The sequence below is a fragment of the Streptomyces sp. NPDC048514 genome (genome assembly GCF_043199955.1).
Classification (GTDB): domain Bacteria; phylum Actinomycetota; class Actinomycetes; order Streptomycetales; family Streptomycetaceae; genus Streptomyces.
On record NZ_JBICWT010000007.1, the window covers coordinates 396,884 to 454,554 of the forward strand.

The window sequence follows — 57,671 nt, forward strand, 5'->3', positions numbered from 1 at the left end:
GTCATGGTGCTGCTCATCGGCGCGGCCATGGCGGAAGTGGCCTCGGCCTATCCGACGAGCGGTGCCCTGTATTTCTCCGCGGGTAAACTGGCCAAACGGCACAAGGGCGCCTGGTCCTGGTTCACGGGCTGGCTCAACTTCGTGGGGCAGATCGGTGGCACCGCCGCCACCGGCTACGCGGCCGCCACCTTCATCCAGGCGTTCGCCCAGCTGCAGTGGCCCTCCTACCAGCCGACCGCACACCAGACGGTGCTGATCACGGCCCTGATCATCGTGCTCCAGGGACTCGCCAACACCTACTCCGTCCAACTCGTCGCCCTGCTCAACCGTATTTCCGTGTGGTGGCTGCTGATCGGACTGGTCGTGATCGTGGGCGCACTCATAGTGATGCCCGATCATCATCAGTCTGCGTCCTTCGTGACGCATTTCGAGAACAACACCGGCTTCACTAGCGGACTTTACGGCGGCATGCTCGGCCTGCTGGTCACCAGCTGGACCTTCACCGGGTTCGACGGCAGCTTCCACATGTCCGAGGAAACGGTCGGCGCGACGGTCAACGCCCCGAAGGGGATCATCCGGGCGATCGGCTATTCCGCGATCACCGGCCTGATCCTGATGCTGGCATTGGTCTACAGCATTAGCGACTACGCCAAGGTGGCCGGAGCCGGTACGCCGCCCGTCCAGATTCTCATCGACGGGCTCGGTCTCCCCACCGCCAAGGTCATGCTCCTCATCGTCATCGGCGCGATGCTCTTCTGCGGTCTGGCCAACCTCACCAGCAACACCCGGCAGATCTTCGCCTTCTCCCGGGACGGGGCCATGCCCGGCTCCCGCTGGTGGCACTCCGTCTCGCTGCGCACCCGTACCCCCGTGAAGGCGGTGTGGCTCGCGGTGGCCTGTTCGCTGGCCCTCGTGGTGCCCGGCTGGTGGTCGCACACGGCGTTCACGGCCATCGTGAGCGTCAACGTGGTCGGGCTGTTCCTCGCCTACGCCGTGCCGATCTTCCTGCGGCTCCGGCTCGGTGACGCCTTCCAGCCCGGGCCCTGGCACCTGGGCCGCTGGGGCCGGCCGGTGGGCTGGCTCGCGGTGATCTGGATCCTGCTGAGCAGTGCCCTGTTCATGCTCCCGCAGGCCTCGCCGATCACCGCCGACTCCTTCAACTACGCGCCGATCGCGCTCGCCGCCGTCCTGCTCGTGGCCACGGTGTGGTGGTTCGCCACCGCCCGCCGCCGATTCCAGGGCCCGGTCAGCTACGGCCGCCCGGACGAGGTCGCCGCGATGGACCTCGTCTGACCGCCCCGGTCGCCCGGCACGGCCGCACCGGGCGACCCGGCGGGACCCGCCCGGTCCCCTCGTGGGACCCGCCCGGTCCCCTCGTGGGACCCGCCCGGTCCCCTCGTGGGACCCGCCCGGTCCCCTCGTGGGACGCGGCTGGCCACCTCGTACGACCCGCCCGGTTCACGGCCCCGGCGTGCGGCCTCTCGTCCGCGCCGGGGCCTTCGTGCACCCCCGGGAAACCCCTTTCAGTGGCCGAGACCAATATTCGTGGCGCGGCATGCGCGGAAGTGCTGGCAGGGGCATGCCGCCTGATCCATAGTTGGCGCACGACCGTGCACCGGATCAGCCCCGACTCGGACACCTGGGGGTATTCGCGCCCATGAGCAGAGCCGAACAGCCGTCCCGCAGAACCGTCCTGGCCGTCGCCGTCGCCGCGGCGGTGACCGGAGCGGCGCCCCCCGCGGCCGCCGCCGCACCGCCACCCGCCACCGGCACCGCGCGCGCATCCGCCGCCGGTACCGCGCAGGCATCCGCCACCGGCACCGCCGGCCCCGGCCGGGCGCCCGCCCGACCGATCGACTACCACGCCTGGACCACCCAGCGCGAGTGGCGCTCCGGCGCCGCCCGGGGCACCCGGGCCGTCGCCGGTCATCGCCCGGGCCTGGTGATCGCCGCCCCGGCCGGCCGCAGCGACTACACCGACCCGCACACCGGCACCACCGCCACCTGGGAGTACGCCACCTGGACCTCGCCGCTCCACCGGCCGGCCGTCCCCGCCACCGAGGTCATCGCCTCCTGGAACGCGCACACCCCCGAGGGGACCTGGCTCCAGGTCGAGCTGCGGGGCACGTACTCCGACGGCACGGACACGCCCTGGTACGTGATGGGCCGCTGGGCGGCCGGCGACCAGGACATCAAGCGGACCTCGGTGGACGGCCAGACCGACGGCAGGAGCACCGTCTGGACCGACACGTTCGCCATCGACGACGCGAGCAGCGGCCTGCGCCTGGCCGCGTACCGGCTGCGCCTCACCCTTCACCGCACGCCGGGCACGCACCTGACGCCCACCGTCTGGCGGCTCGGTGCGATGGCCTCGGACATCCCCGACCGCTTCACCGTCCCGGCCTCCGCCCCCGGTCTCGCCCAGGAGCTGGCCGTCCCGCGCTACTCGCAGGAGATCCACAAGGGCCAGTACCCGCAGTTCGACAACGGCGGCGAGGCCTGGTGCAGCCCCACCTCCTCGCAGATGATCATCGAGTACTGGGGCGGCCGGCTCACCCCCGAGCAGCTCTCCTGGGTGGACCCGGCCTACGCCGACCCGCAGGTCTGCCACGCCGCCCGCTTCACCTACGACTACCAGTACGAGGGCTGCGGCAACTGGCCCTTCAACGCCGCCTACGCGGCCACCTACAGGGACCTCCAGGCCGTCGTCACGCGGCTCGCCTCCCTCTCCGACCTGGAGACCCTGGTCGCGGCCGGCATCCCCGCCATAACGTCGCAGTCCTTCCTCAGCGCCGAGCTGACCGGCGCCGGATACGGCACCTCCGGCCATCTGATGACCGTGATCGGCTTCACAGCGGACGGCGACGTGATCGCCAACGACCCGGCGTCGCCGGACGACGCGGCGGTACGGCGGGTGTACCTGCGGCGGGAGTTCGAGAACATCTGGCTGCGCACCAAGCGCCACAACGCCTCCGGAGGTGTCTCCTCGGGCACCGGGGGGGTCTGCTACCTGTACTTCCCGGCTCAGCCGAGCCACCGGCAGCGCAAGGCACTGGCCGCGGTGGGTGTGCACTGATCCGGCCCCTGTGAGCAAGGTCTCCGCCGCAAACGCCGTCGCGGGTGGCAAGGTGGACAAATGGGTGGGGGGATTCCGCTCTGTACGTCCGACCTCTGAGAGAAACCATGACCGCACACCCGGCCACCGCCACCCGCGTCCGCACCGGCGGCCCCCAGGAAGACGGCCCGAAGATCCTCGAGCACGCCATGGGCTGGCTGCTCGTCGTGGTGATCGCGATGCTCGTGACCCAGCTGGGTCTGCTCTGACCCACCCCTCCCGGGCGGCCGCCTTCCGGCATGCCCACTCTTCCCGGGCGGCCATGTTCTGACATGCCCACTCTCCCCGGGACGGCATGTTCTGACATACTGCGGATGTCTCGCCGACTTTCAGACCAGGGTCGAAATTGAACATGCCTCAGCAGCGTGCCGCCGTCTCCCCGACTCCCGGCTCCGCTCGGGCGGGGGAGGGTCCCGCACGGGCGCGCGGCTCCGAGCGCTCGGCGGCGCGCCGCGCCGAACTCATCGCCATCGGGCGCAAGTTGTTCGCCGACACGTCCTACGACGCGCTGTCCATGGACGACATCGCCCGCCAGGCCGATGTCGCCAAGGGGCTGATCTACTACTACTTCCGCTCCAAGCGCGGCTATTACCTGGCGATCGTCCAGGACTCCGTGGCCGACCTGGTCTCCTCCGCGGCCGGCGGCCTCGAACTGCCCGCCGCGGACCGCGTCCACCGCACCATCGACGGCTACCTTCGCTACGCCGAGCACCACCAGGCCGCCTACCGCACGATCGTCAGCGGCGGCGTCGGCTTCGACGCCGAGGTGCATGCCGTCCGGGACGGAGTGCGGGCCGCGATCATCGCGACGATCGCCGAAGGCGCCTACGGCCCCGGTGACATCGCCCCGGTCGCCCGCATGGGACTGCTCGCCTGGGTGTGCAGCGTGGAGGGCGCGACCCTGGACTGGATCGCCCGCCCCGAGCTGTCCCGGGACACCATGTGCGCGTTGCTGGTGAAGACGCTCGGCGGTGCGCTGCGGGCCGTCGAGGAGCTGGACCCGGCCCACCCGGCCCCGCCCCCGGCCCGCCGCGACGCCTGAACTCCGCACCCGCCGCGACGCCTGAACTCCGCGCCTGCCGTGACGCCTGAACTCCGCGCCTGCCGTGACGCCTGAACTCCAGGAGGGAGCGGAGGCTCGTGGTCCTCCGCTCCCAAGCCCCCGTGGCCCGGAGTCAGTTGATGGCCTTGATCAGCTCACCGTTCGTGGTGTCGCCGCTCAGCTCCCAGAAGAACGTGCCGCCCAGGCCCTGCTGGTTCTTGTAGGTCATCTTCGTGGCGATGGTCGCCGGGGTGTCGTAACTCCACCAGTTGTTGCCGCACTTGGCGTAGGCCGTACCACCCACGGTGCCGGTCGCCGGGCACTTGGTCTTGAGCACCTTGTAGTCGTCGATGCCCTGCTCGTAGGTCCCCGCCGCCGGCCCGGTCGCCGTGCCGCCGGGCGCCGCCTGGGTGACACCGGTCCAGCCGCGCCCGTAGAAGCCGATGCCCAGCAGCAGTTTGGCGGACGGGACGCCGAGGCCCTTGAGCTTGGCGATGGTCGCCGAGGTGTGGAAGTCCGCCTTGGGAATGCCGGAGTAGGAGTTCAGCGGGGAGTGCGGCGCGGTGGGGCCGGTGGCGTCCCAGGCGCCGAAGTAGTCGTACGTCATCGGGTTGTACCAGTCGACGTACTGGGCGGCTCCGGCGTAGTTCGCCGCGTCGATCTTGCCGCCGCCGGTGGCGTCCGCGGTGATCGCGGCGGTGACGAGGCCGCTGGAGCCGAACTTCGACCGCAGGGCCGCGAGGACGTTCTTGAACGCCTCCCGCCCGCTGGTGTCGCAGGTGTTGCCGCAGGCGTTCGGGTACTCCCAGTCGATGTCGATGCCGTCGAAGACGCCCGCCCACTTGGAGTTCTTCACCAGGTCGTAGCAGGACTGGGCGAAGGCCGCCGGGTTCTTCGCCGCCTCGCCGAAGCCGCTGGACCAGGTCCAGCCGCCGAAGGACCACAGGACCTTCAGGCCGGGGTGCTTCTTCTTCAGCTTCAGCAGCTGGTTGAAGTTGCCGCGCAGCGGCTGGTCCCAGGTGTCGGCGACGCCGTCCACGGACTCGGCGGCCGTGTAGGCGCGGTCGGTGGCCGCGTAGGAGTCGCCCAGCGCGCACTTGCCGCCGGTGACGTTGCCGAACGCGTAGTTGATGTGGGTGAGCCTGGCCGCGGAGCCGGAGGTCTCGATGTTCTTGACGTAGTACTTGCGGTCGTAGGTGCCCCATTCCGTGAAGTAGCCGACGACCTTGGAGCCGGCCTTCAGCTGCGGGGCGGTGGGGGCGGCCGCGGTCGCGGTGCCCGCCCCGGCCAGCAGTCCGGCGCCGAGGACGGTGGTACACGCGGCGGCCATGAGCGCCCGGAAGCGGGAGCGGTGGGGAGTGTGCATCGGTGTCTCCTCGTGGGGGGAGAGGGGAATGCGCGCCGATTGGCATGAACGCGGTAAAGCGTTGGTCATGCACAGTAGGAGGACTAGACCACTGCGTCAATGGTTCGGACCAATCCGGGGGTGGCGGGATGTTCCGCTGGAATCTTCGAGTAAGCGGTCGTTAACTGGTGACGAGAGGTCGCCGATCGGGCATACTCACAGCGCAGAGCCGCTGGTCAGCCGCTTCCGAGACCCGGGAGTGGGCCCCTTCGGCGACCGGCAAGACGAGGCGGAGCCGCCCCCACCCGACGGGCCCGACCGCCCGTGCCCGAAACAGGGAGGAGACAGACGCCATGTCCGACCGCGACCCGCAGCCGGTGGAGCGTCAACTGCCGACGGAAGAGGCGAGGGACCTGCTCGCGCTCGTCCGCGACATCGCCCAGCGCGAGATCGCGCCGAAGGCCGCCGCCGAGGAGGACGCGGGACGCTTCCCGCGCGAGGTCTTCACCCTGCTCTCCGAGTCCGGCCTGCTCGGCCTGCCCTACGACTCCGAATACGGCGGCGGCGACCAGCCCTACGAGGTCTATCTCCAGGTCCTGGAGGAGCTGGCCGCGGCCCGGCTCACCGTGGGCCTCGGGGTCAGCGTCCACACGCTCGCCTCCTACGCGCTCGCCGCCCACGGCACCAAGCAGCAGCAGGTCGAGCACCTGCCCGCGATGCTCGGCGGCGGACTGCTCGGGGCGTACGGCCTCTCGGAGCCGTCCTCCGGTTCCGACGCGGCCTCCCTGCGCACCAGGGCCGTCCGCGACGGCGACCAGTGGGTGCTCACCGGCACCAAGGCCTGGATCACGCACGGCGGCATCGCCGACTTCTATACCGTGATGGCCCGCACCGGCGAGGACGGCCCGCGGGGGATCACCGCCTTCCTCGTGCCCGGCGACGCCCCGGGCCTCAGCGGCGCGGCGCCCGAGAAGAAGATGGGCATGAAGGGCTCACCCACCGCCCAGATCCACCTCGACGGCGTCCGGATCCCCGACGACCGGCGCATCGGCGAGGAGGGCCAGGGTTTCTCCATCGCCCTGGCGGCCCTCGACTCGGGCCGGCTCGGCATCGCGGCCTGCGCCATCGGCGTCGCCCAGGCCGCGCTGGACGAGGCGGTCGGCTACGCGACCGAGCGCCGGCAGTTCGGCCGACCCATCGCCGACTTCCAGGGCCTGCGCTTCATGATCGCCGACATGGCGACCCAGATCGAGGCCGGCCGGGCGCTCTACCTCGCGGCCGCCCGGCTGCGCGACGCGGGCCTGCCGTTCGCCAAGCAGGCCGCCATGGCCAAGCTGCACTGCACCGACGCGGCCATGAAGGTCACGACGGACGCCGTGCAGATACTCGGTGGCTACGGCTACACCGCCGACTTCCCGGCCGAGCGCTACATGCGCGAGGCCAAGGTCCTGCAGATCGTCGAGGGCACCAACCAGATCCAGCGGATGGTCATCGCCCGTCATGTGGCGGGACCCGAGGGTCGCTGAACTGACCCGCGAGGACCGTCGGGGCCGCCAGCCTGACCCACTCCGGGTCGTGGCGGCCCGGCAGGGTGCGGCCCCGGTCGGCCCAGGTGCGCAGGAGATCGCGGTAGATGGGCGGGTCCTGCGGCACGGGCGGCGGCGGAACCGATTCTGCCGGGCGGGGGACGAAGATGCGGCGCTGACGCCCGGTCGCCGAGTACGTGGGGGTCATGCCGGGCCAACGCGCCCGCGGCCGGACAGGTCACCGCCCGGCCGATTCGCGCGTCAGTTCACGTCCGTCCGGTTCCCTCTCTGGCCTCCTCCGATGATCTGACGTACCGTCAGCGGACCGTCCAGCAGGGGGTGTCCGTGGCCGACGACCGTCCCGTACCGCTCGACGAGTACCCGGTGCACCAGGTGCCGCTGTCCATGAAGCACGTGGCCACCGGGGACCGGAACGCCTACGACCGCTGCATCTTCCACGTCCTCGACCACACGGGCCGCGCACTGCTCATCCTCGGCCTCGGCGTCTACCCCAACCTGGGTGTGATCGACGCCTACGCCACCCTCCGGCTGGGTGACACCCTGCACGCCGTCCGTGCCTCGGACGCGCTCGGCGAGGACCGGACGCGCCTCGCCGTGGGGCCGCTGCGCATCGAGGTCCGGGAGCCGCTGCGCCGGCTGCGTCTGCGCTGCGAGGACGAGTCGCTCGCGTACGACCTCACCTGGACGGCGGTCTTCCCCGCCCTGTGGGAGCCGCACCACCTCCAGCGCCGGGGCGACCGGCTCACCCTGGAGGGCCGCCGCTTCGTCCAGGCCGGGACCGTGGAGGGGACGATCCGGGCCGGGGACGAACGGTTCACCGTCACCCCGCGGGACTGGACCGGCACCCGAGACCGCAGCTGGGGCGTGCGGCCGGTGCCGGGCGAGGACGGCGGACGGCTCGCCCAGGACCACCCCACCGAGGGCTTCCACTGGATCTGGTGCCCGGTCGCCTTCGAGGACCGCTTCCTGATGGTCATCACCCAGGAGGACGCCGACGGCTACCGCTCCCTGAGCGACGCCACCCTGGTCCGCCCCGGCCACCGCGACCGCCAACTGGGCTGGCCCCACACCGAGATCACCTACCGTCCGGGCACCCGCCATCCGCGACGGGCGGTCGTGCACCTCGGCGATCCCCGCAGGCCGCGGGAGCTGGAGGCGGAGATCCTCGCCTCCTCACCGCTGGCCGTCGGCGCGGGCTACCCGCCGGCCGACGACTGGCAGCACGGCGCCTGGTGCGGCCCCGGCTGGACCGACCGCCGCAGCTACGACCTCTCCGACCCCGCCGCGCACCCCCTCGCCGCCTACGGCGTCACCGACCACTCCGCCCGCTTCCGGCTCGACGGGCGGACCGGGTACGGCATCTTCGAGCACGGTTCGTTCGGGCGGCACGATCCGAGCGGGTTCACCGGCTTCGACTCGGTCGCCCCCTGAGCAAGGAGCCCGGCATGGCAACCGCTCCGCGTCCGCGCACCACCACCCGTGACCCCGGGGAACTGGGCCGGCGGCTGACGGCCTGGCTCGGCTCCCGGCTGCCCGGGGCCAAGGCCACCGGCGTCACCGTCCCGGGGTCCAACGGGATGTCCAGCGACACCCTGCTGTTCGACCTCGAACACCCTCGGCCCCCGGTGCGCTCCTGTGCGCTGCGGCTGGCCGCGGACCCGGCCGCGTACACCGTCTTCCCGGAGTACGACATGGGCCGCCAGTACCGCACCCTGCGGCTGGTGACCGAGTACACGGACGTGCCCGTGCCCCGGGTGCTGTGGCTGGAGGAGGACCCGGCCCCGCTCGGAGCGCCGTTCTTCGTCATGGAACGGGTCACCGGGCGCGTGCCTCCGGACGTCATGCCGTACACCTACGAGGGCAGTTGGCTGCAGGCGGCCGGCGACGGCGAACGCGAGCACCTGGAAGCGGCGACGGTCGGTCTGCTGGCCCGGCTGCACGACCAGGTGCCCGTCGCCGAGGCCGGATTCCTCGCCCTGTCCGGCGAAGGCGACCCGCTGCGCCGGCACGTCACGGCCCAACGCGCCTACTACGCCTGGGTGATCGGCGGTCTGGCCCGATCGCCCCTCATCGAGGCCGCCTTCGACCGGCTGGAGCAGCTGTGGCCGCGCGAGCCCGGCGAACCCGTCCTGAACTGGGGGGACGCGCGCATCGGAAACATCGTCTACGACGGCTTCGAGCCCGTCGCCGTCCTGGACTGGGAGATGGCGTCACTCGCCCCGCGCGAGGTGGACCTCGGCTGGACGATCTATCTGCACCGCTTCTTCCAGGACCTCACGGCCGGCTCGGGACAGCGGGGCCTGCCCGGCCTCCTGCGCCGCGACCGGGTCGAGGCCCGTTACGCCCGCCTGACCGGCCACACCCCGCGGGACATGGACTTCTACACCCTCTACGCCGCCCTGCGGCACGCGATCGTCATGCTGCGCATCGCGTACCGGCAGGCGTACTTCGGTGAGGTCGCCGTCCCGGCGGAACCGGACACGCTGATCCTGCACCACGACAGTCTGCGCGCCATGGTGCGGGGCGACTACTGGGACCGAGCCGGCCACCGGGACTGAGCCGGTCCGGCCGCCGAGCGGCTCAGGCGGCCTGGCGGCGCATCTCCGCCACGCGCATCGGGCGTGAACCCGGGCCCCCGGCGTGTGAGAAGGGCTGCGTCCGCCAGTCCAGGCCCTGGGGGAGCGTCAGCAGCAGTGCGGTGTCCTGCTCCTGCGGAGTGACGGACTCGTCCGCGGGGCGGGCGTCGGCCGCCGCACGGCCCGTGCCCGCACAGACCGTGAGACCGAACGGGTTCCACGGCGAGGCGCACAGCGCGTGCTCCGGCAGGATCTCCTCGTCCGCCAGCAGCGCGATCGGCTGCGCGCAGTCCGGGCAGATCACCCGGTACATCTCGAACGTGTCGTAGGCGTCCGGCTCCTCGTCGAAGGCGTCGGATTCGACGCCCTCCGGCTCGGGCTCGACGACCGGCTGCTGCCGCTTGGACGCGGACCGACCAGGGCGCTCAACACTCTGCATGGGTTTCTCCCCCTAAGGCTGGGCCGTGAAGGCACTGCGGCCTCGACCACACCAAGCACTTCCCGCCACGTCTCGGAGGTAATCACGAGACCGTCACGGAGCCTGCGCGAAGTGTGTGGCGTTCGTCACAGGCTGTCCGAATCGCTCGGCCGACGCGCCGGGTTCGGGGCTTTTTGTATCGAACCGGCCATGACCTGCGCTCTCGGCTATCCGAAGAGATCAAGCGCACGGTAGGTTTTGGCGCCATGGAGGAGCTGGACCGACAGATCGTGCAGCTGCTCGTCAAGGACGGGCGGATGAGCTACACAGACCTGGGCAAGGCCACGGGCCTGTCCACGTCGGCCGTGCACCAGCGCGTGCGCCGGCTCGAACAGCGTGGCGTCATCCGCGGCTACGCCGCGGTGGTCGACCCGGAGGCCGTTGGGCTGCCGCTCACCGCGTTCATCTCGGTCAAACCGTTCGACCCCAGCGCTCCCGACGACATCGCGGACCGGCTCGCCGACGTCCCCGAGATCGAGGCCTGCCACAGCGTCGCCGGCGACGAGAACTACATCCTGAAGGTCCGTGTGGCCACCCCGCACGAGCTGGAGGAGCTGCTGGCCCGCCTGCGCTCCCTGGCCGGGGTCTCCACCCGGACGACAGTGGCCCTGTCGACGCCGTACGAGGCACGACCGCCGAGGATCTGAACCGGGGGCGGAGCCGCGCCGCCGGCCGCGCCGCCCCGGTGCCCGGCGGAGCCCGTGCACGCGAGAGACTGTCCGTCATGAGTGAGCAGTCCGCCGAGCCCGAGACCGTCCTCCTGCGCCGCGGGGAGGTGCACAGCCCCGCCGACCCCTTCGCCACCGCGATGGTGGTGGAGCGCGGCCAGGTCGCCTGGGTCGGCTCCGAGGGCGCCGCCGACGCCTTCGCGGACGGGGTGGACGAGGTGATCGACCTCGACGGTGCCCTGGTCACCCCGGCCTTCACCGACGCCCATGTGCACACCACCGCCACGGGCCTCGCCCTGACCGGCCTCGACCTGTCCGGCGCCCCGTCCCTGGCGGCCGCCCTGACCCTGGTCCGCGAGTTCGCCGCCGACCGCCCCGGCGACCGGGTCCTGCTGGGCCACGGCTGGGACGCCGCCCGCTGGCCGGGCGGCCGGCCGCCCACGCGCGCCGAGCTGGACGAGGCCACCGGCGGCCGCCCGCTGTACCTCTCCCGTATCGACGTGCATTCGGCGGTCGTCACCACCGCCCTGCTGGACCTGGTCCCCGGGGACGTTCCGCGCGAGGACGCCCCGCTCACCCGGGACGCCCACCACATCGTGCGCGAGACCGCCCTCGCCGCCATCACCCCCCTCCAGCGCGCCGAGGCCCAGCGCACCGCCCTCGCGCACGCGGCCTCGCTCGGCATCGGCTCGGTGCACGAGTGCGGCGGTCCGCAGATCTCCTCCGAGGACGACTTCACCGCTCTGCTGAAGCTCGCCGACAACGGCCCTGGCCCGCGCGTCGTCGGGTACTGGGCGGAGCAGAACGTCGACAAGGCGCGCGAACTCGGCGCCGTGGGCGCTGCGGGCGACCTCTTCGCCGACGGCGCCCTCGGCTCGCACACCGCCTGCCTGCACGAGCCGTACGCCGACGCCGGCCACAGCGGCACCGCCTACCTGGACGCGGACGCCGTCGCCGCCCACGTCGTCGCCTGCACCGAGGCGGGCCTGCAGGCCGGCTTCCACGCCATCGGCGACGCCGCCGTGACCTCCGTCGTCGACGGAGTGCGCGCCGCGGCCGAGAAGATCGGCCTCGCCCGCGTCCGCGCCGCCCGGCACCGCGTCGAGCACGCGGAGATGCTCACCCCCCAGACCGTGGCCGGCTTCGCCGAGCTGGGCCTGATCGCGTCCGTGCAGCCCGCCTTCGACGCCCTGTGGGGCGGCGAGGACGGCATGTACGCCCAGCGCCTGGGCGCGGCGCGGGCCCGCACCCTGAACCCCTTCGCGGCCCTGCTGCGGGCCGGTGTGCCCCTCGCCTTCGGCTCCGACAGCCCCGTCACCCCGCTCGACCCGTGGGGCACGGTCCGCGCCGCCGCCTTCCACCACACTCCCGGGCACCGGATCTCCGTCCGCGCCGCCTTCACCGCGCACACGCGCGGCGGCTGGCGGGCCGTCGGCCGCGACGACGCGGGGGTGCTGGTCCCCGGGGCGCCCGCCGACTACGCGGTCTGGCGCACCGACGAGCTGATCGTCCAGGCCCCGGACGACCGGGTCGCGCGCTGGTCGACCGATCCGCGCTCCGGCACCCCGGGCCTGCCCGATCTCAGCCCCGGCCGTGCCCTGCCGGTCTGCCTGCGCACCGTGGTGGGCGGACGGACGGTGTTCGTACGGCCGGGCGAGTGATCTCCCGGGGTGGCGCGGCGGCGATCGTCCCCGGCGGTCGCGTAGCCCGACCTGCGCATCCTCTCGGGCCGTCGCCCGTGATGCGGTGTCCGCACCGGTCAGGAGGCTGTTGACAGTCGGCGGCGGAAGGCCGGTAGGTTCGGCCGAGTCCACCACCGGACGCCCGACCGAAGAGTGTTCGGCAACTCGTCGCAGCGCCGCTGGGTCAGGGACGGTGTGCCGCACCGGGCACCGTCGCTGGGAGCCAGGCTCAGCGCCCGCGCCGACGAGGGATCGCTCCGGCCGGTCGGCAAGGTGTGACCCGGGTGGGGCCCGGGCGCTCAGTAGACAACGGCTTTCGGTCGATCCGCAGCCAGCGGGTCCCAGGTCGGCCCGAAGGGCGCCGGGCCCCCATCCGTCGCGAAACGCAGGTGCCGAAACAGGTGTTCTTACCCCACTCGCGGGGAATCGACACCACCACAGGCTCGAGTCGGCGCGTCATCCCAGGCCGCGGCCACTATGGTGGATTCCTGCGTACGACATGAAGGGGCAGCAGTGAACGACGGCGACGGGACCCTCGCGGCCAAGGCCCAGGGGAGGCAGTTCGGCCCGCTGGGCACGGCCTTGGTGATCATTCCGACCTACAACGAGGCGGAGAACATCAAGACCATCGTCGGCCGGGTGCGCGAAGCCGTCCCCGAGGCGCACGTGCTCATCGCCGACGACAACAGCCCCGACGGCACCGGCAAGCTGGCCGACGAACTGGCCGCCGAGGACGATCACGTCCAGGTGCTGCACCGCAAGGGCAAGGAAGGCCTCGGCGCGGCCTACCTCGCGGGCTTCCGCTGGGGCCTGGAGCACGGCTACGGCGTGCTGATCGAGATGGACGCCGACGGCTCCCACCAGCCCGAGGAACTGCCCCGTCTGCTCACCGCCCTCAAGGGCGCCGACCTGGTGCTCGGCTCCCGCTGGGTGCCGGGCGGCCGGGTGGTGAACTGGCCCAGGTCCCGCGAGTTCATCTCCCGCGGCGGCAGCCTCTACTCCCGTCTCGCCCTGGACCTTCCGCTGCGCGACATCACCGGCGGCTACCGGGCCTTCCGCCGCGAGACCCTGGAGGGTCTGGGCCTGGGCGAGGTCTCCTCGCAGGGCTACTGCTTCCAGGTCGACCTGGCCCGCCGCGCGGTCAAGGCCGGCTACCACGTGGTAGAGGTGCCGATCACCTTCGTCGAGCGTGAACTCGGCGACTCCAAGATGAGCAAGAACATCGTCGTCGAGGCGCTGTGGCGGGTCACCGCCTGGGGCGTGGGCGACCGAGTCGGCAGGATCACCGGCAAGGGCTAGCGGGGCCCGACCGCGGCGGGCCGGTGGGCGTGGTGGCGGCGGGCCGCTGCGTCCGGCACGCGGTGACCGCCCCCTGGTACCCCTGCCCGGTACCGACACCCCGCACCCCCGCCCGGTGCCGCCGCCCCGTACCCCCGCGCCTCGGGACCCTGTACCCCCGCGCCTCGGGACCCTGTACCCGCGCCTCGGCAGCCCGGCAGCCCGGCAGCCCGGCAGCCCGGCAGCCCGGCAGCCCGGCAGCCCGGCAGTTCGGTAGTCCGGCAGCCCGCTGCTCGGCGCCCCGCCCCTCGGGCGCCCGGTTGCCCCGGTGTTCCGGCGCTCGCGGGTGTCGCCCGGGCTGATCGCTCCCCTTATCCCGCGCTGAGCCGCGTCCAGGCACACTGGGAGCATGACGACTGGCGCTCCCATCTCCGCGAACACCGCCCGGCCCCGGCGCTCTGCGCTGCGCAGGTATCTGCCACTGGGTGTCGCCGTGTGGCTGGTGCTGGAGATCTGGCTGCTGACCCTGGTCGCGGGCGCGGCGAGCGGCCTGACCGTGTTCCTGCTCCTGGCCGCGGGTTTCGTGGCCGGATCCGTGGTGATCAAGCGGGCGGGCCGGCGCGCCTTCCAGAGCCTGAACGAGGCACTGCAGCGGGGCGGCTCGCCCGAGCGCGGAGGCGGCAACGGCTTGATGATGCTCGGCGGTCTGCTGATGATGATCCCCGGCCTGATCTCCGACGTGGCCGGCCTGCTCCTGCTGCTCCCGCCGGTCCAGAAGGCCGTGAGCCGTTACACCGAGAACGCCCTGGAGAAGAGGCTGCGCACCGCCACCCCGGGCAGCCTGGGCGACGCCTTCCAGCAGGCCCGCATGCACCGCCACGACGGCAAGGTGGTGCAGGGGGAGGTCATCCGGGAGGAGCGCCCCGAGCCGGGCGGGCAGCGTCCGCCGCTGACCCGCTGACCCGCTGACGCGCCCCTGGCCTGCCGCCGGCCCGCGGGCGCTCCGGGGCCAGGCCGTCCGGCCGCCGCGGCGGCTGTGCACGCGAAAGACCGCGGGCGCCGTACGCACTTCACGTACGGCGCCCGCGGTCTGAATCGTGCGCTGTGTCTCCGTCCAGTCCCCGGAGGGGCTAGGCGGACTTGCGGCTGTCGCGGGGGTGAACCGCGATGTTCATCGCTCCCGAGCGCAGAACCGCCAGGCGCTCCTCGAGGACCTCTTCGAGTTCCTCACGGGTGCGCCGCTCCATCAGCATGTCCCAGTGGGTACGCGCGGGCTTGGCCTTCTTCTCCTCAGGGCCGTCGCCGTCGACGAGGAGTGCCTGGGCCCCGCAGACCTTGCACTCCCACTCCGGCGGAATCTCCGCCTCGACCGAGAAGGGCATCTCGAAACGGTGCCCCTTCTCGCATGCGTACTCCACGGCCTGGCGCGGGGCCAGGTCGATACCGCGGTCCGTCTCGTAGCTGGTCACTACGAGGCGCGTACCGCGAAGAGCTCGCTCACTCATGAATCGTGCCTCCCGGGCTTGTCGCCCACAGGACAGGTGTCGCTGTCGTCGTCATCCGGTCAACGTCCGGTCGGCGGTAAAGATTCCCGTTCCGGGTCCGGTTCCGGGTCATGCGTCGCCGTCGTAGCCGCCCCTTGTTCTACCCACAGGCGCCCGGTTTGTCACATCTGCTAGCAGATGTCACCCAGCGTTTCGGCATCTTTGACGCGCAGTAACGGTACGCCTGGCAGGCCAAACGCGTACACTACCGCCCTTTCGTGTTGAACGCTAAATCGGCGCTAGATCTTTTTCGGCAGCGGGTTACCGGCCTCGCCGATCGCCCGCCGCACCGGGACCCGGGCGAGCAGGACGAAGCCGATCACGAAGAAGGCCACCAGCGAGACGATCGCGGAGCGATAGCTGCCGGTCAGCTGGTAGGTCACGCCGAACAGCAACGGCCCCAGCCAGCTCATCCCGCGGTCGCTCAGCTCGTACGCCGAGAAGTACTCGGCCTCCTTGCCCGGCGGGACCAGGTGGGAGAACAGCGATCTGGACAGCGCCTGGCTGCCGCCGAGGACCAGCCCGATACCCCCGGCCAGCACGAAGAACCACACCTGGGCACCGGCGGGCAGGAAGTAACCCACCGCGAGCGTGAGGGTCCAGGCCACCAGCGAACCGAGGATCGTCCGCTGAGCGCCGTACGTCCGGGCCAGCCGGCCCATCACCAGCGCCCCGGCCACGGCGAGCACCTGCACCAGCAGGACGGCGCCGATGAGCGTCGACTGCCCGAGTCCCAGTTCCTCGGAGCCGTAGACCGAGGCCTGGGAGATCACCGTCTGGATGCCGTCGTTGTAGACCAGGTACGCCAGCAGGAACGCCAGCGTCAGCGGATGCCGGCGCATGTCCCGGACCGTCGCCGCGAGCTGCCGCAGCCCCGGCGCCGTGGCGCGCTCCTCGCGCGCCTGACGGTCGCGCAGCCGGCGCAGCGGCACGAGGGTGAACGCGCCCCACCACAGCCCCGCCGACGCCAGGCACACCCGGACCGCGGCCGTCTCGGACAGGCCGAAGGAGTCGTGTGCCGAGTACAGGACCAGGTCGGCCACGAGCACCAGGGCGCCCGCCGCGTATCCGAAGGCCCAGCCGCGGGAGGAGACGGCGTCGCGCTGCTCCGGCGGGGCGATCTGCGGCAGGTAGGAGTTGTAGAGCATCGTGCCGACGGACTGCGCCGCGTTGGCCACCACGAGCAGGGCCCCGCCCAGCAGATACCGGTCGCCGTCGAGGAAGAACATGCCGGTGGTCGCGGCCGCCCCGGTGTACGCCGCGGCCGCGAGCAGGGGTTTCTTCCGGCCCGACCGGTCCGCCGCGCTGCCCACCATGGGCATCACCACGACGGCCAGGATCACCGACAGGGACACCGAGTAGGCGAAGAAGGAGCCCGCGCGTACGGGCACGCCCAGCGGATGGACGTAGCCGTCCGCGTCCGCGGCGTTCTCCGCGACCGACGTGAGGTACGGCCCGAGGAACACCGTCAGGACGCTCGTGGAGTAGACCGAGCACGCCCAGTCGTAGAAGTACCAGCCGCGCTGCTCGCGTCTGAGGCCGGCGGTGTCGTCCGCCGCCGGTGCCCGCACGGTGCCGGTGCCCATCCGTGCCCTCGCTTCCCGCTCAACCGCGAAGGCTCGGGCCCCGGGCGGCCGGGCGGTCAGACCCAGACGCCGCGGTCTTCCATGACCTTGCGCAACGTGTCGATGTGATCGGTCATGATGCCATCGACCCCCAGGTCCAGGAGCCGGTGCATCCGCTCCGGTTCGTTGATCGTCCACACGTGGACCTGCAGCCCGCGCGCGTGGGCGGCGCGGACGAAGCGGTGGTCCACCACGGGGACGCCGGAGTGGGCCTCGGGCACCTGCGCGGCGACGGCGGACCGGCGCACCGCGGCCGGCAGGCCCCAGGACGACAGCCGCAGGCCGAGCACCCCGCGGGTGCCGAAGGAGGTGGCCAGCCGCGGCCCCGCGAGCCGCTGGGCGCGCAGCACGCGCGCCTCGGAGAAGGAGCCCACACCGACCCGGTCCCAGGCGTTCGCGCGCTCGATCAGATCGAGCAGCGGGCGCAGCGCGGGCTCCGCCTTGACGTCGACGTTCCAGCGGACCTCGGGGAAGGTCTCCAGCAGTTCCTCGAACAGCGCGATCGGCTCGCGGCCGGCCACGCGCGCCTGCCGTACCTCGTCCCAGGGCAGGTCGGCGATCCGGCCCGCGCCGTCGGTGACCCGGTCCAGGGTCGCGTCGTGGAAGGCGACGAGCCGGCCGTCCCGCGTGGCGTGCACGTCGGTCTCGATGTACCGGTAACCCAGTTCGACCGCACGCCGGAACTGCGCCACGGTGTTCTCCAGGCCGTCGGCGGCCCCGCCCCGGTGGGCGAAGGCGATGGGGCCCGGGTGGTCGAGGTAGGGGTGGCGTACGGGCGGCGTCGTGAGGGTCACGAACGCAGTATCACCTGTTCCCGTGCCGCCGCGGCAACCACCGTGCTGCCGTCCGGTGCCGCGGGGACGGCGAACACCCGCAGGAACAGCTGGGCCATGGGGCCGATGGCCACGGCGTACAGCACGGTGCCCACCCCGACGGTGCCGCCGAGCGCGAACCCGGTCACCACCACCACCGCCTCGATCAGGGTCCGCACCAGCCGGATCGACCGGCCGGTGCGCCGGTGCAGGCCCGTCATCAGCCCGTCGCGCGGACCGGGCCCGAAGCTCGCGGCGATGTACAGGCCGGTCGCCACGCCGTTCGACGCGATCCCGGCGAGCAGGAGCGGTATCCGTACGGCGAGGGCGCGGGAGTCCGGAACGAGCGCGAGCGTGCCGTCCATGGCGAGGCCGACGACGAAGACGTTGGAGACCGTGCCGAGCCCCGGGCGCTGGCGCAGCGGGAGCCACAGCAGCAGCACCGCCGCGCCCACGACGATCGAGACGACGCCGATGGTCAGCCCGGTGCGTTCCGCGAGCCCCTGATGGAGCACGCCCCAGGGTTCCATGCCGAGCCCCGCTCTCACGAGCAGCGCCGAACTGGCGCCGTACAGCGCGAGTCCGGCGTACAGCTGGATCAGCCGTCGGCCGAGACGGACCGGGAGGCGCGGTCCCGGGTGGCCCGGACGCCGCCGTGCGGAGCGGACCGGTAGGCGCCGTCCCGGGCGGACCGGATCTGGTTGTCCGGAGCGGACCGCACTGGACATGAATACCCCCCTGGGTGGTGGCGGTGGCCTGACGCATGACACTCTGTGGCTCGGGATGGATCGGCATCCATGGCCAATCCGGGAAAGGTGGACTGATCGTCATGGCGCAGTGGACCTCGGCGGTGGGGGCCGCGCAGCTCGGCCGGCTCCTCACCTCGCAGCAGGACCGGCCCGCCGGGCCCGGTACCCGCCGCCCGCCCGCCTACCGCGCCCTCGCCGACGGAATCCGGCTGCTGGTCCTGGAGGGCCGCGTGCCGGTGGCGGCCCGCCTCCCCGCCGAGCGCGAACTCGCCCTGTCGCTGTCCGTCAGCCGCACCACGGTCGCGGCCGCCTACGAGGCGCTGCGCAGCGAGGGTTTCCTGGAGTCCCGGCGCGGGGCGGGCAGCTGGACCGCCGTACCGGCCGGCAATCCGCTGCCCGCCCGCGGCCTGGAACCCCTGCCGCCCGAGGCCCTCGGCTCGGTGATCGACCTCGGCTGCGCCTCGCTCCCGGCCCCCGAGCCGTGGCTCACCAGGGCCGTGCAGGGCGCCCTGGAGGAACTGCCTCCGTACGCCCATACGCACGGCGACTATCCGGCGGGCCTGCCCGCTCTGCGCTCGATGATCGCCGAGCGCTACACCGCGCGCGGGATCCCCACGATGCCGGAGCAGATCATGGTGACGACCGGCGCGATGGGGGCCATCGACGCGATCTGTCACCTCTTCGCGGGCCGGGGCGAGCGCATCGCCGTGGAGTCCCCGTCGTACGCCAACATCCTGCAACTGATGCGGGAGGCGGGCGCCCGGCTCGTCCCCGTCGCGATGGGGGAGGGACTCACCGGCTGGGACCTGGACCGCTGGCGCCAGGTGCTGCGCGAGGCCGCACCGCGCCTCGCCTACGTGGTCGCCGACTTCCACAACCCCACCGGCGCGCTGGCCGACGAGGACCAGCGGCGCCGGCTGGTGGACGCGGCCCGCTCGGCCGGCACGGTCCTCGTGGCCGACGAGACGATGAGCGAGCTGTGGCTCGACGACGAGTACGGGGGTGGTCGCATGCCCCGCCCCGTGTGCGGGTTCGATCCGGCCGGCTCCACGGTGATCACGGTCGGCTCGGCCAGCAAGGCGTTCTGGGCGGGCATGCGGATCGGCTGGGTGCGTGCGGCTCCGGACGTCATCCGCAGCCTGGTCGCGGCGCGTGCGTACGCCGACCTCGGCACCCCCGTCCTGGAACAGCTCGCCGTCAACTGGCTCTTCAGCACGGGCGGCTGGCAGCAGGCCGTCGATCTGCGCCGCGCGCAGGCGCGGGAGAACCGCGACGCCCTGGTGGCCGCCGTCCACCGGGAGCTGCCCGACTGGGAGTTCGTGGTCCCGCGCGGCGGCCTGACCCTCTGGGTCCGGGCCGGCGGCCTCTCCGGCTCCCGTCTGGCGGAGGCGGGAGAGCGGGTCGGCGTCCGCGTCCCTTCCGGCCCTCGCTTCGGCGTCGACGGCGCCTTCGAGGGCTATGTGCGTCTTCCGTTCACCGTGGGGGGAGCGGTGGCGGACGAGGCGGCGGCCCGGCTCGCCGCGGCGGCCCGGCTGGTGGAGACGGGTATGACGGGCGGCACGGAGGCTCCGCGTACGTTCGTGGCGTAGTGCGCGCTCTCGGGTGGGTGCGGGCCGGTGGGGGTGGTTCGCGCGGTTTCCCGCGCCCCTGGGGGTTCGGCGCGCGATCTCGGGTGGGTGCGGGCCGGTGGGGTTGTTCGCGCAGTTCCCCGCGCCCCTGGGGGGTTTGGGGCGCGTTCTCGCGTGCGGGCCGGTGGGGGTTGTTCGCGCAGTTCCCCGCGTCCCTGGAGTGTGGGGGCGTTCTCGCATTCCCGGGGTGCGGGCCGGTGGGGCCGGGGCGCACGCTGGCCGCCCCTGGGATCCGGGGGCGGTGCGGTCAGCTCTCGGCTGCGATCGCTTCCGGGATCGCCGGTGCCACGCCGAGGGCCGGCTTCGTCAGGTCCGCCGGTGCCGGGTTGTCCGCCGGCCGGGGCGGCGCCGCGTCCGCCGGTGTGCTCCGTGGTGGCAGCAGCGCCAGCACCGCCTGCCGGTCGGCATCGCTGGTCGCGTCGTCGTACGGGTCGGGCGTCCGCGGCACCTGCAGCCGGTGCACCGGACCCGACCCCAGCACGGCGTACCCGCGGCCCGGCGGCACGTGGGCCGGCGGCGTCGTGTGCGGCGGTACCCCGAGTGCCGCCTCCACCTGCCGCGGTGCCGCCGTGCCGAGCACCACACGCGCGCGGGTGTGCTGCCGGACCGCGTCGCTCAGCACCTCCGCGCTGTCGAACTGCTCGGCCACGACGACGGTCACGTTCGCCGCGCGGCCGTGCCGCAACGGCACCTGGAGCAGCGCCTGCGGGTCCTTGCGGCCGTCCGCCGCCGCCAGGTGGGCGAAGACGCCCGGACGGTCCAGCACGATCCACAGCGGACGCCGGGTGTCCTCCGGCGGCGGGTCGCCTCCCTGCCGGGCCAGGTTGACCGCGATGAGCCGCCGCTCGGTCTCCTGCGCGGCCCACTCCAGGCTGGCCAGCGCCCCCGTGAGGGCGCACTCCACGGCCAGCACGCCGTCCCGGCCGGCCAGGCACGCGTACTCGCCGGTGCCGCCGCCGTCGACGATCAGGACGTCGCCGTACCGCAGGGCCTGGAGGGCGATGGAACGCAGCAGGGTCGACGTGCCGCTGCCGGGAGGGCCCATGGCCAGCAGGTGCGGCTCGGTCGATCGGACGCCGGTGCGCCAGACGACCGGCGGAACGTCGATCTGCTCCGCTTCGTAGGAGAGGGGAAGCGTGCGCTGGACCTCGCTCGGGTCGGTGAAGCCGAGGACGGTCTCGCCGGGAGCGGTGACGAAGTGCTGGGGGGCGATGTCGGTGGGCAGCGGCGCGAGGACGGTGAGCGTGAGCTGGTTGCCCTCCTCGTCCCAGGCGAAGTGGTATTCGCGGCCCCGCCCGGCCTTCGCGGCGAGCAGCTGCTCGATCCGCGCGCGGGCCTCGGGCTCGCCGTCCGGGAAGTAGGCGGGGTAGCGGAGCACAAGGTGGCCGACCCGTCCGCCGTCCTCGAACTCGTGTTCGGCGAAGGCCTTCTGCCACTCCCCGCCGTGCGCGTACAGCGGCGCCGGGTCCTCGGCACCGCTGAAATAGGGCACCAAGGCCTCGTACAGGGCCTGGAGCCGTTCGGCCTGGGACTCGTCGGGCCCTTCGGGTGCCGGCGGGGTCCGGTCGCGCCCCTGCCAGGCCGCCGCCGCCATCACGGTCACGACGGCGAGCAGCGGCCCGTACGGCATCAGCGCCACGACCAGGACCGTGGACGCCGCGAGGAACAGCAGTGGCCCGCGTTTGTCCTTGGGCGTCTCAGCCCACCTGCGCCGCCCGGCCGAGGCCAGCCGGCGCAACCCGCGCGAGACGGTGATCAGCGGGTGGAGGACATCGGTGGCGCTGTCGGCCGCCGTCCGGGCCAGCTCCCTGCTCCGGGCGATCTGCATCCGGGCGATCTGGGCGCTGTCTTTGCTCAGAATGCGGGGGAGAGGGCGCCGGGCCACTGCTGTCTCCTGGGGGTGCGTGCGGGAAGGACGGGCGGGATCAGAACTTGATGCCGCCGAGGAGGCTCGCCAGGCTCTCGCCGCCCGCCTTGATGCTGGGGGCGATGCCGGTGCTGGCGAGATAGAAGCCGAACAGCGCCGAGGTGCACGCGTGCGAGCCCTTGAGTCCGTCCTTCCGGAAGAAGAGGAAGACGATGATGCCGAGCAGCAGGACGCCGGACAGGGAGAGGATCATTTCGGGTCTCCTGGTGTCGAGAGGGGACAGTCACCATGAGTTCTTCCAGGATCACAGCATGTATCCATACGATTAAAGGTGCAACTGGGTGAAATCTGGTTGATTTCGCCCACTCGGCCGAGCCGTTGGGACCGGTTTGACCAGGCCTGTTGCCTTCGGCGGGATCTGCTGCTGATCTTTACCTCGGGCACATCGGGTCATGTGCCGCGCTAGCCAGTACGCTGGCGATTCACTCGTACGGCCGCGTTCCGCTCACTGCCGTACGCTCCCTGTCGTCACCGAAGTCCCAAGGAGAGGCGGTTCGTGCCGATGAGTGAAGCCCCCGACCCCGAGGTCGTGGAGCTGGCGACCAAGATCTTCGATCTGGCCCGCCGGGGGCAGACCGAGACGCTCGTCGCGTATGTCGACGCGGGCGTTCCCGCCAACCTCACCAACGACCGCGGTGACTCCCTGGTGATGCTCGCCGCCTATCACGGCCACGCCGACGCGGTGCGCGAGCTGCTCGCCCGCGGCGCGGAGGCGAACCGGGTGAACGACCGTGGTCAGACCCCGATCGCGGGAGCTGTCTTCAAGGGCGAGACCGAAGTGATCAAGGCCCTCCTGGAGGGTGGAGCCGACCCCGCCGAGGGGACGCCGTCGGCCGTCGACACGGCCCGGATGTTCGGCAAGGCGGAGCTTCTGCAACTGTTCGGCGTCAGCTGAAGCGACTGCCCTGAGCAGGCACGACACGGAAAACGGGGGAGGCGGTACAAGGCCGCCGGAAATACGGTCGCGGCAGCACACACCGCGGGTCATCATGACGACGTGATTCACGGACGCGATGGCCGGGCAGGTGTTGCCGCACCGCGCGGGCCGTGATGCGGTCCGCATGGGCCACCGACGAGAGGCAGAGAGAGATGGTCTACAGCAAGCAAGAGACGGCGGGCGCTCCGACGTTGTGTCACGCGGCCAGGTAGTGCGTGTTCCCCGGTTGCGTCGACGCTTGATGTGAGGCTGTTTCCCATGTTCGATCCGGTCATAGCGCCCAGCGGTACGCTGCTCGGGCTGCTCCAGCGCGGCCGTGGCGACGGCACGCTGCACGCGCTCACCGCCCCGCGCGCCGAAGCGCTCGCGGCCCTGAACCACTGCGTGCTGCGCGACCCCCGCCACGACTGGCAGGTGGAGAACCGCTCCCTGTACTACGCCCGGCTCTACCTCGACCTGAACGGCGAGCTGGACGCCGTCGAGGCGCATCTCTTCGACGCCGAGGACGTGCTCGACACCGACGAGTCCCGTACCGGCCTCGCCCTGGCCGTCCTCGGGCACCTCGCCTCCTACGGCCGGCGGGACGCGCTGGACCTGCTGCGCAGGTACGCCGCCCACGGCTCCAACTGGGCCTGGGCCCTGGACGAGCTGGCGCTGCGGGACGACGACGCCGGGCTGCGCGCCCTCGCCGCCCCCGTCCTGGCCCGGTTCCCCGGCGATCCCGAGGGCGAGGCCGAGCTGGCCGCCGCCGTACGCGACGCCTTCGAGCCCCGGCCCTGGCGGCTGTGGGCCGAGGACACGCGGGAACCGATCGCCGCCCGGGTGCGTGCCGCCCAGGAGACCGGCTGTTTCGACCGCTGGCAGCGGCAGATGCGGCCCACCGGCCCGCGCCCCGGCTGGAGCGTGCGCGCCGTGTTCGAGTGGGCCCAGCAGGGCATGGAGCGCGGTGCCGCCCTGCACGTCCCCGCAGCCCGCTGCCTGGCCGCCGTGGCCGGTCCCGAGGACCGGCCGGAGATCCTCCGGGCCGCCAGGGACGGCATCGACGGAGCCCGCTGCACCGCACTGCGCTACCTCGCCGACGGCAACGACCCGGACGCCCTCCCGCTGATCGAGGCCGCCGTCACCGACGGGACGGCGCCCGTTGTGGAGGCGGCCCTCGACGCCTTCGAACGCATGCGCAGCATCACCGCCGTCGACCGCGCGCGCGGCTGGGCCCAGCGTCCCGACCCGCTCGGCGCCGCCGCCGGACGCGTGCTCGCCTGCCGCGGCGGTATGCAGGACAGCGATCTCGTCCTCGGCGCCCTCCGTGAGGCCGTACGCGGCGAGGGGCCGGACGCACCCACCCTGTGGACCCTCGTCGACGGCGCCGGACGCCTCGGCATCGCCTGTGCGGCCCCCGTGCTGCGGCACGTCTACCGCGAGACGGCCTCCTCCCACCTGCGCGGCCGCGCCGCCCGAGCCCTGGCCGCGACCGACCCCTCCTTCGCCACCGGCTTCGCCGTCGAATGCCTGTGGGACTGCGAGGAGACCACCCGCGAGATCGCCGCCCGGCACGCCGAGACCGGTGACGCCCGGGTAGTGGAACGCCTCCGCCGCCTGGCCGCCGACCCGGCCGAGGAGGACGAGGTGCAGACGGCGGTGCGCAGCCGCTTCGGCCCGGACATCGCCGCCGGCTGACCCCCTGCCCGGCCGCGGCCCCGGCGGGACGACTCCCCGCCGTGTGAACACGGGATGACCCGCGGGTCAGGCGCCCATGACGGCCGTCTGACCCGCTCGGGTGTGCAGCTCAACGCTCATGGGACGTTTCCCGTGCGGACAGATCGAAGTTGACGCGGCCACGTCCGGTGCGGCGACAACACCCGTATGCGTGTCGTCATCGTGACCGAATCCTTTCCCCCCGATGTGAACGGCGTGGCTCACTGCGCGCTCCAGACCGCCCGGCACCTCGTAGATCGCGGTCACCTCCCGCTCGTCGTCGCGCCGGCCCAGGCACCCGGCAGCGCACCGGACGCAAACGCCCCGTGCCCGGTGGTCCGCGTCCCCTCCCTCCCCCTCCCCGGCTACCCCCAGGTGCGCGTCGCCCTCCCCAGCCGACGCCTCGCCGCGGCACTCACCGAGCACCGCGCCGACGTCGTCCACCTGGCGAGTCCCTTCGTCCTCGGGGTCCGTGGCATGGCGGCCGCCGCCCGCCTCGGTATCCCCGCCGTCGCCGTCTACCAGACCGACCTGGCCGGCTACGCCCGCACCTACATGGGCGCCGGGGATGCGGCCGCCTGGCGGCGCATCCGCTCCGTGCACGCCGCCGCCGACCGCACCCTGGCCCCGTCCAGCGCCGCCCTGAACGACCTGGAGGCCCACGGTGTGCCCCGGGTGCGGCTGTGGCCGCGCGGCGTGGACACCGTACGTTTCCGGCCAGACCACCGCGACGAGGCCCTGCGCCGCGAACTCGCCCCGAACGGCGAGCTGATCGTCGGCTACGTCGGCCGGCTCGCCCCCGAGAAGCACGTACAACTGCTCGCGGGAGTCTGCGGCCTCGCGGGGGTGCGGGTGGTGGTCGTCGGCGACGGCCCCAGCCGGCCGCACCTGACCGAGGCCCTGCCCGGCGCGGTCTTCCTCGGCCGCCGCACCGGTGACGATCTCGCCCGGATCTTCGCCTCGTTCGACGTGTTCGCGCACACCGGCCCCTTCGAGACGTTCTGCCAGACCGTCCAGGAGGCCATGGCCAGCGGCGTCCCGGTCGTCGCTCCGGCCGCCGGCGGCCCGCTCGACCTGGTCGCCCACGGCCGCACCGGCCTGCTCGTCCCGCCGCGCGACGCCGTCGCCGTCCAGGAGGCCGTCCGCGCGCTGGCCGCCGATCCCGGGTGCCGCGCCGCGTACGGCGCTGCCGCCCGCGCCACGGTCGAGGGCCGCACCTGGGCCGCCGTGGGCGACCTGCTCATCGCCCACTACGACGACGTGCTCGCGGCACGGAGGACGGCGGTGGCGGCATGACCGGCCAGTCCCTGCGCATCGTCCGGCTAGCCAACTTCGTCGCCCCGGCCTCCGGCGGCCTGCGCACCGCCCTGCGGGAACTCGGCAGGGGCTTCCGCGCGGCGGGCCACGAACCGGTGCTGATCGTGCCCGGCGAGCGGTACACCGACCGCGACACCGAGCAGGGCCGGGTCATCACCCTGCCCGGGCCGGTGCTGCCCGGTACCGGCGGCTACCGCGTCCTCACCGACAAGCGGCGCGTGGCCGCCGTCCTGGAGCGGCTGGCCCCGGACCGGCTGGAGGTCTCCGACCGCACGACCCTGCGCTGGACCGGCCGCTGGGCCCGCCGCGCGCGCGTGCCCGCCGTGATGGTCTCCCACGAGACCGCCGACGGCGTGCTGCGCACCTGGGGCCTGCCCGGGAACCTCTCCCGCCGGGCCGCCGACAGTCTCAACGCCCGTACGGCGCACGTCTACTCGCGGGTGGTGTGCACCACGGAGTTCGCCGAGCGCGAGTTCGTGCGCATCGGCGCCCGCAACCTCGTACGCGCCCCCCTGGGCGTCGACCTCATGGAACGTCACCCCGCCCTGCGCGATCCCGGACTGCGCGCGGAGCACGCACGCGTGGACGAGGCGCTGCTCGTGATGTGCTCCCGGCTGTCCGTGGAGAAGCGCCCCGGCACGGCGCTGGACGCCCTGGAGGGGCTGCTGCGGCGCGGCCGGCGGGCGGTGCTCGTGGTGGCGGGGGACGGCCCGCTGCGGGGACGGCTGGAGCAGCGGGCACGCGAGCGCGGGCTGCCGGTCACCTTCCTGGGCCACCTCGCCGACCGGGCCGCACTCGGTGCGCTGCAGGCGACCGCCGACGTCTGCCTGGCGCCGGGGCCCGCCGAGACCTTCGGGCTCGCCGCCCTGGAGGCGATGGCGTGCGGCACGCCCGTGGTGGCCAGCGCCTCGTCCGCACTGCCCGAGGTCATCGGGTCCGCCGGCGCGGCCGCGACCGGTCACGGCGAGGCGTTCGCGGACGCCGTGGAACTCCTCCTGGAACGCGGCGAGCCCGAGCGGCGCGAGGCGGCACGCGCGCGTGCGGAATGCTTCGGCTGGGGAACGGCCGTGGAGGCGTTCCTTGCGGCCCATGACACCGAGGTGCTGAGCCGCGCGCACTCCCGGCTTACCGTGCCGGGGGGCGCGGCATGAGAGCCGTCCGCTTCGTCGCCCTCGGAGACTCGCTGACCGAGGGCGTGGGCGACCCCGCCGGAGACGGCTGGCGGGGCTGGGCCGCACTGCTGGCGGCTTCCCTTGCGGAGGCCGCGGAGGCCGCGGAGGGCGTGGAAGCCGTGCCGGTGGTGGAGGGCAGGCGGGCCGGGGGAGCCGTGCCGGTGGTGGAGGACGTGGAGGGCGTGGAAGCCGTGCCGGTGGTGGAGGGCAGGCGGGCCGGGGGAGCCGTGCCGGCGGTGGAGGGCAGGCGGGCCGTGGCGGCCGTGGAGTTCAGCAACCTCGCGGTCAGCGGGGCGCAGACCCGGGACGTGCTGGAGCGGCAGACCCCGGCCGCCCTCCTGCTGCGTCCCGACCTGGCGTCCGTCGTCGTCGGCGTCAACGACACCCTCCGCCACACCTTCGACATCCACGCCGTGGCGGCCGACCTCGACCGGGTCTACGCCACCCTCACCGCCCGCGGCGCCACCCTGCTCACCGCCTGCCTGCCCGACCCCGGTGCCATGCTGGGGCTTCCGGGCGCGCTGGCCCGCCCACTGGCCCGCCGGCAACGGGCGGTCAACACCGTCGTCCACGCGCTGTCCGACCGGTACGGCGCCGTCCATCTGCACGCGGCCGACGGCGACTGGATCGCCGACCGCGCGTTGTGGAGCGCCGACCGGTTGCACCCGGGCGAGCGCGGCCACCGGCAGTTCGCCGTCCGCTTCCACGCCCTGCTCGCCGAGGCGGGACACGTGACGGGGGAACCGCCCTCGCCCGAACCGGAGTTCCCCGGCCCGACCCGGACGGCGAGCCTGTGGTGGCTCGCCACCGCCGGCACCGGCTGGGTGGCCCGGCGATGCAGGGACCTGCTGCCGCAACTGCTGCGCCTGGCCGCCGACGAACTGCACCACCACGCCCGGGGCACCGGCGCCCGCCTCGACCTGCGCGCCTCGGCGGCGGTCTCGGCGGCCCTCGCCGCCCTGCCGGGAGACGGCTTCGACGGCGCCGGGGTTCAGCGCCGCCGTACCGGCACGAACCGGACCGGGGTCCCGGGAACCGCCTGCGCGGCTGCCGGGAGGTCGGCGGCGCGGACCACCGCGATCACCGGGTAACCCCCGGTGGTCGGGTGGTCGGCCAGGAAGATCACCGGGCGTCCGTCCGGGGGGACCTGGACGGCGCCGAGGACCATGCCCTCGCTGGGCAGTTCGCCGGTCCGGGAACGCTCCAGCGCGGGCCCCTCGGTGCGCAGGCCGATGCGGTTGCTCGCCGGGGAGACCCGGTACGCGCGCGTGGTGAGCGTCTGCAGCGCCCCGGCCGGGAACCAGTCGGCGCGCGGTCCGGGTGTCACCCGGAGCACGAGAGCGGCCGGCGGCCGCGGTTGCGGGGCGCCGTCCACGCGCGCGGGCGGTCCGGCCGGGGCGCCGAGCGGCAGCACCGTGCCGTCGGTGAGCGGAGCCGGTCCCAGACCGGACAGCAGGTCCGTGGCCCGGCTGCCGAGGACGGGCTCCACGGCGATGCCGCCGGCCACGGCCAGATAACCGCGCACTCCGGCCGTGGCCGTCCCCACCTGCAGCAGTTCACCGGCCGGCACCACGACCGGGGAGCCCCACGGGGCCGGCCGGCCGCCCACCGCGACCGGACAGGGCGCGCCGCCGACCGCCACGGTCACCGTGGAACGGGGGCGCACCGCGCACCCGTCGAGCGTGGTCTCCAGCACAGCGGCGTCCGGTGGGTTGCCGACGAGCCGGTTGACGAGCGCCGCCGCGGGCGGATCCAGCGCCCCGGAGCGGGGCACCCCGAGATGGGCGTACCCCGGGCGGCCGCGATCCTGCACGGTGGTCAGCGCCCCGGCCCGCACGACCACGAGCGCACGGTCGCTCATGCGCCCTCCACAGAGCCGACGTCCGCGCGCGTGAGGCGGGCGGCCCGGGCCGCTCGGGTACCGGGGGTACGTGCTCGGGTCGCGCTCGTGAGTGTTCCCTGTGGGCGATCCGCGTGTGTGCGCCCGGCGGTCCGGGGCTTCGCTCGGGTACCGCGGGTACGTGCTCGCTTCGGGTTCACGCGTCCTCCACCGGGACGAACCGGACCCGCGAACCCGGTACCAGCAGCGCGGCCGGTTCTCGTGTGTGGTCCCACAGCACCGCGTCGGTGGTGCCGATCAACTGCCAGCCGCCCGGCGAGGAACGCGGGTACACGCCGGTGTAGCGGCCGGCCAGGGCCACCGCCCCGGCCGGGACGGCGGTGCGCGGGGTGGCCCGGCGCGGCACCTCGTAGCGGGCCGGCAGCCCGGTGAGGTAACCGAAGCCGGGCGCGAACCCGCAGAAGGCCACCGTGAACTCCGTGGCCGTGTGGATGCGGGCCACCTCGTGCGCGGGCACCCTCCAGCGCGCGGCGACCTCCGCGAGGTCCGGACCGTCGTAGCGCACGGGCAGTTCGACCGACGCACGCGCGCGTGCCGGCGACGGCGGCACTTCGAGGGAGGCCAGTTCGGACGCCCAGCGCCCCGGCTCCCGCAGGCCGTCCAGCAGGACCGTCCGGGCCGCGGGAACGATCTCGCGGACGGCCAGCGAGCCCTCGGCCCGGCGCCGCAGCAGCTCCGCGTGCAGGGCCTGCGCCTCCTCGCCCGAGGTCAACTCGACGAGCAGAGCGTCGTCGCCGACGGGAAGCACCCTCACGCGAAGGCCTCCAGCCGTACGCCCGCCGCCGTCAGCCGCTCGCGCACCCGGCGGGCGAGATCCACCGCGCCGGGCGTGTCGCCGTGCAGACACAGCGAGCGGGCGCGCACCTGGATGCGCCCGCCGGAGGAAGCGGTGACCGTGCCGGAGCGCGCGAGGCTCACCGAGCGCTCCACGACGGCCCCCGGGTCGGTCACGACCGCGCCGTCCCGGCCGCGTGGCACCAGCGTGCCCTCGTCGGTGTACGCGCGGTCCGCGAACGCCTCCGTGACCGCGGGCAGCCCCGCCTTCGCGGCGGCCTCCAGCAGGCGTGAGCCGGGCAGGCCCAGCACCGGAAGCGACGCGTCGGCGAGCAGCACGCCCTCGGTCACCGCGCGCGCCTGCTCCTCGTCGTGCACGACCCGGTTGTACAGCGCGCCGTGCGGTTTGACGTAGGCCACGCGCGCCCCGGCGGCCCGCGCGAACACCTCCAGGGCGCCGATCTGGTAGGCCACTTCGGCGGCCAGCTCGGCAGGCGGCACGTCCATCGCGCGCCGTCCGAACCCGGCGAGGTCGCGGTAGGACACCTGCGCGCCGATCGTCACCCCTCGGCCGGCCGCCAGTTCGCACACCCGGCGCATGGTGGCCGCGTCCCCGGCGTGGAAGCCGCAGGCCACGTTGGCGCTGGTGACGACGGACAGCAGCCCTTCGTCGTCGGTCAGCCGCCAGCGGCCGAAGCCCTCGCCCAGGTCGGCGTTCAGATCGATCACGGTCATGGCGCCTCGTGTCTCCGGTCGTCGTGCGGTCGGTGGGGAAGCCCCGGTGGTCGTGCGGTCGGTGGGGAAGCCCCGGTGGTCGTGAGGTCGGTGGGGAAGCCCCGGTGGTCGTGCGGTCGGTGGGAAAGCCCCGGTGGTCGTGCGGCCGGTGGGAAAGCCCCGGTCGTCGTGCGGCCGGCCGGGCGCCCGGTTTCCCGTGAGGTGGGCCGGGGACGCCCGGCTCCCCGTGCGGTCGGTGGGGACGTTCGCTCCCGTGCGGTCGGCCCGGACGCCGGTTCCCGTGGGGTCGGCCGGGACGGGCCGTCTCAGTCGATGCCGACCAGCCGGTACTGCTCGTCGCGGGCGTCGGTCAGGAACATCTGGCCCGGCGCGTGCGTGATGGCGAACGGCGGCCTGGAGGCCGTCACCGCCGCCTGCGGGGTCACTCCACAGGCCCAGAACACGGGGATGTCGCCGTCGGCGAGGGTCACCGGGTCGCCGAAGTCGGGCCGGCCGAGGGCCTCGATGCCGAGGGCCGAGGGGTCACCGCAGTGCACGGGGCCGCCGTGCACGGCCGGCAGCAAGCCGCTCTCCCGGATCGCGGCACCGAGATGTTCGGGCGGTACCGGACGCATGGACACCACCATCGGTCCGCGCAGCCTGCCCGCCGGCCGGCACGCGCGGCCGGTCACGTACATCGGCACGTTGCGGCCCTGTTCCACGTGGCGTATAGGGACGCCGGCCCGCGCCAGTGCCCACTCGAAGGTGAAGCTGCACCCGAGCAGGAACGACACCAGGTCCTCCCGCCAGTACGCGCGCACGTCCGTGGGCTCCGCGACCAGTTCCCCGTCCTGCCACACCCGATAGCGCGGCAGGTCCGTGCGCAGGTCGGCGCCCTCGGCGAGGACGGTCGTCACGGCACCGGCGTCGGTGACGTCGAGCACCGGGCAGGGCTTGGGGTTGCGCTGGCAGAACAGCAGCATGTCGTAGGCCCAGTCGGCGGGGACCGCGATCAGGTTGGCCTGCGTGTGCCCCGCCGCGACCCCGGCCGTGGGCCCTGCCAGGCCCTTCCGGAAACGGGCTCGCGCGGTTCTCGGGCTCCACGCGTGCGCGTCCCTCTCGATCGTGGTGACGGGCCGGTCCCCGGTACGGTGCGTCTGCGTCACGCCAGTTCCTTTCCACGGGTCTCCGGAAGCCCGAGCAGGGCCAGCGCCGCGAGGCCGTAGCCGATCGCACCGAAGACCAGCGCGCCGCCCACGCCCCAGCTGTCCGCGAGGAACCCCACCAGGGTGGGGAAGACCGCGCCCACCGCGCGGCCCGTGTTGTACGTGAAACCCTGACCGGTGCCGCGCACCGCCGTCGGGTACAGCTCGCTCAGGTAGGAACCGAAGCCGCTGAAGATGGCCGACATGCAGAAGCCGAGCGGGAATCCGAGCACCAGCAGCAGAGTGTCGGCGCCGGCCGGGATGTTCGCGTACGCCAGGACGCACACGGCCGACAGCAGCGCGAACAGCCAGATGTTGTTCCGCCGGCCGAGCCGGTCGGTGAGGTGGCCGCCGGTCAGGTAGCCGAGGAACGCGCCGGAGATCAGGAAGGCCAGATAGCCGCCGGTGCCGACGACCGACAGGCCGCGCTCGGACTTCAGGTACGTCGGCACCCAGGTGGCCAGGGTGTAGTAGCCGCCCTGCACGCCGGTGGAGAGCAGGCTCGCGAAGACGGTGATGCGCAGCAGGCCCGGCGCACCGGGCCGCCCGGGACGGAAGACGGCCGCGAACGAGCCCCGGCCCGGGTCCTGTTCGCGGACCGCCGTCGCGGTGGGGGCGTCGTGCACCCGGCGGCGCAGCCACACCACGAGCAGCGCGGGCAGCGCCCCGGTCCAGAACATCACCCGCCAGGCCAGGTCGTCGCCGACGAAGGAGAAGACCAGCGTGTAGACGATCGCCGCCAGTGCCCAGCCGACCGCCCAGGAACTCTGGACCGCGCCCAGGGTGCGACCCCGGTGGCGCGCGCTCGCGTACTCGGCCACCAGGATCGCCCCGACCGCCCACTCGCCGCCGAAACCGAGCCCCTGCAGCGCCCGGAAGACCAGCAGCGTCTCGTAGTCGGGGGCGAAGCCGCAGGCCACGGTGAAGACCGCATAGGTGATCACCGTGATCATCAGGGCCCGGACCCGGCCGACCCGGTCCGCGACCACGCCCGCCACGGCACCGCCGATCGCGGAGACCACCAGCGTGACGGTGGTGAACAGGCCGGTCTGGCCGCTGTCCAGACCGAAGTGCGCCGAGAGCGCCACCATGCTCAGCGGCAGGGTGAAGTAGTCGTAGGAATCCAGGGCATATCCGCCGAAAGCGCCGGTGAAGGCGCGCCGACCGCGCGGCCCCAGGGCGTGCAGCCAGCCCAACGCGCCGTCTTCGGGGCCGCCTTCGCCGCTCTCGGGCCGGACGCCGGAGGGCGCGGATCGTGGCGGTGGGGTCGTGCTCATGGGCACCTCGCAGAGGGGGGACGGAGGGTGCGGGGAAGTGAGCCGTGCGGAGCACCGTAGAGGATCGTTCAACGATCCTTCAATACCCGCGTTGTTTCGTCCCGGTGTCTGCGATTGAATTCCGGGCATGGCAGAGCAGCTGGCGGGTCTGGCCGACGACCGTGCCCTCCTGGGGCGCACGAGCACGGCGGAGCGGGTCTCCGACATCCTCAGGAGCCGTATCGCCGACGGGTACTTCCCGCCGGGCACCCGGCTCTCGGAGGACGGCATCGGCGGAGCGCTCGGCGTCTCCCGCAACACCCTGCGCGAGGCGTTCCGGCTGCTCACGCACGAACGCCTGCTGGTCCACGAACTCAACCGGGGCGTGTTCGTCCGGGTGCTGAGCATCGAGGACGTCGAGGACATCTACCGCACGCGCTCCCTCGTCGAGTGCGCCGTCGTCCGGGGGCTGGGCGAGCCGCCGTATCCGCTCGACGGGCTGGCGGCGGCGGTCGGCGAGGGCGACGCGGCCGCCGTCGAGAACGACTGGAAAGCGATGGGCACCGCCAACATCCACTTCCACCAGGAGCTGGTCGCCCTCGCGGGCAGCGAGCGCACCGACGAGCTGATGCGCAGCGTCTTCGCCGAGCTGCGGCTGGCCTTCCACGTCGCCGACGACCCGCGCCGGCTGCACGAGCCGTACCTCGCCCGCAACCGGCAGCTCCTGCAGGCCCTCCGGGCCGGGGACCGCACGACCGCGGAGCGGCTGCTGGAGACCTACCTCGCGGACTCGCTGGGACGGGTGGTGGAGGTGTACCGCCGCAGGGTCGGCGAGGACGGCGCCCCCTAACGGCACGGGGCGGGGGCCGGAGCCGTCCTGCCGCCCCGTCGCCTGCCCGGGCAAAGGGGCGGAGCCTCTCGTTTGGGTCGATGTCAGACCGAGGACCTAGTCTGTGCATCGTGACTTCGCCTGCATCGACGGACAGCGTTCCGCCCCAGCTCAGCGCGGGGCCGCGCCCGGCACCGGGTCCGGCCGCCGACGAGGGGCTGGCGCGTCGGCTGCGCGCGCTCGCCTGCACGGCGCCGCTGCACGACCTCGACGCGCGCAAGGCCAACCTGGCCGGCGAGTACTCGGTGTACGGGATGGCGGAGGTGGCCCTGGCCGCCATCGACCTGGTCACCCTCAACATGGACTTCGACACCGGCGCCGACCACGAGCAGATCGTGGCCAGGCTCGTCCCGCGCATCGCCGCCCAGGCCCCGCACCGGCCCGCCGCCGAGCACGAGCGCGTGGCCCGCTGGGTCCTGGAGAACCTGATCAACGTCGGCAGCGTCGACCGCGGCTTCCGAGCCGTCTACGGCACCTTCTCGCCGGACGGCACCTACGTCCGGCGCGACTACGACTTCAAGCTGATCGAAGAGGTCCCCGGCCCCGGCGGCACCGTCTACCTGCGCACCACCGACGAGGCGGTCAACGTCCTGGTCGGCGCCCTCGACACCGACGTCACCAGCGCCCAGATCGCCGCCGAGGTCAAGCTGGAGGTGCTGATCAACCGCGGCCGGCTGGCCGACGCCCAGCTCGCCGCCGAACAGGCCCGCTACCGCACGGTGCAGTACTCCGAGACCCTGCGCCGCGCCCTGGACGCCACCCGGCGCAACGTCCGCGCGGTCGACTGGCTCAGCGCCGTACCCGACATGATCGCCGAGGCCCTCGACCACGTCGCGGAGCGCTACCGCCACGAGAACGCCATCCTCACCAACATCCGCAAGGCCCGCGACGAGACCGAGGAGGCCGAGCACAAGCGCCGTGCCGCCGAACTGGTCGACATCGTCAAGGACTGCATCCGGCGCCACACCCAGCTCCAGTCCCGCCTGCTGGAGGCCGGCCCGCTCTTCCGCGCCGAACAGGACCGCCAGGCCTTCGCCACACCGACGACGACGTCCGGTACGGATTTGTACGGCCACCTGCTCGCCCCCGTGCTGCCACTGCCGCTGGAGCAGGCCATCCGGGTCACCGACGCGTTCTTCGCACACGGCACGGGTCTGCGGACGCCGGTGTCGGTGCGGGTCGGCGACCTCGTCGACATACTGCTGACGCCGCCGGTGGAGCGGGAGCACCTGGGCGCGGAGATGCCGGAGCCGGACCTGATCGCCACGCCGGACGACAGCCGGTTCGGCGAGGAGCAACTGGCCACCGCCATGGAGCTGCTGGACCTGCCCGCCGACGCGCCCAGGCGACTGTCGGGGCTGCTGGCGCAGGCGCGACGGACCGGTGACCCGGATCTGGCCTACCTGGTGGCCCTCCTGGCGGTCCATGCCGCCAGCCCCGCGGTGGGCACCGCCTACCGGCAGGGCGAGCAGAAACTGCTGTTCGCCGTGGACGACGGCACCGAACTGGACGACCCCGAGTTCGGCGGTGCCGACCTGATCGTCGGGACGGCCCTGCTGGACGCGGCGGGAATGGCGGCGGACAGAACGGAGGCGGCGTGAGGCCGCCGGCCGGGCGCGGACCGTCGGTGGCCGGCCGCGCGGTCCCCCACGCCCCTGAGGCGGTCCCCCACGCCCCTGAGAGAGTCGCCCGTCACCCTCGTATCAAGATCAAGGAGTCGCAGTCGTGAGCGAGCACGCCGAGTGGAGTGAGGCGGAGCCGTCCGCCCCGTCCGCCCCGTCGGCACCGGCCGCCGTCACCCCCGCCGACGCCGCCGACGCGGCGCGGCTCGTCGCCTTCGGGCTGCAGCCCAAACTGCAGCCCGCCCGCGACCAGGAGTACGCCGAACTGCTGCGCCGCCACCGCGAGGACCCGGCGTTCGCACGGCTCGCGGACGCCGTCGCCGCCGGCCTGGGACTCGTCGTGCTGGAGGTCTCCCCGCGCGCGGGGATGGCCGTCACCGCCGCCGAGGACTCGGTCTTCGCCGTCCGCATGGGCGACTACGCGCGTCGTACCGCCGCCGACTCCGGCGACCGCTTCCTGCACGGCCTGGCCCATCTAGCCGCCGCCGCACTGGCGTTCCCGCGCCCGGAGGACCTGGCCGACGACACCTACATCGGCCGCGTCACGGTCAACGGCGTCGACGCCTTCGTACGGCAGGCCTGCCGCCGGCTGGAGGAGCGAGCCGAGGAACAGGGCGACAACACCGACCCGGCGACCGACGCGCCCGATCTGGAGGCCGCCTGGCGGATCTGGGCCAGGCGCAGCGCCACCGGCGCCACCAAGGACGCCCGCCGCCCGGCCGCCTCCACCACCGGCATCGTGGCCAAGGCCCTGGCCTTCCTCACCGACTCGGGCTTCCTGCAGCGCACCGGGGAGGACCACGGCGGCACCTACCGCACCACGGCCCGCTATCAGCTCCAGGTCCGCGACATGGCCGGCAGCGCAGCCATGGCCGAGCTGCTCGAGCTGGGCGTCGTCCCGGTCACGGACGGCACGGCCAGCCTGCTGCCCGCCGAGGACACCGAGGATCTGGACCTCGTGGCCGACGCCGGGCTGCCCTTCCACGCGCCTTCGCACCCCTGACCCCCCCGAACCGCCAGAAAACTGACGAGAGTCCGCCATGTACGAGCTGTCCCGGGTCCGCCTCTACTCCATCGGGCCCGCCGGTGCGCGCTACGCCGACACCGTGCTTGACCTGCGAGGCGTGGGCGCCCACGTGCCCGACCCGGCGCCCACGCAGGCGGAGTTCTTCGAGGAGGAGCCCGCCGGGCCGCCGCGCCGGCCCGCGCCCGCCGGTGTGCTGTTCCTGGAGAACGGCGGCGGCAAGTCCGTCCTGCTCAAGCTGATCTTCTCGGTGATGCTGCCCGGCCACCGCAACACCCTGGGCGGCGCCAGTTCCGGCGTGCTGCGCAAGTTCCTGCTCGCCGACGACTGCGGGCACGTGGCGCTGGAATGGCAGCACGTGCTGACCGGCGAGTGCGTCGTCGTCGGCAAGGCCAGCGAATGGCGCGGACGGCAGGTCTCCAGCGACCCGCGCAAGTTCGCCGAGGCCTGGTACTCCTTCCGGCCCGGCCCCGGGCTCAGCCTGGACAACCTGCCCGTGGCCGAGTCCACCGCCGTACGGCCGCCCGCCGAGGGTGCCTCCGGCGCCCAGGGCCGCCGCCGCACCATGAAGGGCTTCCGCGACGCCCTCACCGAGGCCGGCAAGGCCTACCCGCACCTGGAGGTGCACTGGGAGGAGATCCACGACCGCTGGATCGAGCACCTCGGCGACCTCGGCCTCGACCCCGAACTCTTCCGCTACCAGCGGGAGATGAACGCGGACGAGGGTGAAGCGGCCGGTCTCTTCGCGGTCAAGAAGGACTCCGACTTCACCGATCTGCTGCTGCGCGCCGTCACCGACACCCGCGACACCGACGGCCTCGCCGACCTCGTCAGCGGCTTCGGCAGCAAACTCGGCCGGCGCGCCGAACTGATCGCCGAACGGGACTTCACCGCTGGCTCCGCCGACCTGCTCGGACGGATCGTCGAGGCAGCCGAGACCCGTTCACGCGCGCGTGACGTCCACGCGGGCGCCGAGCGCCGCACCCGCACGCTGGCCCGCCGGCTGTCCGCGCGTGCCGTGCGGGAACGGGTCCGGGCCACCGAACTCGCCCAGCGGGTCACGGCCGCCGCCTACGCCGTCACACACTCCGAGGGCGCGCGCGAGCGCAGCGCCCTGATCGCCGCCGAACTCGCCTACCGGCACGCCTCCCTGGCGCTCGCCGCCGCCGAGAAGTCCGCCGCCGCGCAGAAACGCGAGCTGGCCGACGCCCGCACCCTGCACGCCGCCTGGCAGGCGGCCGAGGCCGTGCTGCGCCACCGTGCCGCCGCCGACCGGGTCGCGCGCGTGTCCGCCGCGATCCAGGAGGCCGAACGGGACGCGGCCCCCGCGCTCGCCGCCCGCGCCAAGGCAGCCGTGGACCTCGTGCGCGCCCTGCACGCGGCCGCCCAGGGCGCCGAGAACCTCGCCAACGAGGAGGAGGAGCGCTCCACCGCGCTGCAGGACGTCAGCGACACAGCGCACCGGGACTCCACCGCCGCCGCCACCGAGGCCCAGCGGGCCCGCAGCGAGGCCGGGCATCTGCGCCAGCGGCTCGCCGAGGTCGAGCGGGAGACCGCCGAGGCCGTCCGCGCCGGCTGGCTCGACGACAGCTCCCCGGACGCCGACCCGGCGCGTGCCGCGCTCGCCGCCAGCGACGCGGAGAAGACGGCCGTCGCCGCATGGGACGCGGCCCGCGAAGCCGCCCGCAGGACCACCGAGCACGCGCGCGAGGCGGCCTCCGCCGAGTCCCGCGCCGAGCTGACCGCGGCCCGCGCGGCCGACGCGGCCACCGCGGCCCGGCGCGCCCACGAGGCAGAGCGCCGCCTGGCCGAGTCGCTGGCCACAGAGGAGCGGCTCGCCGAGCTGCTGAGCCTGCCGGGCGCGGTGGCAACGGCACGCGCCGGTGTCCCCGGGCCCCGGATGGGAGCCGACGACCGGCCCGCCGGCCGGACCGCCGCCGGCACCGAAGGAGAGGACACGGCCCGCCCGCGCACCGAAACGGACGCGGACGGCCGTACCGGCACCACGCCCCGGACCGGCGGCACCGAGCCGCCCGGCACCGCCGGCCATCCGGCCGAAGGCCCGCTCACCGTCGAGGAACTCGACCGCTTCGCCGACGAGTTGCGCGAACTGCTCGACGACGCCGTGTCCGCCGCCGAACGGCACCTCTTCGAGCTGCGTACGGCCGCCGCCGACGACTCCCGCATCCTCGGCGCCCTCGGTGACGGCGGACTGCTGCCGCCCGGACCAGACGTGCTGGCCACCGTCGAGTACCTCGGCGAGCACGGCATCCCCGCGCTGCCCGGCTGGCGATACCTCGCGCAGGCCGTCGACCCGGCCGACCACACGCGCGTGCTCGCCGCCCGCCCCGAACTGGTCGACGGGGTGATCATCACCGACCCGGAGACGCACACCCGCGCCCGCGAGGCGCTCGGGGACGCGGCCCTGCTGCCCCGCTCCGCCGTGGCCGTCGGCACCGCCGCCGCCCTGCTGGCCCCGACCCCCGCCGACGGCGCCACCCCCGGCGACGTGTTCCTCGTGCCGCCGAACCCGGCCATGCACGACGAACACGCCGCCGACGAGGAACGGCAGGCCCTGCGCGCGCGGGCCACCGAGCGCGACGACGAGATCCGCGGCCTCGCCGCCCGGCTCGGCAAGGACCGCGAACTGGCCGCCCGGCTCGCCTCCTGGCGCACCGGCTGCCCCGCCGGACGCCTCGACGAGCTGACCCGGGCCGCCGAACAGGCCCGGACCTTCGCCGAGGAGGCCGAGGCCGAACTCGCCGAGGCACGCACCGCCCGTGCGGAGGCCGACGAGTCCGCCGCCGAGGCCGCACAGGTCCGCGACGAGCGGCAGGAGGCCGCGCAGCGGGCCCGCCGCGCCGCCGACGCCCTGGCCGGCCTCGCCTTCCGGCTGCGTGAGCGCGCCGGCTGGCAGGTCAACCTGCGCGAACTCGCCGACGAGGCGGCCGAGTCCGAGGCCCGCGCCCGCACGTGCGTGGAGCGGGCCCGCGCCGCCGACGAGGACCGCCGAGCCGCCCAGCGCGCCGCCGACGACGCCCGCCGCACCGCGCGCGCCCTGCGTGCCGAGCGCTCCGAGATCGCCGGCGCGCCCGACGACGTACCGGTCGACGAGGCGGATGCCCGGTCGGCCTCCCTGCCGGCACTCCGCGAGGCCTACCGCTCCGCCTCCCAGCTGTACGAAAAGGTCGGTGTCGGCGCCGACCTGCGCGCCGAGCAGGCACGCGCGGAGAGCGACGAGAGCGCCGCCCGGGCCGATCTGGACCGGCTCAGCAACAAGGTCCGCACCCGCGCCGAGCAGCTTCTCCAGGCGCCCGACGGCTCCGACGGACCCTCCCGGCAGGCGGCGGCCGCGCGTGCCGAGGAACTGGTGCAGCTCCTGGAGACGCGCATGTCGACCGCGAGCGAGCAGCTCGGCCGGCTGCGCGGCGAGACCGAACGCCACGCGCCCGAGGACGGTGAGGCACACACCGGGCTGCCCGGGGAACTGCTCCCGCGCGACGCCGAGCACGCCCAGGCGCTGCTGCGGACGGCGACGGCCGAACTCGCCACCCGGACCGAGGCATTGGCCGAGGCACGCGAGGCGCACGCGGAGCTGCTGGCGGCCCACCGCGCCGCCGAGGACGCGGCCGGCGGCTTCGACGAGATCGCCGCGATGCTCCGCGACCTGCTGCGCGACCACCCGCCCGAGGACGAGCAGGAGGAGCAGGAGCCGTACCCCGGCAGTCCGGAGGAGGCCCGGCAATCCGCCGCCGAGGCCCGCCGCTCACTGCGGGGCTGTGCCGCCGACCTGTCCGCCGCCGAGGCGGCCGTCCGCGAGGCGAGCGACATCCTCGTCCGGCACGCCAACTCCAATCGCTTCGAGCAGGTCCGCACCCCGGCCCGGCAGCAGATCCGCGAACTGCCCGCCGCCGCCCTGCCCGAGCACGCCCAGCAGTGGGCGGACGCCTTCGCACCCCGGCTGCGCGTGCTGACCGACGAGCTGGCCCAGCTGGAACGCAACCGGGACTCGATCGTGGACCGGCTGCGCGGTCTGGTGGAGTCGGCCCTGGCGACGCTGCGGTCCGCACAGCGGCTCTCCCGGCTGCCGGAGGGACTCGGGGAGTGGTCCGGACAGGAGTTCCTGCGCATCCGCTTCGAGGAGCCCGACCACGCCACGCTCACCGAACGCCTCGGCGAGGTCATCGACGAGGCGACCCGCGCGGCCGTCAAGAAGAACTCCGACCTGCGCAGGGACGGCATGTCGCTGCTGCTGCGGGGCGTCGGGGCGGCACTTCGGCCCAAGGGCGTCGCCGTCGAGATCCTCAAGCCCGACGCGGTGCTGCGCGCCGAACGCGTCCCCGTCGGCCAGATGGGCGATGTGTTCTCGGGCGGCCAGCTGCTCACCGCCGCCATCGCCCTGTACTGCACGATGGCCGCGCTCCGGTCGAACGACCGGGGCCGGGACAAGCACCGGCACGCGGGCACGCTGTTCCTGGACAACCCGATCGGCCGCGCGAACGCCACGTACCTGCTGGAGCTCCAGCGCGCGGTGTCCGATGCGCTGGGCGTGCAGCTGCTGTACACCACGGGTCTGTTCGACACGACCGCACTGGCCGAGTTCCCGCTGGTCATCCGACTGCGCAACGACGCGGACCTCAGGGCCGGCCTGAAGTACATCAGCGTGGAGGAACACCTCCGGCCCGGCCTGCCCCAGCCACCCCGGCCGGGGGAGACGGGGCACAGCGAGATCACGGCAACGAGGATGTACAGGAAGCCGGCACCGACAGCCCCCTGAGGACCACGGGGACGCCGGGAGATCGCAGGCCCACCCGCGCCCCGTCAGGGGCGCGGGGAGCTGCGCGACCGGCCACGGCCGGCCCGCAGCCGCCCCACGGCCTCGGACGCCGAGCCGGCGGCCGCCGGACCGACGCCGAGCCACCGGGCGCGGGTCGCAACCACGTCACCGGGCGTCGGCCTTCAGAAGATCGGCGCACCTCTCACCGATCATCATCGTCGTGATGCACGGGTTGACCGCGATCAGGTCCGGCATCACCGAACCGTCGGCGACCCGCAGCCCCTCGATCCCCTTGACCCGCAGTCGCGCGTCGAGCGGGGCCGAGGGGTCGTCGTCCGCGCCCATCTTCACCGTGCAGGACGGGTGGTAGACGGTGTTGTGCGTCTTGTGGATGTAGTCGAGCAGCTCGTCGTCGGTCCGCACGTCCGGTCCGGGGGCCAGTTCCGCCCCCGCCCAGCCGCTCAGCGCGGGCTGTGCGGCGATGTGGCGCGCGAGCCTCAGCCCGAACGTCATCACCCGCACATCGTGCTCGTGCGTGAAGTACCGCGGGTCCACCCTCGGCTTGTCCCGGTAGTCCCGGGTGCGCAGCCGCACCGTCCCGCGCGACTTCGCCTTCGTCACGTTGGGCGTCAGGCAGAACGCGTTCGCCGAGGTGGGGTAGCCCCAGCGTGCCGTGTTCAGGTCGAAGGGCACCGAGCCGTAGTGGTACATCAGGTCGGGCCGGTCGAGGCCCGGCTCGGTGTCGTAGAAGATCCCCGCCTCCCACCACTGGCTCGACGTGCTGGTCATCGGCCGCCGCGCCTCCCACATGATCACGCCTTCGGGATGGTCCTGGAGGTTCTCGCCGACGCCCGCCGAGTCGACGACCACCTCGACGCCGACCTCCCGCAGACGCTCCGCCGGCCCGATGCCCGACAGCATCAGCAGCTTCGGGGAGTCGATCGAGCCGCACGAGACGATCACCTCGCGCCGGGCCCGTACCGTGCGCGTGTGCACGAGGTCGGGATCCAGGTACTCCGCGCCCACGCACCGCCGCCCGCGCAGCACCAGCTTCTTGGCCCGCACCCCCGTCCGGACGTCCAGGTTCGGCCGTCTGCCCAGCACCGGGTGCAGATAGGCCACCGAGGAGGACTGGCGGATGTTGTTCTCGTCGGAGTTGATCTGGAACCAGTTGGCCCCGCGCACCACCGTCTTCCCGGTGTTGAACCCGACCGTGGGTATGCCGGCCTGCGCGCACGCCGCCAGCAGGGCCGCCCCGCACGGGTCACCGCCCTTGAGCGTGCGCAGCCGCACCGGGCCGGTGCGGCCGTGGTGGTCGCCGGGCGCGTCGTTGTTCTCCAGCCGCCGGTAGAGCGGGAACAGGTCGGCCGCGCTCCAGCCCGTGCAGCCCTGCGCCGCCCAGTCGTCCAGGTCCTCCGCGGGCGCCCAGAAGGCGATACAGGAGTTGTGCGACGAACAGCCGCCCAGCACCTTCGCGCGCGCGTGCCGCAGGAAACCGTTGCCGGCGGCCTGCGGCTCGACCGGATAGTCCCAGTCGTAGCCGGACTCCAGCAGGCCCATCCAGCGGTCCAGCCTGAGCACGGCGTCGTCGCCGACGTCGCTCGGGCCCGCCTCCAGGACGCACACCGTCACCGAGGGGTCCTCGGAGAGCCGTGCCGCCACCACGTTGCCCGCGGTTCCGCCGCCGACCACCACGTAGTCGAACTCGTCGATACTCATCAGCCGTGACCTCCTTGCCGATCGGGCACAGTGCGGATCAGTCGGCCGCCGGAGCGGAGCGGGGAGTGGCCGGGCCGGTGGACGCCGGGTCGAGACGGTGCTCGGCGAGGACGCCGGTGCGATGGCGCTGGACGAACCAGTAGTAGGCGAAGCCGCCGCCCGCGATGACCGCGACGAACAGCACGGCACCCCAGCGCAGGTACCAGTGGTAGGGAGCGGCCGCGTTGTACACCGCGGCCCGGGGCCAGATCAGGTTGATCGTCATGGCCGCGCCCCACACCACGGCGACGGCGTTGACGGGCAGCCCCCAGCGGCCCAGCGAGAACCTGCCCCCGCCCGCCGGCTGCCACTTCCCGCGCAGCCGGGCCACCAGCATCGGCGCGGTGACGCCGAGGTAGGCGAGGTAGATCATGATGATGCCGATGCTGGTGACGACCGTGAAGATCTGCGGCTGGCGGATGTTGACCACGAGGATCGCCAGCGCCAGCACACCGATGATCACGGCCGGCAGTACCGGGGTCCGGAAACGGGGGCTGACCCGGGCCAGCAGCGAGGAGGCGGGCAGGTTGTTGTCCCGGGCCATCGCGAAGGCCAGCCGGATCGCCGCCGTGTGCACGGCCAGCGCGCACACCGTCACCGCGATCAGCACGCACCAGAGCATCGCCTTGCCGGCCGTCGGCCCGAGTACGTCGAGTACGGCGTACTGCAGCCCGTCCGTGGACAGCTTGTCGCCCTTCAGGCTGGAGACGCTCATCAGCGCCAGCAGCAGCACCAGGCCGCCCAGGACGAAGGAGGCGACGATCGCGCGGATGATCGCGCGCGGCGCGTTCCGGGACGGGTCCAGCGACTCCTCGCCGAGCGAAGCGGCCGTGTCGAAGCCGTACATGACGTACGCCGATGCCAGCGAGGCCACCAGGAACGCGCCGAGATAACCGGTGGAGTAGCCCGCGCCGGTGTGGTTCGTCTGCATGACGACCTGAGGGCCACGGGTGATGTGGACGGCGAACAGGATGATCAATACAACGGTCGCGATCAACTCGATGAACACGCCGGCGGTGTTGATCGTGGCCATCAGCTTGACGCCGAACGCGTTGACCAACGTGGTGAACAGGATCAGCACGGCGGCCAGGATCACCGCGTTCGTCGCCACGTCGTACCTTCCGCTGCCGTCGCCGACGAACTGGAACTCCGCGGAGATCTGCGGCAGTGTCAGCTGATAGGCCAGCGCCACCGCCGATATGGACACGATCGACGCGATCAGCATCATCCACCCGGCGAGCCAGCCGAGATGCGGATTGCCGACCTTCTTCGACCAGTTGTAGACGGAGCCCGCCACCGGATGGCGGGCGGCCAGCTCGGCGAAGCACAGCGCCACCGTGAACTGGCCGGCGAACACCATCGGCCACGACCACCAGTACGCGGCGCCGCCGCTGCCGTAACCGAAGTAGAACAGCTGGAAGGTGCCGGTCAGGATGGAGATGTAGCTGATGCCGGCGGCGAAGGTGTGGAAACCGCCGAGCGTGCGCTTGAGTTCGGGCTTGTAGCCGAACTCGGCGAGTTCGGCGTCGTCGTGGTGGTGCCGGTCCGGTGCTGGTCCGGTGGTCGTCATGAGCGGACTCCTCGTGGGCCAGACGACGTCGGGGTTCCTCCCGCCGAGTTCGGCAGCAGATCGCCGCGCTCTCGCGCGGATGTGTGCGGCCAGGGGCCGGTGTCGAAGGCGCGCCGGGCCGCCAGGACGGCTTCCACGGTGTCCTTGCCGCCGGCCTCGTCCACGATCCCGACCAGGGATCCGTCGGCGGGACAGCGGATCTCCCGGGTGCGCTCGTCCAGGGCGCCCCGCCAGGTGCCGTCGATGAAGAGATCAGGCACGGGTCTCACCCAGCCGGGTCAGCAGCCACTCGTGGAAGATCCCTATGTGGTGCTCGTTCGGGACGAGGACCCCGCCCTCGCGGTACGCGCGCGAGGACATCCCCGGCTGGGTCCGCTCGCACGCCTCGAAGTCCTGGACGTTGACGCGGTGGAACAGCTCCACGGACTTCGACACGTCCGCGCCGGACGCCACCACCTGCGGCGCGTACAGCCAGTCGCACTCCACGACCGTGCGGTCCTCGGCCAGCGGGAACATGCGGTGCAGGATCACGTGGTCCGGGACGAGGTTGACGAACACGGTCGGCCTGATCGTGATGGCGTAGTAGCGGCGGTCCTGGTCCGCGCCCACCTCGGGCAGCCTGCCGAAGCCCGCGCTGCCGTCCACCGTGAAGCCCTCGATCCCCTCGCCGAACCGTGCGCCGTGGCCCACGTAGTACTGGGCGGCGTACCCGTCCGCGAACTCCGGCAGCACCTCGGTGAGTTCCGGATGGATCGTCGCGCAGTGGTAGCACTCCATGAAATTCTCGACGATCAGCTTCCAGTTGGCTCGCACGTCGTAGCTGATCCGCTTGCCGAGGGCCAGTCCCGCGGTGCCGTAGTGCTCGATCGCGGCCGCGTCGCCCAGCCGCTCCACGGCCGCGTGCACCACCGTGTCCTCGAAGGAGGGCGGTTCGTCGGCGAGACACACCCATGCGTAGCCCAGCCATTCGCGCAGGGCCACCTTGATCAACCCGTACTCGACTCGATCCACGTCCGGCATCTTGATCAAGTTGGGTGCGGCGATCAACCTGCCGTCCAGGTCGTACGTCCACGCGTGGTACGGGCACTGCAGACTGCGCCGCACCTGACCGGACTCCTCCGTGCACAGCCTGGCCCCCCGGTGCCGGCACACGTTGACGAAGGCGCGCAGGTCTCCGGTGCGGGTACGGACGACGACCACGCTCTCCCGGCCCACCCGGACCGTACGGAAAGAGCCCGGCCCGGCCAGGTCGGCGCTGCGGACCGCGCAGAACCACAGGGACTCGAACAGCCGCTCCTGCTCCCGCCGGAAGACGTCGGCGTCGGTGTAGTAGTGACCGGGAAGCGTAGCGATGAGGCTCGGAGAGACCGGGGTCGTCACGGGCGTGCTCCTCGGGCGGGCGCGGCGGCGAGGCGGGCGGGGTCGAACAGGCCGATCGGATGCGCGGTGGAGCCGGTCAGGGCGAGGTCGGCCAGAATCTCGCCGACGACGGGCACGAACTTGAAGCCGTGCCCGGAGAATCCGCAGGCCACGGTCACCGACTCCGGATGGGCCGGATGCCGGGCGATCACGAAGTGCTCGTCCGGGGTGTTGGAGTACATGCAGGTGGCGGCCTTGAGGAAGGTGCCCGGCAGATCCGGGATGCAGCGGGACACGTGGCCGGCCATGGCCTGGATCTCGTCCTCGTGCACGGTCCGGTCGATGGTCTCCGGCGTGGTGACCCGGCCCTTGCGGAAGAAGGCGACCTTGGCGCCCAGCTCGGGGCCGTCGATCGCCGGGAAGCCGTACACCTGGACGCCGGCCGCGTCCTCCCAGATGTAGACGGGATGGTGCCGGGGGACGAACCGCCCGGTGCCGCCCTTCGGCTGGAACCAGTACATGACCTGCCGCTCGACGGTGAACGGCACGCCGAGATCGGTGAGCAGCTGCGGTGCCCATGCGCCCGGGCAGATCACCAACCGGGCGGCCGTGTAGGTGTTCCCGGCCGTATGGACGCGCACCCCGTCCCGGTACGGCTCCCAGCGCAGCATCGGTTCCTCGAAGTGCAGCTCGGCGCCCTGCCGGGAGGCCAGCTGCAGGTGCGCGGCGACGGTGTTCTCCGGCCGGAGCAGGCCCGCCTTCCTCTCGTACAGCGCCACGTCGTCGTCGTCCGGGGCCAGCGTCGGGAAGCGACGGCGGATCTCCCTCGCGTCGAGCATCTCGTGCGGCAGATCCCACTGCCGGGCGGAGAGCAGGGAGCCCGCGACGGTCCGCGAGTCCGGTCGTCCGACCATCACACCGCCACTGAGGACCGCGATCTCCCGGCCGGTGGCCCGCGCCAGGTCCTCGTACAGTTCGTAGGCGCGCAGCAGCAGCGGAACGTACGCCGGGTCCTCGAAGTAGGACTGCCGGGTGATCCGGGAACCGCCGTGGCTGGAGCCGCGGTCGTGCACCGGGCCGAACTTCTCCAGGCCGAGGACGCGGGCGCCGCGCGCCGACAGGTGGTGGGCGGCGGCACCGCCCATGCCGCCCAGGCCGATGACGATGACGTCGTAGGACGGTGACACGGGCGCCTCCTAGCGGCGGATGCGGGTCATCTCCGGGTCGAACAGCGGCTCGTCGGCGACCGTGGCCGCGACCTTCTCACCGAAGTACTCGATGTGGACGCCCGTACCGGTGGCGAGGCCGGCAGGCAGCCAGGCGTAGGCGACACAGCGGCCGAGCGTGTAACCGTACGACGCGCTGGTCACATAGCCCGCCGGGGCTCCGCCGACGAGGACGGGCTCCTTGCCGAGGACCACGGACGCGGGGTCGTCCAGCAGCAGCGGGGTGAGCCGGCGAGTGGGCGCGGGCCGGTCCCGCAGCGCCTCCTGGCCGGTGAAGCCCTCCTTGTCCATGCGGACCGCGAAGCCGACGCCGGCCTCGAAGGGGGTGTGCTCGTCGGTCATGTCGGTGCCCCAGGCCCGGTAACCCTTCTCCAGGCGCAGCGAGTTGAACGCGGAGCGGCCCGCGGCGAGCACGCCCAGGTCCTGCCCGGCCTCCCACAGCGTGTCCCAGAGCCGAAGGCCGAGATCGGCACTGGTGTACAGCTCCCAGCCCAGCTCGCCGACGTAACTCAGCCGCATCGCCGTCACCGGAACATGCGCGAGCCAGGTCCGCTTCGCACGGAAGTACCCGAAGCCCTCATGGCTGAAGTCGTCCCCGGTGAGCGGCTGGACGAGAGCGCGGGCCAGCGGGCCCCAGACGCCGACGCAGCAGGTGCCGGACGTGATGTCCCGCACCTGGACGTCGGCCGGCGCGTGGCGCAGCAGCCGGTCCAGATCTGCGGGGGAGTTGGCACCCACCTGGAAGCGGTCGGCGGCCAGCCGGGCGACGGTGAGGTCGGAACGGATCCCCCCGGCCTCGTCCAGGAGCAGGGTGTAGGTGACCGCACCCGGCTTCTTTCGCAGGTTGTTGCTGGTCATCCGGTCGAGGAAGGCGAGGGCGCCGGGGCCGGTGACCTCCAGGCGGCGCAGCGGGGTCATGTCGTACAGCGCGACCCTCTCCCGGGTCGCCCTGGCCTCCGCCGCGGCGATCGGCGACCAGTAGCGCGCGGACCAGGCATCACGCTCGGGCAGCTCACCGAGGGCGTCCACGAGCGGGGCGTTGGCCTCGTACCAGTGCGGGCGCTCCCAGCCCGAGCCCTCCAGGAAGAAGGCCCCGAGCTGCTGCTGGCGGACGTAGAAGGGGCTGACACGAAGGGGCCGCGGCCGCTCCATGGGCTGGAGCGGGTGGAGAACGTCGTACACCTCGGCGAACTGCTGTGAGCCGCGTTCACGCACGTACGACGGTGAACGCTGCGCCTCCTCGAAACGCGTGAGGTCACACTCGTGCACGTCGATGGACGGCCGCCCGTCGACCATCCACTCGGCCACCGCCTTCGCCACACCCGCGGAATGGGTCACCCAGACCGCCTCGGCCAGCCAGAAGCCGCGCAACTGCCGGGTCTCCCCGAGAACCGGCAGACCGTCCGGGGTGAAGGAGAAGACCCCGTTGAACCCGCTCTCGATCTCGGTCTCCCGCAGGGCGGGCAGCAGCCACCGGCAGTCCTCCCAGCTCGGTGCCCAGTCCTCGACGGTGAACGGGTACGAGGACGGCATCTCCATGTCCCGGGCGCGCGCCTCGTCGTAGGGCGGGACGGCGAACGGGTCCACCGGCAGCGGCCGGTGCGCGTACGAGCCGATGCCGATGCGATCGGTGTGCTCACGGAAGTACAGATCCCGGTCCTGGAAGCGGAGGATCGGCTTCGACGCCTCGGCCGTGGCACCGCCCAGCTCACGCAGCGGCCCGGTCCGCACGTACTGGTGCGCGAGGGGCTGTAGGGGTACGTCGACTCCGGCCATGCGCCCGATGACGGGCCCCCAGAAGCCGGCGGCGGACACGACGTGGTCCGCCGGGAAGGTACCCCGGTCGGTGACGACCGCGGTGACCCGGCCGCCCGCCCGCTCGATCCCCGTGACCGTGTGCCGGTCCAGGAAGCGGGCACCGCGCCCGGTGGCCCGGTCCAGCTGGGCACGGGCCGCGAGCAGCGCCCGGGCCAGACCGTCGTCGGGGGTGTGGAAGCCGCCGAGGACGACCGACTCGTCCAGCAGGGGCCACAGTTCCTTGCAGCGGGCGGCGCTCACGACCTCGCCGCGGATGCCCCAGGCGGCGGCGTGACCGGCTCGGCGGTGCAGCTCGGCCAGGCGTTCGGGGGTGGTCGCCAGTTCCAGGCCGCCGACCTGGTCGAAGCAGCGGACGCCGGCCACCCGGAGGGAAAGGAACTTCTCGATCGTGTACGCGGCGAACTGCGCCAGTGCCCGGGAGGGGCTGGTCCGGAAGACGAGCCCGGGCGCGTGCGAGGTGGAGCCGCCGGGGGCGGGCAGGGGGCCCTGCTCCAGGACGGTGACGTCGCTCCAGCCGCGAGCGGTCAGCTCGTCGGCGAGGGAGCAGCCGACGATGCCGGCGCCGATGACGACGACACGAGGTCCGCGAGGGCGGTGCTCGGCGGGGCGGCGGTCCTGGGCCGGCGGTGTTCGGGGCCGGCTTTCGAGGGTGGCGGGGCGGTGACCGTCGGCGGCGGGGTGCGGGGCCTCGGGTGTGTGGCGGTGAGCGTCGGCCGGGCGGTGTCGGTCTTCGGGTGCGGGGCGGTGACCGTCGGCGGTGGGGTGCGGGGCCTCGGGTGTGTGGCCGTGGGCTTCGGACGTGCTGGACATGCCCCTCCTCGTGGTGGCGGGGATGGCGGATGCGGCGGAGCCGTTCAGGATGCGAGGGAGCCGTTCAGGCGGTGGAGAGGTTCGGCCACTCGGCGGCGATCCTGCTGTCCTGGCGGTGGGCGGTGTGGTCGACGCAGTCCTGGCCGTGGCCGTGGCCGTGGTCATGGTCGTGGCCGGGGTGCTCGACGGCCGGCCGGCCGAAGTACGAGGGGCCGGTGCCACCCGGACCCCCTGCACTCACAGGACCACCACCGAGCGCAGCACCTCACCGCGGTGCATCTTGCCGAACGCCTCCTCCACCTGATCCAGGGCGATCGTCTCGGAGACGAACGCGTTGAGGTCGAGGAGTCCGTAGAGGTACTGGTCGATCAGGAACGGGAAGTCCCGGCTCGGCAGACAGTCCCCGTACCAGGATGACTTGATGGCGCCACCGCGCGAGAAGACGTCGATCAACGGGAGTTCGACCTTCGCCTCGGGCGAGGGCACGCCGACCTGGACCAGCAGACCCGCGTGGTCGCGCATGTAGAAGGCCTGCTCGAACGTCTCCGGCCGGCCGACCGCGTCGATCGCGATGTCCACGCCGTGGCCCTCGGTGAGTTCCCGGACCGCCTCGACCGGGTCGGTGCCACGGGAGTTGACCGTGTGGGTGGCGCCGAACCTCTCCGCACGGTCGAGCTTCCTGTCGTCGATGTCCACGGCGATCACCTTCATGGCGCCGTTCAGGCAGGCGCCCGCGATGGCCGCGTCGCCGACGCCGCCGCAGCCGATGACGGCGACCGAGTCGCCGCGGCCGACGTTGCCCGTGTTGACCGCCGCGCCGTAGCCGGCCATCACCCCGCAGCCGATGAGACCGGCCGCCTCGGGACGCGCCGCCGGATCGACCTTCACCGCCTGGCCGGCCGCGACCAGCGTCTTCTCTGCGAAGGCACCGATGCCGAGGGCGTTGCCGAGCGGGGTTCCGTCCGGCAGGGTCATGGGCTGCGCGGCGTTGCGGGACTCGAAGCAGTACCAGGGCCGGCCACGGCGGCAGGAGCGGCAGCCGCCGCACGGCGCCCGCCACGCGAGCACCACATAGTCGCCAGGCCGCAGGTCGGTGACACCGGGGCCGACCGCATCGATGGTGCCGGCCGCCTCATGGCCCAGCAGGAACGGGAAGTCGTCCGTGATCGCGCCTTCCCGGTAGTGGAGATCCGTGTGGCACACCCCGCAGGCCTGCACGCCGACGAGCACCTCACCGGGCCCCGGGTCGGGGACGACGATCGTCCGCACCTCGACGGGAGCGCCCTTCTTCACGGCGACTACGGCACGGACCTCGTGTGGCACGACAAGCTCCTCTGCTGTTGCGCATTGCACGATGGGTTGCGTGGTGGGGAACATCTTGAGAAGGCGGTCACGAGGCCGTCAAGAGGTGCGCGTTAACCCTTGGCAAAAGGAACCTGCGGGGCGAAACAAGTCGGACACACGACGGCGCGGACGGCTCAAACGGCGTGGCGCGACGCGGGAGACGCGCCGGCCCGCGCCCCGGGTGGTAGGTCCAGCCGCGGGTGATGCGCCTGGCCGTGGGTGGTGGGTCTGGCCGGGGTGGGTTGCGCAGTTGTGGGTGGTGGGTCTTGCCACGGGTGGTGCGCCTGGGGCGGCGTGCACTTGGAAGGGCTCTGCTCATCGGCTCACCCATCGGGCCGGTCCGCTCGCTCGCTGTCAGAAGCCGTATCCCATGCGGCGGGACAACTCGGCGCTCGCCGCCACGGTCCGTTTCGCGACCTCTGGCAGCCGGTCGGAATTCAACCGGTAGACCGGACCCGAGACGCTGATCGCGGCGATCACCTTCCCGTCGTGCGCGCGCACCGGAGCCGCCACGCCGGCGAGCCCCAGCTCCAGCTCCTCGATCGTGATGCCGTAGCCCTGTTCCACCACGGCCTCCAGTTCGGTCCGCAGCATCGTCGCGCCGGTGATCGTACGGTCCGTGAACCGCGGCAACGATCGTGCCAGCAGCCCCTCACGCAGGGTGGGCGGCATGTGCGCGAGCAGCACCTTGCCGCTGGAGGTGGCGTGCAGCGGGGTGCGTCTGCCCAGCCAGTTCTGCGCGGTGACGGAAGCGGTGCCACGGGCCTGCATGATGTTGACCGCAGCGTCCTCGTCGAGCACGGCGATGTTCACCGTCTCGCCGAGTTCGTCGGCGACCTCCCGGCAGACCGGGACGCCCTCCTGGGAGATGTCCAGCCGTACCGCCGCCGCCCCCGCCAGGCGCAGAACGCCGGCTCCCAGGTAGTACTTGCCGCGATCCTTCGCCTGGGCCACCAGGCCGCGGTTCTCCAGCACGCCGAGCAGCCGGAACGCCGTGGACTTGTGCACGTCCAGCTCCTCGGCGATCTCGGTCACGCCCGCTTCGCCGTGCCGGGCGAGGATCTCCAGCACGCTCACGGCACGATCCACCGACTGCACCGCACTGGCCGCTCCGCGGCCGTTCCGTCTCTCCGCGGGTCTCGCGTTCTCCAGGGTCTGCTCGCTGCGGTCAGGCTGCTTCTGCGTGCGGGTCATGGCTCAACTCTCACCACCTGGGGGCCCGGTTCGGGCCGCATCTGCGGGAAGCCCTTGACGCGATGGTCGTCCCGCCCGGATTCTGTTGCGCATGGCGCTGGCTTGTGCGCCATGTGAAACACCATGTTACCCAGGCGTCCGGATCCCGTAAGGGTGCCGGATCAGTGGGACCGGATGGATCAACCGGACGGACCGCACCAGCCGGACCAGCCGGGACGGGTCGCGATCAGCCGGACGGGCGGGATGAGCCGGACGGGCGGATGAGCCGGACCGGTGACCGACAGCGGCCCGCCAGTCCCGTACGTATCGCTGCACCGCGGCGGACCGACAAGGACCGGACAGCCGCAACATCCCAGATGCCTGCACCAGACGTCCGCACCTGACGCCTGCACCAGACGCCCGAACCCGACGTCTGCACCTGACACCTGCACCAGACGTCTTCACCTGACGCCTGTGTCGAGCAGGTCCCGGACCGAGTGTCCCGGACCGAGAGGGGGGACCCATGATTCCCGTCTGCCGCCTCGAAGACCTCCCCGAGGGAGAGTCCCTCCGCGTCGAGACCACGCCACCGATCGCCGTGTTCCGCACCGAGCGGGGCGAGCTGTACGCCGTCGACGACACCTGCACCCACCAGGACGCGTCCCTCTCCGAGGGCTGGCTGGAGGGCTGCCTCGTCGAATGCCCGCTGCACGCCGCGTCCTTCGACCTGCGCACCGGCGAGCCGACCTGCCTTCCGGCCCGCCGCCCCGTCCGCACCCATCGCGTCACCGTCGAGGACGGCATCGTCCACGTCCACCTCACGGCGAAGGAGGGTACGGCCGCATGAGGACAGCCGAGGGCCGGCCCGGCCGGCCTGCTCGGACACACCCGTCTTCCCTCCTCACCCCCGGTCCGGCCGGTACGGCCCCCACCGCCTCACGCCGTCCGAGCCGTACGCCGAGGAGCCGTGCCACGAGGAGCCGTACCTCGGGAATCCGTGCCCCGGGGAGCCGCGCCGTTTGAGGACCGTGACCGTCGTCGGCGCCTCCCTCCGGTGCCCGTCTCACCAACGGCCGCCCAGGCTCGTTCCGTCCCGTTGCGCCGCTCCGGATCAGGACTGCGACGGACGCCCTGGATCAGGACTGCGACGGACGCCCGGGATCAGCAGGAAGGGACCCCTCTGGATCAGGAGTGCGACAACTGTCCGGTGCCGCCCCGCCGGCGTATCCGCTCCTGTTCGCGCAGGGCCGCCCGCTCCTGGCGCCGGCGGGCGCGCCGCTCCCGCCGAAGCGTCCGGGCCGTGCTGCTCGGCGCGGAGACCACGCCGTAGCGCTGGCTCCACACCTGTCGGGTCACCCACACGTCCACCACGGCCCAGGTGGCCACCACCGTGCTCGCCACACTGCTGATCACCATGGGGAACGCGAGCCACGACCCCGCCATCGTGCACAGGAACGCCACCATCGCCTGTATGAGCGTCACCGCCATGACGATGACCGCGCGCACCGCCGCCGCACGCACCGGGTCAGGCATCGGGTGGCGTCGTGCGGGCTCCTCCACCCACAAAGGCCGGACCGTCCGCGGCTGTTCACCCCCGGTCGGCTGCCCGGCGTGTCCGGGTGCCGGAGACCCCCTGTCCGGCGCCGCGGGGTCCTGCCGCGCCGCCGCGCGCCACGCCACGCTCTCCTCGGGCGCCTCGCGCCGCTCAGCCGTGCCCCTCACCGTGTGCCTCCCCACCGCCGGCAGACCCTTCGCCCCGGTGCCCGAAAACACCGACTCCCCAGTGGCTGCCCGGCTTGCGCTCAATTACGCCGCCGGGATGCGGGATGCGGCTCCTGTGGCCCAATCCGCCCCCATTTCCCGAAGGCTAGGACGAACGAGAACGCGCGAAGATTCCCGATCGGCGAAAAAATCCGGCCAACCGCCCCCGAGACGGCCGGTTCCGACCCCGGCGCGCCCCCACGGATCACGGTGGCAATCTCCCCCAATGCCCGGACAACTCGGCATGTCTCGCCGCCACCAAGGGAGTTCGCCCTCCGGACACGCCTTCGAGTTAAGTGTGCGGCGGTAGTAGGCTCGCGCCGTTTGTTGACGTACATGTGCACCCCCGACCGGCGGGGGTCCAGCTGGGGGAGGCCATGCGCTTTCGCGGGAAGTCGATCCGCCGGAAGATCGTGGCGCTGCTTCTCGTGCCGCTGGTGTCGCTGGCCGCCGTCTGGGGCTTCGCCACGGTACTCACGGGGCGCGAAGTCACCCAGCTGTTCCGGGTGTCCGACGTCGTGCAGGACATCGGCCATCCCGCCGGCGACACCGTCCGCGTCCTGCAGCAGGAGCGCCGCCAGACCCTCGTCTACCTCGCCGACCCGCGGGCCGCCGACGCCCTCTCCGCGCTGCACCGTACCCGCGGCGCCACCGACCGGGCGATCGGCAAGCTCCGGAGGAACGCCAGAGACCACGACGTCCGCGACGGCATGGACGCCGGCGACGCCGAACGCCTCACCGCCGTCCTGGACGCCTTCGACGGCATCGGCTCCCTGCGGCACAGCGTCGAGGAGGGCACGGTCACCCGCGCCCAGGCCTACGACCTCTACAACCGCCTCGTCGATCCCTGCTACGTGCTGCTCGCCGCCCTCGACGGCATCGACGACATCGAGATGGACAAGCAGGCCCGCGCCCTGGTCACCATCGCCCGCGCCCGCGAACTGCTCGCCCGCGAGGACGCCCTCCTCGGCTCCTCTCTCGTCGTCGGCCGTCTCACCCGCGACGAGACCCGTGACATCGCCGACCTCGCCGCCCAGCGCACCGTTCTCTACGAGATCAGCCTGCCGCTGCTGCCCGACGCGGAACGCGAACGCTACGAACGCTTCTGGAAGAACGCCACCACCGCTCCGCTGCGGGTGGCCGAACGGTCCGTCATCGGAGCGGACTCCGGCACCCCGCGCGGGGTCACCGCCAGGAGCTGGGACTCCGCCGCGGCCGGAGTCCTCGACCGACTCGGCACCCTCGACGACCACGCGAGCGACCGATTCCAGGACCGCATGCGTCCGGTGGCCATGGGCGTCATCGTGCAAGCAGCCGTCGTGGGCCTCCTCGGCCTCGTCGCCCTCCTGTTCTCCCTCTTCCTCTCCGTCCGGGTGGGCCGTGCCCTCGTGCGCGACCTGAGGCAGCTGCGCCTCGAGGCGCACGAGGCGTCCGGCGTCCGGCTGCCCGGCGTGATGCGCAGGCTGTCGGCCGGCGAGCAGGTCGACGTCGAGACCGAAGTGCCGCGTCTGGAGTACGACAAGAACGAGATCGGCGAGGTGGGCCAGGCCCTCAACACCCTCCAGCGCGCCGCCGTCGAGGCCGCCGTCAAGCAGGCCGAGCTGCGGGCCGGCGTCTCCGAGGTCTTCGTCAACCTCGCCCGCCGCAGCCAGGTGCTGCTGCACAAGCAGCTCACACTCCTCGACACCATGGAACGCCGGACCGAGGACACCGACGAACTCGCCGATCTCTTCCGCCTGGACCACCTCACCACCCGCATGCGCCGCCACGCCGAGGGCCTGGTGATCCTGTCCGGTGCCGCCCCGTCCCGGCAGTGGCGCCGCCCGGTCCAGCTGATGGACGTGGTCCGCGCGTCCGTCGCCGAGGTCGAGGACTACGAACGCATCGAGGTACGGCGCCTGCCGCGGATCGCCGTCACCGGCCCCGCCGTCGCCGACCTCACCCACCTCGTGGCAGAGCTCCTGGAGAACGCCACCGTCTTCTCACCTCCGCACACCGCCGTCCAGGTCCTCGGCGAACGGGTCGCCAACGGGTTCACCCTGGAGATCCACGACCGAGGTCTCGGCATGACGGCCGAGGCACTCCTGGACGCCAACCTGCGCCTCGCGGAAACCCCCGAGTTCGAACTCTCCGACACCGACCGGCTCGGCCTGTTCGTGGTCAGCCGACTGGCCCAGCGCCAGAACGTCCGCGTCTCCCTGCAGCCGTCGCCCTACGGCGGCACCACCGCCGTCGTCTTCGTCCCCGACACCCTGCTGACCGACGACGTACCGGACACCAACGGCATCGGCTTCCGTCTCGACAGGGACCGTCCCGCGAAGGACCCCGCGCCGGCCTCGGGCCGCGCCCCCGGACGCTCGCCGGCGCCGCTGCAGCTGCCCGGCCTGCCGACCTCTCTGCTGGACGGCCCGGTCGAACTGGAACCGCCGGTCGATCTGCACGCCCTCGACGACTTCCCCGGCGTCCTCGCGGACGAGGACAGCGAGCGCGGCGGACTGTTCCGCCCCCGCCGCTCCCGTCCCGGTGACGACGACCCCACGGCGGCCCTGCCGGGCGACCACCCCGCACGTGCGGAGACCGGCGCCCGCGGCCCCGTGCCGCTGCCCCGGCGGCAGACGCCGAAGCTCGTCAGCTCGCACGGCAAGCCCGTCACCGACCAGCGCTCCCGGCGCGCGGAGCCCGACCAGCAGCCCTCCGGCGGCCCGCGCCGCGCCGACGCGGGCGGACTGGCACCACTGCCCGCCCGCCGCCGCGGGGCGGCTCCCCAGCGCCCTGTCGAAGCCATCGAACGCGTGGCCGGACCCGAGATCGCTCCGGCCGACGGGACCGGGGCGACCTCCGCACCTCCGGCACTGCCCAGGCGAACCCGGCCCCAGGCGCTTCGCTCCGGCAGTCCGGACGAGACGCCGCCGTCCAGCGGTGAGGCGCCCGGGTCCGGAGCCGGCCGCACCGCGCCGGCCGGCGAGCCCGGCACGGAACCGGGCACCGGACCGCTGCCCCGGCGTATCCGCCAGGCCAGCCTGGCGCCCCAGCTCAAGCAGGACACGCAACGGCGATCCGAGCGCCCGGCCCAGCCCGCCGACCGTGATGCCGAGGAGGTCCGCAGCCGGATGGCCTCGCTCCAGCGCGGCTGGCAGCGCGGCCGCGAGGAGAACGACACGGGCGACGGGGACCGGAACGGCACCGCACAAGGAACCACTAAGGGGGACGGTCGATGACCGCACCGAAGGCGACCGACCGCACAGCGACGAACAAGGGGGAGCTGAACTGGCTCCTGGACGACCTGGTCGACCGGGTCGCCAGCATCCGCAAGGCCGTCGTCCTGTCCGGCGACGGGCTGCCCACAGGCGTGTCCAAGGACCTCACCAGGGAGGACAGCGAGCACCTCGCCGCCGTCGCCTCCGGCTTCCACAGCCTCGCCAAGGGCGTCGGCCGGCACTTCGAGGCCGGCAGCGTGCGGCAGACGGTGGTGGAGCTCGACGACGCCTTCCTGTTCGTCACCGCCGCCGGCGACGGCAGCTGCCTCGCCGTCCTGTCCGACGCCGACTCCGACG

At 73.0% G+C, this 57,671-nt stretch carries 46 protein-coding genes and 1 pseudogene (2 of these 47 running past the window's edge); 24 read left to right on the forward strand and 23 right to left on the reverse strand.

Features of this window, described 5'->3' with window-relative positions:
* The 4 genes from ACGFT2_RS18335 to ACGFT2_RS18350 form a co-directional block, all read left to right on the forward strand.
* Nucleotides 1-1,293, forward strand: the 3' portion of a protein-coding gene (locus ACGFT2_RS18335; protein WP_393279080.1) for an amino acid permease. 249 nt of this gene lie to the left of the window's left edge; only the last 1,293 of its 1,542 coding nucleotides appear in the window; its start codon lies beyond the left edge, outside the window; it ends in the stop codon at nucleotides 1,291-1,293.
* A gap of 364 nt (nucleotides 1,294-1,657) precedes the next feature.
* Nucleotides 1,658-3,076: a peptidase C39 family protein gene (locus tag ACGFT2_RS18340; protein ID WP_393279082.1), complete on the forward strand. Its 1,419-nt coding sequence runs from the start codon at nucleotides 1,658-1,660 to the stop codon at nucleotides 3,074-3,076.
* 107 nt (nucleotides 3,077-3,183) lie between these two features.
* Nucleotides 3,184-3,324, forward strand: a complete 141-nt coding sequence (locus ACGFT2_RS18345) for an SCO1431 family membrane protein (protein ID WP_393279084.1) — start codon at nucleotides 3,184-3,186, stop codon at nucleotides 3,322-3,324.
* 143 nt (nucleotides 3,325-3,467) lie between these two features.
* Nucleotides 3,468-4,157, forward strand: a complete 690-nt coding sequence (locus ACGFT2_RS18350; RefSeq protein WP_393279086.1) for a TetR/AcrR family transcriptional regulator — start codon at nucleotides 3,468-3,470, stop codon at nucleotides 4,155-4,157.
* 133 nt (nucleotides 4,158-4,290) lie between these two features.
* On the opposite strand, the gene ACGFT2_RS18355 is transcribed toward ACGFT2_RS18350, so the two are convergent.
* Nucleotides 4,291-5,523 (reverse strand): glycoside hydrolase family 18 protein, encoded by a 1,233-nt coding sequence (locus tag ACGFT2_RS18355; protein ID WP_393279088.1) that lies wholly within the window; start codon nucleotides 5,521-5,523, stop codon nucleotides 4,291-4,293.
* A 332-nt stretch (nucleotides 5,524-5,855) separates the two neighbouring features.
* Between ACGFT2_RS18355 and ACGFT2_RS18360 the strand changes: the two genes are divergently transcribed.
* The 3 genes from ACGFT2_RS18360 (at nucleotide 5,856) to ACGFT2_RS18370 (ending at nucleotide 9,607) form a co-directional block, all read left to right on the forward strand.
* On the forward strand, nucleotides 5,856-7,028 hold the full coding sequence (locus ACGFT2_RS18360) for an acyl-CoA dehydrogenase family protein (protein ID WP_393279090.1): 1,173 nt from the start codon (nucleotides 5,856-5,858) through the stop codon (nucleotides 7,026-7,028).
* A 345-nt stretch (nucleotides 7,029-7,373) separates the two neighbouring features.
* On the forward strand, nucleotides 7,374-8,480 hold the full coding sequence (locus tag ACGFT2_RS18365) for a hypothetical protein (protein WP_393279092.1): 1,107 nt from the start codon (nucleotides 7,374-7,376) through the stop codon (nucleotides 8,478-8,480).
* A gap of 14 nt (nucleotides 8,481-8,494) precedes the next feature.
* Entirely contained in the window at nucleotides 8,495-9,607 is a 1,113-nt protein-coding gene (locus tag ACGFT2_RS18370; RefSeq protein WP_393279094.1) for a phosphotransferase family protein, read from the forward strand.
* Nucleotides 9,608-9,629: 22 nt separating this feature from the next.
* Here the strand turns inward: ACGFT2_RS18370 and ACGFT2_RS18375 are convergent, their stop codons facing one another.
* On the reverse strand, nucleotides 9,630-10,064 hold the full coding sequence (locus tag ACGFT2_RS18375) for a hypothetical protein (protein ID WP_393279096.1): 435 nt from the start codon (nucleotides 10,062-10,064) through the stop codon (nucleotides 9,630-9,632).
* Nucleotides 10,065-10,309: 245 nt separating this feature from the next.
* Here ACGFT2_RS18375 and ACGFT2_RS18380 point away from each other — a divergent pair, with 245 nt between their 5' ends.
* From ACGFT2_RS18380 to fxsA, 4 genes are all read left to right on the forward strand, one after another.
* Nucleotides 10,310-10,750: an Lrp/AsnC family transcriptional regulator gene (locus ACGFT2_RS18380; RefSeq protein ID WP_393279098.1), complete on the forward strand. Its 441-nt coding sequence runs from the start codon at nucleotides 10,310-10,312 to the stop codon at nucleotides 10,748-10,750.
* A 77-nt stretch (nucleotides 10,751-10,827) separates the two neighbouring features.
* Entirely contained in the window at nucleotides 10,828-12,432 is a 1,605-nt protein-coding gene (locus ACGFT2_RS18385; RefSeq protein WP_393279100.1) for an amidohydrolase, read from the forward strand.
* A 534-nt stretch (nucleotides 12,433-12,966) separates the two neighbouring features.
* A complete protein-coding gene (locus ACGFT2_RS18390; protein WP_393279102.1) occupies nucleotides 12,967-13,752 on the forward strand; it encodes a polyprenol monophosphomannose synthase in 786 nt (261 codons plus the stop codon).
* Nucleotides 13,753-14,140: 388 nt separating this feature from the next.
* Entirely contained in the window at nucleotides 14,141-14,692 is a 552-nt protein-coding gene (gene fxsA / locus ACGFT2_RS18395; RefSeq protein ID WP_393279105.1) for an FxsA family membrane protein, read from the forward strand.
* Between the two features lie 169 nt (nucleotides 14,693-14,861).
* Here the strand turns inward: fxsA and ACGFT2_RS18400 are convergent, their stop codons facing one another.
* From ACGFT2_RS18400 to ACGFT2_RS18415, 4 genes are all read right to left on the reverse strand, one after another.
* On the reverse strand, nucleotides 14,862-15,236 hold the full coding sequence (locus ACGFT2_RS18400; protein ID WP_003977404.1) for an RNA polymerase-binding protein RbpA: 375 nt from the start codon (nucleotides 15,234-15,236) through the stop codon (nucleotides 14,862-14,864).
* Between the two features lie 278 nt (nucleotides 15,237-15,514).
* Nucleotides 15,515-16,861, reverse strand: a complete 1,347-nt coding sequence (locus tag ACGFT2_RS18405) for an MFS transporter (RefSeq protein WP_393279107.1) — start codon at nucleotides 16,859-16,861, stop codon at nucleotides 15,515-15,517.
* Nucleotides 16,862-16,917: 56 nt separating this feature from the next.
* Nucleotides 16,918-17,694 (reverse strand): glycerophosphodiester phosphodiesterase, encoded by a 777-nt coding sequence (locus tag ACGFT2_RS18410; RefSeq protein WP_393279109.1) that lies wholly within the window; start codon nucleotides 17,692-17,694, stop codon nucleotides 16,918-16,920.
* A complete protein-coding gene (locus ACGFT2_RS18415) occupies nucleotides 17,691-18,440 on the reverse strand; it encodes a YitT family protein (RefSeq protein WP_393279111.1) in 750 nt (249 codons plus the stop codon). The genes ACGFT2_RS18410 and ACGFT2_RS18415 overlap by 4 nt, the downstream gene beginning before the upstream one ends.
* A 101-nt stretch (nucleotides 18,441-18,541) precedes the next feature.
* Here ACGFT2_RS18415 and ACGFT2_RS18420 point away from each other — a divergent pair, with 101 nt between their 5' ends.
* Nucleotides 18,542-20,050, forward strand: a complete 1,509-nt coding sequence (locus tag ACGFT2_RS18420) for a PLP-dependent aminotransferase family protein (protein WP_393279113.1) — start codon at nucleotides 18,542-18,544, stop codon at nucleotides 20,048-20,050.
* Nucleotides 20,051-20,336: 286 nt separating this feature from the next.
* On the opposite strand, the gene ACGFT2_RS18425 is transcribed toward ACGFT2_RS18420, so the two are convergent.
* Nucleotides 20,337-21,974 carry a hypothetical protein gene (locus ACGFT2_RS18425; RefSeq protein ID WP_393279115.1) on the reverse strand — a complete coding sequence of 546 codons (1,638 nt, stop codon included), beginning with the start codon at nucleotides 21,972-21,974 and terminating at the stop codon, nucleotides 20,337-20,339.
* A gap of 40 nt (nucleotides 21,975-22,014) precedes the next feature.
* A complete protein-coding gene (locus ACGFT2_RS18430) occupies nucleotides 22,015-22,209 on the reverse strand; it encodes a hypothetical protein (protein ID WP_258781179.1) in 195 nt (64 codons plus the stop codon).
* Nucleotides 22,210-22,518: 309 nt separating this feature from the next.
* Between ACGFT2_RS18430 and ACGFT2_RS18435 the strand changes: the two genes are divergently transcribed.
* From ACGFT2_RS18435 to ACGFT2_RS18455, 5 genes are all read left to right on the forward strand, one after another.
* Nucleotides 22,519-22,911, forward strand: a complete 393-nt coding sequence (locus ACGFT2_RS18435; protein WP_393279224.1) for an ankyrin repeat domain-containing protein — start codon at nucleotides 22,519-22,521, stop codon at nucleotides 22,909-22,911.
* 300 nt (nucleotides 22,912-23,211) lie between these two features.
* Complete coding sequence (locus tag ACGFT2_RS18440; protein WP_393279118.1) at nucleotides 23,212-24,630, forward strand: HEAT repeat domain-containing protein; 1,419 nt, start codon at nucleotides 23,212-23,214, stop codon at nucleotides 24,628-24,630.
* A gap of 186 nt (nucleotides 24,631-24,816) precedes the next feature.
* The gene (locus ACGFT2_RS18445; RefSeq protein ID WP_393279120.1) at nucleotides 24,817-25,944 is read left to right on the forward strand and encodes a glycosyltransferase family 4 protein; all 1,128 of its coding nucleotides are present in this window, start codon (nucleotides 24,817-24,819) and stop codon (nucleotides 25,942-25,944) included.
* On the forward strand, nucleotides 25,941-27,116 hold the full coding sequence (locus tag ACGFT2_RS18450; RefSeq protein ID WP_393279122.1) for a glycosyltransferase: 1,176 nt from the start codon (nucleotides 25,941-25,943) through the stop codon (nucleotides 27,114-27,116). Before ACGFT2_RS18445 ends, ACGFT2_RS18450 begins: the two co-directional genes overlap by 4 nt.
* The gene (locus ACGFT2_RS18455) at nucleotides 27,113-28,228 is read left to right on the forward strand and encodes an SGNH/GDSL hydrolase family protein (protein WP_393279124.1); all 1,116 of its coding nucleotides are present in this window, start codon (nucleotides 27,113-27,115) and stop codon (nucleotides 28,226-28,228) included. The genes ACGFT2_RS18450 and ACGFT2_RS18455 overlap by 4 nt, the downstream gene beginning before the upstream one ends.
* On the opposite strand, the gene ACGFT2_RS18460 is transcribed toward ACGFT2_RS18455, so the two are convergent.
* From ACGFT2_RS18460 to ACGFT2_RS18480, 5 genes are all read right to left on the reverse strand, one after another.
* Nucleotides 28,129-28,998, reverse strand: a complete 870-nt coding sequence (locus ACGFT2_RS18460) for a biotin-dependent carboxyltransferase family protein (protein ID WP_393279126.1) — start codon at nucleotides 28,996-28,998, stop codon at nucleotides 28,129-28,131. The two genes, ACGFT2_RS18455 and ACGFT2_RS18460, sit on opposite strands and share 100 nt — an antisense overlap.
* A gap of 175 nt (nucleotides 28,999-29,173) precedes the next feature.
* Nucleotides 29,174-29,791, reverse strand: coding sequence for an allophanate hydrolase subunit 1 (locus tag ACGFT2_RS18465; RefSeq protein WP_393279128.1), 618 nt, complete (start codon nucleotides 29,789-29,791; stop codon nucleotides 29,174-29,176).
* On the reverse strand, nucleotides 29,788-30,546 hold the full coding sequence (locus ACGFT2_RS18470) for a LamB/YcsF family protein (RefSeq protein ID WP_393279130.1): 759 nt from the start codon (nucleotides 30,544-30,546) through the stop codon (nucleotides 29,788-29,790). Before ACGFT2_RS18470 ends, ACGFT2_RS18465 begins: the two co-directional genes overlap by 4 nt.
* Before the next feature lie 305 nt (nucleotides 30,547-30,851).
* A complete protein-coding gene (locus ACGFT2_RS18475; protein ID WP_393279132.1) occupies nucleotides 30,852-31,691 on the reverse strand; it encodes a putative hydro-lyase in 840 nt (279 codons plus the stop codon).
* A complete protein-coding gene (locus ACGFT2_RS18480; protein ID WP_393279134.1) occupies nucleotides 31,688-33,007 on the reverse strand; it encodes an MFS transporter in 1,320 nt (439 codons plus the stop codon). The genes ACGFT2_RS18475 and ACGFT2_RS18480 overlap by 4 nt, the downstream gene beginning before the upstream one ends.
* Before the next feature lie 127 nt (nucleotides 33,008-33,134).
* On the opposite strand from ACGFT2_RS18480, the gene ACGFT2_RS18485 reads away from it, so the two are divergent.
* From ACGFT2_RS18485 to ACGFT2_RS18500, 4 genes are all read left to right on the forward strand, one after another.
* Nucleotides 33,135-33,836 (forward strand): GntR family transcriptional regulator, encoded by a 702-nt coding sequence (locus ACGFT2_RS18485; protein WP_393279137.1) that lies wholly within the window; start codon nucleotides 33,135-33,137, stop codon nucleotides 33,834-33,836.
* A 110-nt stretch (nucleotides 33,837-33,946) separates the two neighbouring features.
* Nucleotides 33,947-35,476, forward strand: coding sequence for a hypothetical protein (locus ACGFT2_RS18490; RefSeq protein WP_393279139.1), 1,530 nt, complete (start codon nucleotides 33,947-33,949; stop codon nucleotides 35,474-35,476).
* Between the two features lie 124 nt (nucleotides 35,477-35,600).
* Nucleotides 35,601-36,500 carry a hypothetical protein gene (locus ACGFT2_RS18495; protein WP_393279141.1) on the forward strand — a complete coding sequence of 300 codons (900 nt, stop codon included), beginning with the start codon at nucleotides 35,601-35,603 and terminating at the stop codon, nucleotides 36,498-36,500.
* Nucleotides 36,501-36,537: 37 nt separating this feature from the next.
* Complete coding sequence (locus ACGFT2_RS18500; protein ID WP_393279142.1) at nucleotides 36,538-41,298, forward strand: hypothetical protein; 4,761 nt, start codon at nucleotides 36,538-36,540, stop codon at nucleotides 41,296-41,298.
* 165 nt (nucleotides 41,299-41,463) lie between these two features.
* Here the strand turns inward: ACGFT2_RS18500 and ACGFT2_RS18505 are convergent, their stop codons facing one another.
* The 9 genes and pseudogenes from ACGFT2_RS18505 to ACGFT2_RS18545 form a co-directional block, all read right to left on the reverse strand.
* On the reverse strand, nucleotides 41,464-43,017 hold the full coding sequence (locus ACGFT2_RS18505; RefSeq protein WP_393279144.1) for a GMC family oxidoreductase: 1,554 nt from the start codon (nucleotides 43,015-43,017) through the stop codon (nucleotides 41,464-41,466).
* A 37-nt stretch (nucleotides 43,018-43,054) separates the two neighbouring features.
* Nucleotides 43,055-44,626: an APC family permease gene (locus tag ACGFT2_RS18510; RefSeq protein ID WP_393279146.1), complete on the reverse strand. Its 1,572-nt coding sequence runs from the start codon at nucleotides 44,624-44,626 to the stop codon at nucleotides 43,055-43,057.
* 53 nt (nucleotides 44,627-44,679) lie between these two features.
* Nucleotides 44,680-44,886: pseudogene (locus ACGFT2_RS18515) on the reverse strand (aldehyde dehydrogenase family protein); the annotation flags it as partial.
* Nucleotides 44,879-46,006, reverse strand: a complete 1,128-nt coding sequence (locus ACGFT2_RS18520; protein WP_393279148.1) for an aromatic ring-hydroxylating dioxygenase subunit alpha — start codon at nucleotides 46,004-46,006, stop codon at nucleotides 44,879-44,881. The gene ACGFT2_RS18520 and the pseudogene ACGFT2_RS18515, both read right to left, overlap by 8 nt.
* On the reverse strand, nucleotides 46,003-47,172 hold the full coding sequence (gene solA, locus ACGFT2_RS18525; RefSeq protein ID WP_393279150.1) for an N-methyl-L-tryptophan oxidase: 1,170 nt from the start codon (nucleotides 47,170-47,172) through the stop codon (nucleotides 46,003-46,005). Before solA ends, ACGFT2_RS18520 begins: the two co-directional genes overlap by 4 nt.
* A 9-nt stretch (nucleotides 47,173-47,181) precedes the next feature.
* The gene (locus ACGFT2_RS18530) at nucleotides 47,182-49,839 is read right to left on the reverse strand and encodes an FAD-dependent oxidoreductase (protein ID WP_393279152.1); all 2,658 of its coding nucleotides are present in this window, start codon (nucleotides 49,837-49,839) and stop codon (nucleotides 47,182-47,184) included.
* 64 nt (nucleotides 49,840-49,903) lie between these two features.
* On the reverse strand, nucleotides 49,904-50,080 hold the full coding sequence (locus tag ACGFT2_RS18535) for a hypothetical protein (RefSeq protein WP_393279154.1): 177 nt from the start codon (nucleotides 50,078-50,080) through the stop codon (nucleotides 49,904-49,906).
* A complete protein-coding gene (locus tag ACGFT2_RS18540; protein WP_393279156.1) occupies nucleotides 50,077-51,162 on the reverse strand; it encodes an S-(hydroxymethyl)mycothiol dehydrogenase in 1,086 nt (361 codons plus the stop codon). Before ACGFT2_RS18540 ends, ACGFT2_RS18535 begins: the two co-directional genes overlap by 4 nt.
* A gap of 375 nt (nucleotides 51,163-51,537) precedes the next feature.
* Entirely contained in the window at nucleotides 51,538-52,377 is an 840-nt protein-coding gene (locus tag ACGFT2_RS18545) for an IclR family transcriptional regulator (protein ID WP_393279158.1), read from the reverse strand.
* A gap of 502 nt (nucleotides 52,378-52,879) precedes the next feature.
* Between ACGFT2_RS18545 and ACGFT2_RS18550 the strand changes: the two genes are divergently transcribed.
* The gene (locus tag ACGFT2_RS18550) at nucleotides 52,880-53,203 is read left to right on the forward strand and encodes a bifunctional 3-phenylpropionate/cinnamic acid dioxygenase ferredoxin subunit (protein ID WP_393279160.1); all 324 of its coding nucleotides are present in this window, start codon (nucleotides 52,880-52,882) and stop codon (nucleotides 53,201-53,203) included.
* A 338-nt stretch (nucleotides 53,204-53,541) separates the two neighbouring features.
* On the opposite strand, the gene ACGFT2_RS18555 is transcribed toward ACGFT2_RS18550, so the two are convergent.
* A complete protein-coding gene (locus tag ACGFT2_RS18555; RefSeq protein ID WP_393279162.1) occupies nucleotides 53,542-54,093 on the reverse strand; it encodes a hypothetical protein in 552 nt (183 codons plus the stop codon).
* 401 nt (nucleotides 54,094-54,494) lie between these two features.
* On the opposite strand from ACGFT2_RS18555, the gene ACGFT2_RS18560 reads away from it, so the two are divergent.
* Nucleotides 54,495-57,335: a nitrate- and nitrite sensing domain-containing protein gene (locus tag ACGFT2_RS18560; RefSeq protein ID WP_393279164.1), complete on the forward strand. Its 2,841-nt coding sequence runs from the start codon at nucleotides 54,495-54,497 to the stop codon at nucleotides 57,333-57,335.
* On the forward strand, nucleotides 57,332-57,671 hold the 5' portion of the coding sequence (locus tag ACGFT2_RS18565; protein WP_393279166.1) for a roadblock/LC7 domain-containing protein. The gene runs 95 nt beyond the window's last position; the window shows 340 of its 435 coding nt (coding positions 1-340); it begins with the start codon at nucleotides 57,332-57,334; its stop codon lies beyond the right edge, outside the window. The genes ACGFT2_RS18560 and ACGFT2_RS18565 overlap by 4 nt, the downstream gene beginning before the upstream one ends.

Coding starts and splice junctions, on each gene's coding strand:
- ACGFT2_RS18340 (WP_393279082.1), top strand. CDS start 1,658: ATGAGCAGAGCCGAACAGCCGTCCCGCAGAACCGTCCTGGCCGTCGCC.
- ACGFT2_RS18345 (WP_393279084.1), top strand. CDS start 3,184: ATGACCGCACACCCGGCCACCGCCACCCGCGTCCGCACCGGCGGCCCC.
- ACGFT2_RS18350 (WP_393279086.1), top strand. CDS start 3,468: ATGCCTCAGCAGCGTGCCGCCGTCTCCCCGACTCCCGGCTCCGCTCGG.
- ACGFT2_RS18355 (WP_393279088.1), bottom strand. CDS start 5,523: ATGCACACTCCCCACCGCTCCCGCTTCCGGGCGCTCATGGCCGCCGCG.
- ACGFT2_RS18360 (WP_393279090.1), top strand. CDS start 5,856: ATGTCCGACCGCGACCCGCAGCCGGTGGAGCGTCAACTGCCGACGGAA.
- ACGFT2_RS18370 (WP_393279094.1), top strand. CDS start 8,495: ATGGCAACCGCTCCGCGTCCGCGCACCACCACCCGTGACCCCGGGGAA.
- ACGFT2_RS18375 (WP_393279096.1), bottom strand. CDS start 10,064: ATGCAGAGTGTTGAGCGCCCTGGTCGGTCCGCGTCCAAGCGGCAGCAG.
- ACGFT2_RS18380 (WP_393279098.1), top strand. CDS start 10,310: ATGGAGGAGCTGGACCGACAGATCGTGCAGCTGCTCGTCAAGGACGGG.
- ACGFT2_RS18385 (WP_393279100.1), top strand. CDS start 10,828: ATGAGTGAGCAGTCCGCCGAGCCCGAGACCGTCCTCCTGCGCCGCGGG.
- fxsA (WP_393279105.1), top strand. CDS start 14,141: ATGACGACTGGCGCTCCCATCTCCGCGAACACCGCCCGGCCCCGGCGC.
- ACGFT2_RS18400 (WP_003977404.1), bottom strand. CDS start 15,236: ATGAGTGAGCGAGCTCTTCGCGGTACGCGCCTCGTAGTGACCAGCTAC.
- ACGFT2_RS18405 (WP_393279107.1), bottom strand. CDS start 16,861: ATGGGCACCGGCACCGTGCGGGCACCGGCGGCGGACGACACCGCCGGC.
- ACGFT2_RS18415 (WP_393279111.1), bottom strand. CDS start 18,440: ATGTCCAGTGCGGTCCGCTCCGGACAACCAGATCCGGTCCGCCCGGGA.
- ACGFT2_RS18420 (WP_393279113.1), top strand. CDS start 18,542: ATGGCGCAGTGGACCTCGGCGGTGGGGGCCGCGCAGCTCGGCCGGCTC.
- ACGFT2_RS18430 (WP_258781179.1), bottom strand. CDS start 22,209: ATGATCCTCTCCCTGTCCGGCGTCCTGCTGCTCGGCATCATCGTCTTC.
- ACGFT2_RS18435 (WP_393279224.1), top strand. CDS start 22,519: ATGAGTGAAGCCCCCGACCCCGAGGTCGTGGAGCTGGCGACCAAGATC.
- ACGFT2_RS18440 (WP_393279118.1), top strand. CDS start 23,212: ATGTTCGATCCGGTCATAGCGCCCAGCGGTACGCTGCTCGGGCTGCTC.
- ACGFT2_RS18445 (WP_393279120.1), top strand. CDS start 24,817: ATGCGTGTCGTCATCGTGACCGAATCCTTTCCCCCCGATGTGAACGGC.
- ACGFT2_RS18450 (WP_393279122.1), top strand. CDS start 25,941: ATGACCGGCCAGTCCCTGCGCATCGTCCGGCTAGCCAACTTCGTCGCC.
- ACGFT2_RS18455 (WP_393279124.1), top strand. CDS start 27,113: ATGAGAGCCGTCCGCTTCGTCGCCCTCGGAGACTCGCTGACCGAGGGC.
- ACGFT2_RS18460 (WP_393279126.1), bottom strand. CDS start 28,998: ATGAGCGACCGTGCGCTCGTGGTCGTGCGGGCCGGGGCGCTGACCACC.
- ACGFT2_RS18470 (WP_393279130.1), bottom strand. CDS start 30,546: ATGACCGTGATCGATCTGAACGCCGACCTGGGCGAGGGCTTCGGCCGC.
- ACGFT2_RS18480 (WP_393279134.1), bottom strand. CDS start 33,007: ATGAGCACGACCCCACCGCCACGATCCGCGCCCTCCGGCGTCCGGCCC.
- ACGFT2_RS18485 (WP_393279137.1), top strand. CDS start 33,135: ATGGCAGAGCAGCTGGCGGGTCTGGCCGACGACCGTGCCCTCCTGGGG.
- ACGFT2_RS18500 (WP_393279142.1), top strand. CDS start 36,538: ATGTACGAGCTGTCCCGGGTCCGCCTCTACTCCATCGGGCCCGCCGGT.
- ACGFT2_RS18505 (WP_393279144.1), bottom strand. CDS start 43,017: ATGAGTATCGACGAGTTCGACTACGTGGTGGTCGGCGGCGGAACCGCG.
- ACGFT2_RS18510 (WP_393279146.1), bottom strand. CDS start 44,626: ATGACGACCACCGGACCAGCACCGGACCGGCACCACCACGACGACGCC.
- ACGFT2_RS18530 (WP_393279152.1), bottom strand. CDS start 49,839: ATGTCCAGCACGTCCGAAGCCCACGGCCACACACCCGAGGCCCCGCAC.
- ACGFT2_RS18545 (WP_393279158.1), bottom strand. CDS start 52,377: ATGACCCGCACGCAGAAGCAGCCTGACCGCAGCGAGCAGACCCTGGAG.
- ACGFT2_RS18550 (WP_393279160.1), top strand. CDS start 52,880: ATGATTCCCGTCTGCCGCCTCGAAGACCTCCCCGAGGGAGAGTCCCTC.
- ACGFT2_RS18560 (WP_393279164.1), top strand. CDS start 54,495: ATGCGCTTTCGCGGGAAGTCGATCCGCCGGAAGATCGTGGCGCTGCTT.